The organism is Undibacterium sp. Ji83W, from assembly GCF_049340385.1.
GTDB lineage: Bacteria > Pseudomonadota > Gammaproteobacteria > Burkholderiales > Burkholderiaceae_D > Undibacterium.
This window is the reverse complement of sequence record NZ_JBMPOZ010000008.1, coordinates 1-57,671: the sequence shown is the minus strand read 5'-3', so window position 1 is coordinate 57,671 and position 57,671 is coordinate 1. Positions and strand designations below refer to the sequence as shown.

The 57,671-nt window shown below is 48.9% G+C and carries 57 protein-coding genes and 1 tRNA gene (1 of these 58 running past the window's edge); 16 read left to right on the top strand and 42 right to left on the bottom strand.

Annotated elements, in window-relative coordinates:
* The 3 genes from ACO0LD_RS14820 to ACO0LD_RS14810 all read right to left on the bottom strand — a co-directional run.
* A protein-coding gene (locus ACO0LD_RS14820; RefSeq protein WP_423008080.1) for a hypothetical protein crosses the window boundary here: on the bottom strand, window positions 1-41 show its beginning. The gene continues 709 nt to the left of window position 1, outside the view; the window shows 41 of its 750 coding nt (coding positions 1-41); its start codon is at window positions 39-41; its stop codon lies off the left edge, out of view.
* 122 nt (window positions 42-163) lie between these two features.
* The gene (locus ACO0LD_RS14815; RefSeq protein ID WP_423008078.1) at window positions 164-640 is read right to left on the bottom strand and encodes an NUDIX hydrolase; all 477 of its coding nucleotides are present in this window, start codon (window positions 638-640) and stop codon (window positions 164-166) included.
* Between the two features lie 28 nt (window positions 641-668).
* A complete protein-coding gene (locus tag ACO0LD_RS14810; protein WP_423008076.1) occupies window positions 669-1,145 on the bottom strand; it encodes an Lrp/AsnC family transcriptional regulator in 477 nt (158 codons plus the stop codon).
* A gap of 459 nt (window positions 1,146-1,604) precedes the next feature.
* Here ACO0LD_RS14810 and kynU point away from each other — a divergent pair, with 459 nt between their 5' ends.
* The gene (gene kynU / locus ACO0LD_RS14805) at window positions 1,605-2,861 is read left to right on the top strand and encodes a kynureninase (RefSeq protein ID WP_423008074.1); all 1,257 of its coding nucleotides are present in this window, start codon (window positions 1,605-1,607) and stop codon (window positions 2,859-2,861) included.
* A gap of 177 nt (window positions 2,862-3,038) precedes the next feature.
* Window positions 3,039-3,890 (top strand): tryptophan 2,3-dioxygenase, encoded by an 852-nt coding sequence (gene kynA / locus ACO0LD_RS14800; RefSeq protein ID WP_423008072.1) that lies wholly within the window; start codon window positions 3,039-3,041, stop codon window positions 3,888-3,890.
* Between the two features lie 56 nt (window positions 3,891-3,946).
* On the opposite strand, the gene ACO0LD_RS14795 is transcribed toward kynA, so the two are convergent.
* The 3 genes from ACO0LD_RS14795 to ACO0LD_RS14785 all read right to left on the bottom strand — a co-directional run bounded on the left by ACO0LD_RS14795 (window position 3,947) and on the right by ACO0LD_RS14785 (window position 9,612).
* Entirely contained in the window at window positions 3,947-4,726 is a 780-nt protein-coding gene (locus ACO0LD_RS14795) for an ATP-grasp domain-containing protein (RefSeq protein ID WP_423008070.1), read from the bottom strand.
* A gap of 117 nt (window positions 4,727-4,843) precedes the next feature.
* On the bottom strand, window positions 4,844-5,371 hold the full coding sequence (locus ACO0LD_RS14790) for an alpha-ketoglutarate-dependent dioxygenase AlkB (protein ID WP_423008068.1): 528 nt from the start codon (window positions 5,369-5,371) through the stop codon (window positions 4,844-4,846).
* Between the two features lie 2 nt (window positions 5,372-5,373).
* Window positions 5,374-9,612, bottom strand: a complete 4,239-nt coding sequence (locus ACO0LD_RS14785; protein WP_423008066.1) for a hypothetical protein — start codon at window positions 9,610-9,612, stop codon at window positions 5,374-5,376.
* A gap of 237 nt (window positions 9,613-9,849) precedes the next feature.
* On the opposite strand from ACO0LD_RS14785, the gene ACO0LD_RS14780 reads away from it, so the two are divergent.
* Complete coding sequence (locus ACO0LD_RS14780) at window positions 9,850-10,317, top strand: hypothetical protein (protein ID WP_423008064.1); 468 nt, start codon at window positions 9,850-9,852, stop codon at window positions 10,315-10,317.
* Window positions 10,318-10,569: 252 nt separating this feature from the next.
* Window positions 10,570-11,739 (top strand): serine hydrolase domain-containing protein, encoded by a 1,170-nt coding sequence (locus ACO0LD_RS14775; RefSeq protein WP_423008062.1) that lies wholly within the window; start codon window positions 10,570-10,572, stop codon window positions 11,737-11,739.
* A 58-nt stretch (window positions 11,740-11,797) separates the two neighbouring features.
* On the opposite strand, the gene ACO0LD_RS14770 is transcribed toward ACO0LD_RS14775, so the two are convergent.
* The 3 genes from ACO0LD_RS14770 to ACO0LD_RS14760 all read right to left on the bottom strand — a co-directional run bounded on the left by ACO0LD_RS14770 (window position 11,798) and on the right by ACO0LD_RS14760 (window position 13,754).
* Window positions 11,798-12,181: a hypothetical protein gene (locus tag ACO0LD_RS14770; RefSeq protein WP_423008061.1), complete on the bottom strand. Its 384-nt coding sequence runs from the start codon at window positions 12,179-12,181 to the stop codon at window positions 11,798-11,800.
* A gap of 78 nt (window positions 12,182-12,259) precedes the next feature.
* Window positions 12,260-12,652, bottom strand: coding sequence for an MAPEG family protein (locus ACO0LD_RS14765; RefSeq protein ID WP_423008059.1), 393 nt, complete (start codon window positions 12,650-12,652; stop codon window positions 12,260-12,262).
* A gap of 142 nt (window positions 12,653-12,794) precedes the next feature.
* Window positions 12,795-13,754, bottom strand: a complete 960-nt coding sequence (locus ACO0LD_RS14760) for an MBL fold metallo-hydrolase (protein WP_423008057.1) — start codon at window positions 13,752-13,754, stop codon at window positions 12,795-12,797.
* Window positions 13,755-13,904: 150 nt separating this feature from the next.
* Between ACO0LD_RS14760 and ACO0LD_RS14755 the strand changes: the two genes are divergently transcribed.
* Window positions 13,905-15,179: a GNAT family N-acetyltransferase gene (locus ACO0LD_RS14755; RefSeq protein ID WP_423008055.1), complete on the top strand. Its 1,275-nt coding sequence runs from the start codon at window positions 13,905-13,907 to the stop codon at window positions 15,177-15,179.
* A gap of 74 nt (window positions 15,180-15,253) precedes the next feature.
* Here ACO0LD_RS14755 and sodC read toward each other — a convergent pair whose 3' ends face one another.
* Window positions 15,254-15,766, bottom strand: coding sequence for a superoxide dismutase [Cu-Zn] SodC (gene sodC, locus ACO0LD_RS14750; protein WP_423008053.1), 513 nt, complete (start codon window positions 15,764-15,766; stop codon window positions 15,254-15,256).
* Between the two features lie 222 nt (window positions 15,767-15,988).
* On the bottom strand, window positions 15,989-16,702 hold the full coding sequence (locus ACO0LD_RS14745; RefSeq protein ID WP_423008051.1) for an ArsR/SmtB family transcription factor: 714 nt from the start codon (window positions 16,700-16,702) through the stop codon (window positions 15,989-15,991).
* A 75-nt stretch (window positions 16,703-16,777) separates the two neighbouring features.
* On the opposite strand from ACO0LD_RS14745, the gene ACO0LD_RS14740 reads away from it, so the two are divergent.
* From ACO0LD_RS14740 to ACO0LD_RS14720, 5 genes are all read left to right on the top strand, one after another.
* On the top strand, window positions 16,778-17,161 hold the full coding sequence (locus tag ACO0LD_RS14740) for a RidA family protein (RefSeq protein ID WP_423008049.1): 384 nt from the start codon (window positions 16,778-16,780) through the stop codon (window positions 17,159-17,161).
* Window positions 17,162-17,522: 361 nt separating this feature from the next.
* Window positions 17,523-20,471, top strand: coding sequence for a site-2 protease family protein (locus ACO0LD_RS14735; protein WP_423008047.1), 2,949 nt, complete (start codon window positions 17,523-17,525; stop codon window positions 20,469-20,471).
* A 306-nt stretch (window positions 20,472-20,777) separates the two neighbouring features.
* On the top strand, window positions 20,778-22,694 hold the full coding sequence (locus ACO0LD_RS14730) for an ABC transporter substrate-binding protein (RefSeq protein WP_423008045.1): 1,917 nt from the start codon (window positions 20,778-20,780) through the stop codon (window positions 22,692-22,694).
* Window positions 22,695-22,869: 175 nt separating this feature from the next.
* Entirely contained in the window at window positions 22,870-23,589 is a 720-nt protein-coding gene (locus tag ACO0LD_RS14725) for a substrate-binding periplasmic protein (protein WP_423008043.1), read from the top strand.
* A 406-nt stretch (window positions 23,590-23,995) separates the two neighbouring features.
* On the top strand, window positions 23,996-24,694 hold the full coding sequence (locus tag ACO0LD_RS14720) for a phosphodiester glycosidase family protein (RefSeq protein ID WP_423008041.1): 699 nt from the start codon (window positions 23,996-23,998) through the stop codon (window positions 24,692-24,694).
* Between the two features lie 475 nt (window positions 24,695-25,169).
* Here ACO0LD_RS14720 and ACO0LD_RS14715 read toward each other — a convergent pair whose 3' ends face one another.
* Window positions 25,170-25,640, bottom strand: coding sequence for a hypothetical protein (locus ACO0LD_RS14715; protein WP_423008039.1), 471 nt, complete (start codon window positions 25,638-25,640; stop codon window positions 25,170-25,172).
* 373 nt (window positions 25,641-26,013) lie between these two features.
* Here ACO0LD_RS14715 and ACO0LD_RS14710 point away from each other — a divergent pair, with 373 nt between their 5' ends.
* Window positions 26,014-26,388 (top strand): VOC family protein, encoded by a 375-nt coding sequence (locus ACO0LD_RS14710; RefSeq protein WP_423008037.1) that lies wholly within the window; start codon window positions 26,014-26,016, stop codon window positions 26,386-26,388.
* A gap of 269 nt (window positions 26,389-26,657) precedes the next feature.
* Here ACO0LD_RS14710 and ACO0LD_RS14705 read toward each other — a convergent pair.
* A tRNA-Arg gene (locus tag ACO0LD_RS14705) sits at window positions 26,658-26,732 on the bottom strand.
* A gap of 176 nt (window positions 26,733-26,908) precedes the next feature.
* On the opposite strand from ACO0LD_RS14705, the gene ACO0LD_RS14700 reads away from it, so the two are divergent.
* Window positions 26,909-28,819: an ATP-binding cassette domain-containing protein gene (locus tag ACO0LD_RS14700; RefSeq protein ID WP_423008035.1), complete on the top strand. Its 1,911-nt coding sequence runs from the start codon at window positions 26,909-26,911 to the stop codon at window positions 28,817-28,819.
* Between the two features lie 205 nt (window positions 28,820-29,024).
* Complete coding sequence (locus ACO0LD_RS14695) at window positions 29,025-29,780, top strand: SDR family oxidoreductase (RefSeq protein WP_423008033.1); 756 nt, start codon at window positions 29,025-29,027, stop codon at window positions 29,778-29,780.
* 2 nt (window positions 29,781-29,782) lie between these two features.
* Here ACO0LD_RS14695 and ACO0LD_RS14690 read toward each other — a convergent pair whose 3' ends face one another.
* Together ACO0LD_RS14690 and ACO0LD_RS14685 are read right to left on the bottom strand one after the other, a co-directional pair.
* Window positions 29,783-30,322 (bottom strand): thioesterase family protein, encoded by a 540-nt coding sequence (locus tag ACO0LD_RS14690; protein ID WP_423008031.1) that lies wholly within the window; start codon window positions 30,320-30,322, stop codon window positions 29,783-29,785.
* Window positions 30,323-30,402: 80 nt separating this feature from the next.
* Entirely contained in the window at window positions 30,403-31,110 is a 708-nt protein-coding gene (locus tag ACO0LD_RS14685) for an SDR family oxidoreductase (protein ID WP_423008029.1), read from the bottom strand.
* A 287-nt stretch (window positions 31,111-31,397) separates the two neighbouring features.
* Here ACO0LD_RS14685 and ACO0LD_RS14680 point away from each other — a divergent pair, with 287 nt between their 5' ends.
* Together ACO0LD_RS14680 and ACO0LD_RS14675 are read left to right on the top strand one after the other, a co-directional pair.
* Window positions 31,398-32,078: a hypothetical protein gene (locus ACO0LD_RS14680; protein WP_423008028.1), complete on the top strand. Its 681-nt coding sequence runs from the start codon at window positions 31,398-31,400 to the stop codon at window positions 32,076-32,078.
* Between the two features lie 669 nt (window positions 32,079-32,747).
* Window positions 32,748-33,143, top strand: coding sequence for a hypothetical protein (locus tag ACO0LD_RS14675; protein WP_423008026.1), 396 nt, complete (start codon window positions 32,748-32,750; stop codon window positions 33,141-33,143).
* Between the two features lie 101 nt (window positions 33,144-33,244).
* Here ACO0LD_RS14675 and ACO0LD_RS14670 read toward each other — a convergent pair whose 3' ends face one another.
* The 27 genes from ACO0LD_RS14670 to ACO0LD_RS14540 all read right to left on the bottom strand — a co-directional run bounded on the left by ACO0LD_RS14670 (window position 33,245) and on the right by ACO0LD_RS14540 (window position 57,025).
* Window positions 33,245-34,237, bottom strand: coding sequence for a tetratricopeptide repeat protein (locus ACO0LD_RS14670; protein WP_423008024.1), 993 nt, complete (start codon window positions 34,235-34,237; stop codon window positions 33,245-33,247).
* Between the two features lie 260 nt (window positions 34,238-34,497).
* The gene (locus tag ACO0LD_RS14665) at window positions 34,498-35,283 is read right to left on the bottom strand and encodes a sigma-70 family RNA polymerase sigma factor (protein WP_423008022.1); all 786 of its coding nucleotides are present in this window, start codon (window positions 35,281-35,283) and stop codon (window positions 34,498-34,500) included.
* 22 nt (window positions 35,284-35,305) lie between these two features.
* Window positions 35,306-36,121 (bottom strand): flagellar type III secretion system pore protein FliP, encoded by an 816-nt coding sequence (gene fliP / locus ACO0LD_RS14660; protein ID WP_423008020.1) that lies wholly within the window; start codon window positions 36,119-36,121, stop codon window positions 35,306-35,308.
* Between the two features lie 115 nt (window positions 36,122-36,236).
* Window positions 36,237-36,809, bottom strand: coding sequence for a flagellar biosynthetic protein FliO (locus tag ACO0LD_RS14655; protein ID WP_423008018.1), 573 nt, complete (start codon window positions 36,807-36,809; stop codon window positions 36,237-36,239).
* 21 nt (window positions 36,810-36,830) lie between these two features.
* Complete coding sequence (locus ACO0LD_RS14650) at window positions 36,831-37,214, bottom strand: FliM/FliN family flagellar motor switch protein (protein WP_423008016.1); 384 nt, start codon at window positions 37,212-37,214, stop codon at window positions 36,831-36,833.
* 92 nt (window positions 37,215-37,306) lie between these two features.
* Window positions 37,307-38,122: a FliM/FliN family flagellar motor switch protein gene (locus tag ACO0LD_RS14645; RefSeq protein WP_423008014.1), complete on the bottom strand. Its 816-nt coding sequence runs from the start codon at window positions 38,120-38,122 to the stop codon at window positions 37,307-37,309.
* A 56-nt stretch (window positions 38,123-38,178) separates the two neighbouring features.
* Entirely contained in the window at window positions 38,179-39,360 is a 1,182-nt protein-coding gene (locus tag ACO0LD_RS14640) for a flagellar hook protein FlgE (RefSeq protein WP_423008012.1), read from the bottom strand.
* Between the two features lie 63 nt (window positions 39,361-39,423).
* Window positions 39,424-39,831 carry a flagellar hook assembly protein FlgD gene (locus ACO0LD_RS14635; protein ID WP_423008010.1) on the bottom strand — a complete coding sequence of 136 codons (408 nt, stop codon included), beginning with the start codon at window positions 39,829-39,831 and terminating at the stop codon, window positions 39,424-39,426.
* Window positions 39,813-40,973 (bottom strand): hypothetical protein, encoded by a 1,161-nt coding sequence (locus tag ACO0LD_RS14630; RefSeq protein WP_423008008.1) that lies wholly within the window; start codon window positions 40,971-40,973, stop codon window positions 39,813-39,815. Before ACO0LD_RS14630 ends, ACO0LD_RS14635 begins: the two co-directional genes overlap by 19 nt.
* Window positions 40,974-40,987: 14 nt before the next feature.
* On the bottom strand, window positions 40,988-41,458 hold the full coding sequence (locus ACO0LD_RS14625) for a hypothetical protein (RefSeq protein WP_423008006.1): 471 nt from the start codon (window positions 41,456-41,458) through the stop codon (window positions 40,988-40,990).
* An 8-nt stretch (window positions 41,459-41,466) separates the two neighbouring features.
* Window positions 41,467-42,819 carry a FliI/YscN family ATPase gene (locus ACO0LD_RS14620; protein ID WP_423008004.1) on the bottom strand — a complete coding sequence of 451 codons (1,353 nt, stop codon included), beginning with the start codon at window positions 42,817-42,819 and terminating at the stop codon, window positions 41,467-41,469.
* A complete protein-coding gene (locus ACO0LD_RS14615) occupies window positions 42,816-43,775 on the bottom strand; it encodes a FliH/SctL family protein (RefSeq protein WP_423008002.1) in 960 nt (319 codons plus the stop codon). Before ACO0LD_RS14615 ends, ACO0LD_RS14620 begins: the two co-directional genes overlap by 4 nt.
* Before the next feature lie 2 nt (window positions 43,776-43,777).
* Window positions 43,778-44,416, bottom strand: a complete 639-nt coding sequence (locus ACO0LD_RS14610) for a hypothetical protein (RefSeq protein ID WP_423008000.1) — start codon at window positions 44,414-44,416, stop codon at window positions 43,778-43,780.
* A 16-nt stretch (window positions 44,417-44,432) separates the two neighbouring features.
* Window positions 44,433-45,911, bottom strand: a complete 1,479-nt coding sequence (gene fliF, locus ACO0LD_RS14605) for a flagellar basal-body MS-ring/collar protein FliF (protein WP_423007998.1) — start codon at window positions 45,909-45,911, stop codon at window positions 44,433-44,435.
* A 100-nt stretch (window positions 45,912-46,011) separates the two neighbouring features.
* The gene (gene fliE / locus ACO0LD_RS14600; RefSeq protein WP_423007996.1) at window positions 46,012-46,314 is read right to left on the bottom strand and encodes a flagellar hook-basal body complex protein FliE; all 303 of its coding nucleotides are present in this window, start codon (window positions 46,312-46,314) and stop codon (window positions 46,012-46,014) included.
* Entirely contained in the window at window positions 46,314-46,763 is a 450-nt protein-coding gene (gene flgC, locus ACO0LD_RS14595) for a flagellar basal body rod protein FlgC (protein ID WP_423007994.1), read from the bottom strand. Before flgC ends, fliE begins: the two co-directional genes overlap by 1 nt.
* 14 nt (window positions 46,764-46,777) lie before the next feature.
* Window positions 46,778-47,161, bottom strand: coding sequence for a flagellar basal body rod protein FlgB (locus tag ACO0LD_RS14590; RefSeq protein ID WP_423007992.1), 384 nt, complete (start codon window positions 47,159-47,161; stop codon window positions 46,778-46,780).
* A gap of 19 nt (window positions 47,162-47,180) precedes the next feature.
* The gene (locus tag ACO0LD_RS14585; RefSeq protein WP_423007990.1) at window positions 47,181-48,326 is read right to left on the bottom strand and encodes a flagellar basal body P-ring protein FlgI; all 1,146 of its coding nucleotides are present in this window, start codon (window positions 48,324-48,326) and stop codon (window positions 47,181-47,183) included.
* 14 nt (window positions 48,327-48,340) lie between these two features.
* Window positions 48,341-48,934, bottom strand: coding sequence for a flagellar basal body L-ring protein FlgH (locus ACO0LD_RS14580; protein ID WP_423007988.1), 594 nt, complete (start codon window positions 48,932-48,934; stop codon window positions 48,341-48,343).
* A 17-nt stretch (window positions 48,935-48,951) separates the two neighbouring features.
* Window positions 48,952-49,947, bottom strand: a complete 996-nt coding sequence (flgA, locus tag ACO0LD_RS14575; RefSeq protein WP_423007986.1) for a flagellar basal body P-ring formation chaperone FlgA — start codon at window positions 49,945-49,947, stop codon at window positions 48,952-48,954.
* On the bottom strand, window positions 49,948-50,742 hold the full coding sequence (gene flgG / locus ACO0LD_RS14570) for a flagellar basal-body rod protein FlgG (protein ID WP_423007984.1): 795 nt from the start codon (window positions 50,740-50,742) through the stop codon (window positions 49,948-49,950).
* A gap of 50 nt (window positions 50,743-50,792) precedes the next feature.
* Window positions 50,793-51,539, bottom strand: a complete 747-nt coding sequence (locus tag ACO0LD_RS14565; RefSeq protein ID WP_423007982.1) for a flagellar hook-basal body protein — start codon at window positions 51,537-51,539, stop codon at window positions 50,793-50,795.
* 47 nt (window positions 51,540-51,586) lie between these two features.
* Entirely contained in the window at window positions 51,587-53,614 is a 2,028-nt protein-coding gene (gene flhA / locus ACO0LD_RS14560; protein WP_423008426.1) for a flagellar biosynthesis protein FlhA, read from the bottom strand.
* 47 nt (window positions 53,615-53,661) lie between these two features.
* The gene (locus tag ACO0LD_RS14555; protein WP_423007980.1) at window positions 53,662-54,768 is read right to left on the bottom strand and encodes an EscU/YscU/HrcU family type III secretion system export apparatus switch protein; all 1,107 of its coding nucleotides are present in this window, start codon (window positions 54,766-54,768) and stop codon (window positions 53,662-53,664) included.
* On the bottom strand, window positions 54,768-55,565 hold the full coding sequence (locus tag ACO0LD_RS14550) for a flagellar biosynthetic protein FliR (protein ID WP_423007978.1): 798 nt from the start codon (window positions 55,563-55,565) through the stop codon (window positions 54,768-54,770). The genes ACO0LD_RS14555 and ACO0LD_RS14550 overlap by 1 nt, the downstream gene beginning before the upstream one ends.
* 51 nt (window positions 55,566-55,616) lie before the next feature.
* Window positions 55,617-55,883 (bottom strand): flagellar biosynthesis protein FliQ, encoded by a 267-nt coding sequence (fliQ, locus tag ACO0LD_RS14545; RefSeq protein WP_186956848.1) that lies wholly within the window; start codon window positions 55,881-55,883, stop codon window positions 55,617-55,619.
* Window positions 55,884-56,176: 293 nt separating this feature from the next.
* Window positions 56,177-57,025, bottom strand: a complete 849-nt coding sequence (locus tag ACO0LD_RS14540; RefSeq protein ID WP_423007977.1) for a transposase — start codon at window positions 57,023-57,025, stop codon at window positions 56,177-56,179.
* Between the two features lie 245 nt (window positions 57,026-57,270).
* On the opposite strand from ACO0LD_RS14540, the gene ACO0LD_RS14535 reads away from it, so the two are divergent.
* Window positions 57,271-57,393, top strand: coding sequence for a hypothetical protein (locus ACO0LD_RS14535; RefSeq protein WP_423007975.1), 123 nt, complete (start codon window positions 57,271-57,273; stop codon window positions 57,391-57,393).
* The last annotated feature ends 278 nt before the right edge of the window (window positions 57,394-57,671 follow it).

Here is a 57,671-nt window from a genome sequence, read left to right as displayed (position 1 = left end):
AGCTTGCGATACGTATACTGTTTACCCCAGACAATGAGCATAGGCTTTCCTTGAAGAAGCCTGATGCGGGGCATAGGCAGATATTGTTAGCGTGATCGCAGCAGGCTGCCGGGAATTATTCTACCAATGGCCAGGAACACTTGCAAAGAGATTGTTTGACGATTCACTCAATCTCGTGGTGCACCCAGTGATGCACATCAAAATGCACATCAAACAATGCGCGCGCCAGGAATGAAGGGCGAATATCCAGGTTTACCAAGTCTTCCCGCTTGAACCATTCAAAAGTCAATTGCAAGCCACCTTCATTGCCCAAATATGGGCCAGGTGTATTAAGCAGGGGAGAATCTGGAGACAAGTGGGTTAAAAAATACAAACCCAGTTCATGATGTTTCTGTCCCCGGTATTCAAAGAAATTTTCCACCGTCCACAAAAGTTTTTCGCAAGTCACCTGCTCCGATAATTCTTCCTGCATTTCACGTACTACAGTGACAGCTGCCAACTCACCTGCATCAACACGACCACCGGGTACACACCAGAATACATCTCCCTCGATTTTGTGCAGAAGTACCTTGTCACCATCCAGAATAATGGCGGCAGCCCGCAGATTGTAACGATAATCATCAACATCAAAAGAAATCATGGCTGTGGAGTGAAATTGTGAGTGAACATTATTCTGCCACTAGTAAACTGGTCGCAATTTGTTGCGTATCCTTCAAAGTCTGAAGGACGATATTTGAACGTATATCGAGCACACCCGTGGTCTTGTACAGTCGCTCCAGCACAAAGGCAGAATAATGCTTGAGATTGCGGGCACGAACGCGCAAGAGATAATTCGCGTCCCCTGTGATGATATAAGAGCCAATGACTTCCGGCCATTGTTGCAGCGCTTGCGAGAAGTTTTCATGCCATTGTTCTACATCGCGCCGCATGGTGACCTGGACAAAGGCATCGACTTCCAGCCCAACTGCGGCAGCATCAATGACGGCACAATAATGATGGATAACACCTGCCTCTTCCAGCATGCGTACTCGACGCAGACAGGATGATGGTGACAGGAATACCTTGTCGGCCAGTTCCTGGTTGCTGATACGGCCATCGGCCTGCAATTGCTGGAGGATTTTCAGGTCGGTGGCGTCAAGTTGCATTTGGCAGTCTACTTTATTTTATTTATGGCAAGATATCTCAACACAGAGACACACTGAGAAAAACGAAAAACCAGGAAAAACTACTTGCAAACAGACTTTCCTTCCTTTATGCAGCTGCGGTAAGTGGGTTTTTTAAATCTATTATTACCAGCAGATTAGAAGAATAAGTAATTGCAAAGATGAAAACAATCTGGTGTCTTTGCGCAATGCACAAACCCATCAATGCGTTTTATATCAAAATTTTACATATTATTCGAAGAATATTCTATTAATTCTCATTTTCATACTGCAATTTGCAAGAAAAATTCATGCAATCCGGCATAAAATCTCTGCATGCTTTTCCATGAGTCATAACCCCCGGCGAGGTCGCCACAGGAGATGATGAATTGATTTGCCTGCCACTTGAACTCGCCGGACTTGATGCCTGCCTGGCATGAACCATATTGAGGAGCCTGCTGTATGCCACAAACCACCACCATCACCCGCAGCGATTGCGAAAAACTTGATCAGCAAGACCCGCTGGCTGCACTGCGCGAAGAATTTGACTTGCCTGCTGGTGTAATTTACCTCGACGGTAATTCCCTCGGTGCCCGACCCAAGGCAGCGCTGCAAAGAGCGCAAGATGTTATCATCCGTGAATGGGGAACCGATCTTATCAAGAGCTGGAATACCGCTGGCTGGTTTGATATGCCGTCCACCCTGGGTAACCAGCTTGCACCATTGATCGGTGCAGAAGCCAATGAAGTGGTAGTTACCGACACTACATCGGTCAACCTGTTCAAGGCCATCGCCGCCGCGCTGCAGATACAGGCTACTGACAGCAAACGCAAGACCATCATTACCGAACGCAGCAACTTCCCTACCGATATCTACATGGCGGAAGGCATCACCCGTTGGCTCGATCGCGGTTATCAAATCCAGTTGATAGACTCACCGGAAGAACTGCCGCAAGTCATCAATGACAGCACTGCGCTGGTCATGCTCACGCATGTAAATTACCGCACCGGCTATCTACATGACATGGCAACCGTTACTGCCCTTGCCCATCAACATGGTGCATTGATCTTGTGGGACCTGGCACATTCTGCTGGTGCCGTACCTGTACACCTGAACGTAGCGAATGCTGACTTTGCCGTAGGTTGCACTTACAAATACCTGAATGGCGGGCCTGGTTCACCCGCCTTTATCTGGGTACCAGCACGTCATCAGGAAACCTTCCACCATCCATTGTCCGGCTGGTGGGGCCACGCCAGCCCCTTTGCCATGAACCCCGGCTTTACACCCACTCCAGGCATACGCCGCGCCCTGTGCGGCACCCAGCCCATCACTTCGCTGGCCATGGTTGCCTGTGGACTGGATACTTTTGGCAAAACGGATATGCAGGCAATACGCAAAAAATCGCTGGCACTGACTGATATGTTTATCACCCTGGTAGAAACTCGCTGCGCCGCGCACCCACTGGAACTGGTTACTCCACGCCAGCACTCGCAACGCGGCAGCCAGGCCAGCTTCAAACATCCACATGCGTATTCAGTGATACAGGCGCTGATACAGCGCGGCATCATCGGTGATTATCGCGAACCCGCCATCATGCGTTTTGGTTTTACGCCGCTATACACCAGCTTTGTTGATGTCTGGGACGCCGCAGAAGGCTTGCGCGATATACTCGACAGCAAAGACTACGATGCCAACGCTGAACGTAATGCAGTGACTTGATTTAAAAACCCCTCAACACAGAGACACAGACGGGGCACAGAGGATCAGAGAGAAAACCTCAAAAAAACAGATGGTGAAGAACATCGTCTCAACTGTAAAAGATTTCTCTCTTTTATGTTTTTCTCTGTGCCTCTGTGGTTAATGGTTTTAAGCATTGAAGATATTTAAGGAAACATCATGAGCAATAACGAACAAACTGGCAAATGCCCTATGTCATGGCATGGCGCGCAACTGGACTTTAGTGTATCCATGAGCTATGGCGATTATCTGGGTCTGGACCAGATACTCACGGCGCAACATCCGCGCTCACCGAATCATAATGAAATGCTGTTCATCATCCAGCATCAAACCAGTGAACTCTGGATCAAGCTGATGCTGCATGAACTGCATGCCGTGCGCCAGCACATACGCAGCAATGATCTGCCACCGGCTTTCAAGATGCTGTCACGCGTGGCCCGCATCATGGATCAACTGGTGCATGCCTGGGATGTCCTGTCCACCATGACACCAAGCGAATACACAGCGATACGCCCTTATCTCGGTGCATCATCGGGCTTTCAGTCGTATCAATATCGTGAGTTGGAGTACCTGCTGGGTAACAAGAACGCTACCCTGATGACTGTGCATGAAAGCACGCCCGAGTTATATGCGACTCTTGATGCATCCTTGCGCACACCATCGATTTATGATGAAGCCATCATGCTCTTGTCACGCCAGGGTTTTGTTATAGATGCCGACCGCTTGCAACAAGACTGGTCGCAAGGTGTAGTCGCCAATGAATCCGTCAAGGCAGCCTGGCTGCAAGTTTATCAAACACCTGAAAAATATTGGTCTTTATACGAACTGGCAGAAAAATTGGTGGATATGGAAACTGCCTTCCGCATCTGGCGCTTCCGTCATGTGACCACGGTAGAACGCATCATCGGTTTCAAAGCAGGTACTGGTGGCACCGCAGGTGTCAGCTATTTGCGCAAGATGCTGGATGTAGTGTTGTTTCCAGAACTGTTTGCTTTGCGGACAGCGCTTTAAGAAAAACAAGGAATATCAAGGACATGCAGGGGAAGCCATTCCTCTGCATGGACAATTCAAACGCTAAAAGCCTCTTCCAGCGCAAGTACCAATTTCTGCACGTCACCCGCATAAAAACCTGATGAGTTCAAGGTATTGATTTCAACAATCTTCAAACCTAGTTCGGTATCGCAAACATCAATGACAAAGGCTTCATGCGGTTGCCATTCTTCAATTCGTTCTTCCACATATCTTGTGAAACTGTCGTCAACTTCACTGGAATAAATCACACGGTCACCGCGCTTATAAATGGATTTGGTAATGATACGTCCCCTGATAACCCAAAAGCGCGCCTCGCAATAAATCACCATCGGCTTTACAACCTGTATCAAAGTCTGCGGAGTCAGGCTGCTGCCATCATCAAGTTTCAGGTTGCAGACTTGCACTTGCCAGGTTTCGAATTCTTCACGTGAAAATACCCGCCCGGCAAAATATTTGGAATCATTGGTCGGCCGGATGAACATTAGATCTTCTGTGAATACCGCTTTTGCAAAACTGCTGATGACAGAACCGGCATTGAGCATATGTTCGCCCCAATGCTTGAGTTGTTGTTCAAAATCCTGCTCATACAAATCAAATACGCCAGGTGCCCAGCCATTGCGTTTGGCAACATGACGCATAGAGTAAGAACCTATGCAGATGACGTTGCCGTGACTCAAAACTGCTGGTGGCTCCAGCTCACCAACAAATGGCACTACCTTGTGTACCGAATGAGAAAGTCCGAAGCGATCTATCGTTTCCAGCAACTGCTCCCAGCCCGTTTCAGAAAAAATATTGTTTTGTATGATCCAATGCATAGACGGCTTTATTATTTTTGAAAATGACAGTGTAGTGCGTGCCCTTATTTATACGCAATGAATTCGTCTTTACTTGCCATCCAGGCGACTGTTCAGTAAATATCAAAGACGGCCTTGCTAAGCCTTATTCAATATTTTCCTGAAAGTGAGGCTAATTCGCTCACCCGATCCTGCCTCTTTAGGAATGGCATGTAGCCAGTCTTCTTGAATGCTCGCCGACATATACAGCAGCCCTCCGGCCGGCAAAGGGTAAAGATACTCCTGGTCTTTATCTTTTTTGTTGCGATAGGCGATATGCCGCAAACTGCCAAGCGAAATGATGGCTACGCCGCTCCCCTCTGCCAACTCACCAGTGGAATCTGAATGAAAGCCCATGGATGAATTACCGTTAGTGTAGAAATTCAACAAACAGTTATTGGGAAGGAACCCTAATTCATCATCTAAAGCATGGCAGATTATTTGCAAAAAATCTGGCATGACTATCGGTGCATACGATATTTGCGAGTAATCATAGGCAACACCAAAACTCGCTGTTTTGCGAGCGCGCATTCTTTCATCCCAGATGACCTCTTTTTTCAAGAGGTCAAACAAGCTCTCGGCTGCCATAAGAAAATTTGGCTTCAAATAAATTGCAGGTGCTGACATGATTATTTCAAGGGCGTTTGTTCAGGTGCTGGTTCCAGTGCTGATTCTGGTGCTGATTCTGGTGCATTGACAGTAGGTTCATGCAAAGCAAAGTCTGTCTCCAGCACACGCTGCTTTTGCTTCCACAAGCTGCCGCTGGCAAATGCCGTCCAGCCCCATTTCAACCAGGCCAGTAAGGACCAGGCCAGCCATAGTGCCCATAACAGCATCAGGCCGCGATAGACCAGCATGGGAAGTGACAATACCCATGCTGTTTGCAGGTTCGCCGTTGCCCTGTCCAGATACCACACAAGATTATTGGCACTGGATCCATTACCGACGACTTGCATATCTGGTTGCCCCAGCAAGCCGCTTTGCACGGCATCCAGCAAAATGCACAGCATGACCACGGTCAATACTGCCAGGCCAAGTTGCCGCAAATTGAACTGCCATCTTGCAGTGAAACCATCCGCCGTTTTTGCGCGCTGGACAAAAGCAAAGAACCACGCAACCACCAAGGCGGCACTCCACCAGGCGACTTGAGTTAATCCCAGTGTCAGCAACAACCATTGACCAGTTGTGACGGGCAAACCTGCATAGCGGCCAAGTGCGACTGCAACCAACAGCAAGACAATGAGCTTGCCCCAGAACAGAATGGCAGGCCCCATGCCAGGGCCACTGGCCAGCAATAACCATCGGTCATGAGGCAACTTCAGTTGCAGGCTATTGTTGACGCTGGCCTGCTGCAAATTGACAGTCGCCGTTGTATAGCTGGTACCCACGCCCTGATCCAGACGCCATTGCACTTCTATGTCCTGCGCGCCTGGCACTACTGGCAAGACAAGTTGCCTGTCATTCGCACGCAATGGTCTGAGCTGATGATTGATACTGACGCGTTGCAATACCGCTCCCTCAGGCAAAGTCAGGGTATAGTCACCGCCACGGCTGCTACGCAAATGCAGTTTCAGTTGGTAGTCAGTCGCTCTGCTGCCAGGGCTGACGAACAAGCGGCTTTCATCAATAGTCAGGGTTTGGCCAGGAATGGCTTGTGGACGCTCTATACTGATCGCCAAAGTTTCGCCTGGCCATGGACGGAACACCAGATCAGCACCGCTCTCACCATTATTGGCGTCATTGGCTAGCGGCGGCAATCCAGTAGTACTCAAGTGCCAGATGCCCGAAGCAACAACAACCCAGGTCTCCACCCAGTTGCTTTGCTGGCCAAGACTAAGTTTAAGCTGCGCGGTTTGTGGCAAATTCGAACGCCACTCCATACTGTCACTTTGCGGTCCAAGATTAACGGCAACTTTACCATCCTTGATATTCAATCCGGCGGTGGTGACAGCTTCGCCCGGCAACAAGGGAATTTGCGCCAGCACCGGCTGGCCCATAGGGGATACACGTGATACCGTGGTTTCGACCTGCCATTCCTTATCGAGTATCAGACGGCGCGTGATACGTAAAAAACTGGGCAAGGCACTGGCCTCTGTCTTGTTGCTGGCTTTGATACGGCGATTGAATTGCAGGGTATCGGCAACCTCAGAATCATCTGATAAGCCAGCGACATCCCAGCCATCGGCATGGATATCGACCTGCCTGGGTTTTTGCGGCAAAGGCAATTGCAAAGTATCGCTTTGCATCAAATCACCCGTAAGCTCTACCCTGTGTCGCCCTGCTGGTGCCAGCAACCAAATCGTCCCGTCATCGCCCCTTCGTATGTAGGCAGGCTTGCCATCCAGTTGTGCCTGCGCGGGCAACCAGTGTTTGATACCGCCAGGCAAGGACAAGGCGACGTCAATTGCAGCATCTACATCCAGACCCAGCCTGACGTTGCTGCCATTGATTTGCACCATCATGCGTGAGATTTCTGCGCAATCTGGCAGGCAATCTGCCGGGCGCGTCAATTTTTGTTTTAACTCTTCCAGCTTTGCATTGTCCGGCATTTGCGCATGTGCAGGTTCACTGTATATAACAGACAAGGCAGTCAGACTGCTCATCACCACTATGGACGTGGCTTTGCCCAAACCGCGCCAGGACCATCTGCTTGCTGCAGATGCACCTGTGTCAGTTGGTCCCTGACCAATTCCTTTTCTGAACTCACTCACACACATCAATAACAGACCCAGCAAAATCAGGCGCAGCACTACCAGCAATTTATTAGCCCAAGGCGGCAACAACCATAGATCCAGTTGTTGATCCTGCCTGACCGGACCATCAAAAATCAGACGATGTGAGTGCCGGTTCCAGGTAGGTAAACCGGGGCCTGTCTGTACTTTGGCATCTGGGTCAAGAGTCTGGTAGTTGGTAGCGCGCGAGCCCATAGATTCCTTGGGTTTAGTAAATCTTACCGCATCGGCTTTAGCAAGTTTACTCACCATCTGATCACGCTCTGTTCTTGGTTCTATCAAGCTTGGTGCAATAGATCTTGGAGGAGGTGGAGGGGGCGCTTCGGCGACAGCATTACCACCCTGAACTTCAGCATTCACCTCCGCTGGCATTGGAGCCGGTGCAGCAGCCGGTGCTTCGTCATATTGAGCACGCTTATATAAATAGTCATCAGCACCATCGTTTTCGAGTACAGGGTACAAGGCTGAGCGCACCTGTTGCGTTGCAAATGACAGGGTGAGCAATACCAACACCAGCAAGCTGGCTTGCTGCAGGCGCTTGATCCAGACTTGAAACCTGCTGGCTGGCAAAGCGCGCAAAATGGCTATCAGCACGAACAGTACTATCCATGAGTAACGTGGTGCATCTAGCTCTTGATAAGACAATACCAGGGCAAACAAGGCTAGCAGACCCCATTGTTTACCCCACAACTTCCCTGCGGCCAGTGCGATCACCAGTACCAGGAAAAAATCCAGCAAATTCCAGCGAGACAACCAGGCGCCATCCGCCTTGTCAGCCCCACCGGCATGCAGCAGACGCCAGCCTGCAGGCAAGATCAGTTCTATGCCCAGCTTGTCAAAGTCCTTTTGCCATGTCACTGCAGACAGCTTGCGGGTACTATTGCCAACCACGCTGTCAGCCCCTACATCTATGCTTCCGCGCTGGACTTCTATTCCTGCCAGCTTGTCATTGCCACGCGTAATCAATTGATCTTGCCCAGACACGCTGACGCGGCCAAGTTGCGCAACATTACCCATGGTCAGACGGTTGGAATGACTGATGTCACCTTTGATCTGATCACTCATGGTCAGGGTCGTGCCATCAAAACTCAACCACAAACGGCGTTGCAAGGATAGTTTATCTGGTGCCGGGTCACTATCGCCACGGCGTATTTCCTTGAAGCTAAATGTACTGCCAGCATGCATAAGATAGGCTGGGAGGTTACGCCATTCTGGCGGCAAGGTGGTTTGTTGCGGGTCAACTGTGGATGGTCCTTCTATCGCCGCTGTACGTATCAATGGCGTTGCTTCATAAGACCAGACTTCCTCCTCCGCACCCTCAGGCAGGCTGAGGGTTTTGCCCGGACCGGGCTGGCGAGCCAGCAAACGTATCTCCCACTTGCCTGCCCTGACTTGCACTGTCATGCTACCGTCAGGTTTCAAGACTGCGGGTAAGGTCGATTGCAATTCCAGAGGTATCAGGTCTGGCAAAAGCATGCGTCCCAGACTGATCTCCCTGCCCTTGCCCGACACTTCAAGGCGGATGTAGGTTTCTACCGTAATGGGCACACCATCTGTGACCTTGCGAAATGTTCTGAGCTGGATTTGTTCACCACTATCCACTTCAGCCTTGCGTTGCAACCAAAGTTGATTACTTTCATCACGCACCGGAAAACTCACAGGCTTGCCATTCAAGTCCAGCTTCAACAAGGCTGCGCTTTGTGGCAAAGGTAAAAATTCTGGCACCACAGTCCAGATAAATTTACCTGTCAGTTTGTGCGTGCCGCGCGTCAATTTAATGACAGGCATTTCATCGCGTGCAATGACTGCTTGCGGCTTGCCATCGACACTGACATCTTGTGGCCAGTGCTGGGCATTGCCCGGCAAATAGACCCAGGCGTCGCGCTGTACCTGCCAGTCCTGGGTAAATGTCGCGCCCGATGCATGCACCTTCAAATCCAGCAGGCCTGGCCATACACATTGTTTTTGGCTCGCATCAGGGCCTTGCTGTGGACAACCGAAATTTTCTACACCGTCCAGTGCCCATGGCACCCAGGTCTTCAGCGGATCTGGTACAGCATTGACGGGAAAATCAGCGGCATTACTGACAAAGCTGGTACATGCAATGAGTATGGCGGCGATGCAATTTTTCAGCATTCTGTATCCCTGATGGTTAAGATATGGTCGTGTCAATTATAGTGATATATTTTGCAATAACCGTCTGTACTTGCAAATTTTTTATTCAGCTTTAGATTCCACGTGAAAATCACTCTTCAAATACCTGCATCACTTCAAAAAATACTCATGGTGCTTCTCATGCTGTTTCTCATGCTGTTTCTCATGCTGTTATCAGTCTCAATGCCAGTGGCCAGGGCATTTTCTGCTGATTTGACTATGACGAACAGATATGACAATCCTGCTTACGGCTTCACAATTCAATTTCCTCACCAGCTCAGCACCTGTACCACTCCTGCACCTGGCCCTAATCACGGCTTTGTTGCCCTGCTTCGTTCTGATTCATGCCGCGATGGGGTATTTGAACAAAAGCCGCATCTGGAATTATTTGTCAGATATGACGTGATCACCATGGCAAAGTCAGCAGCAGAACTGGCGGACGAGCTATGTGAAAACAAACCTGCACGGCGCAGCAATATTCGCAGCGCAGGCCTGGCTGTTTATCAATGTCAGGCAATCCTCGTTGGTGAACTGACTCTGTGGCGCTATTTCTTCTTGCATCCGCAAAGGAATGGTGCAGGCCAGATATACAGCCTGGATCTTTACTCTGACCAGGCACATGCAGTACAAGACCGGCGACTGCAAAAACAAATGCTGCAACAACTGAAGTTCACCCTTAGACAATAATGTCATATCCATGACGTGCAAGCCGGTAATTGCAACAAGTTTCGCCATGTAATACCCGTCGCTTTATAAAACTATACCTTGCACGAAAACATAGTCTATTGACAAATAAGTAGTGATACTGCGCCCGCGCTGTAGTGCCTCTTTGCCTCTGCAACTCTGCATTTGAGAATGGCAGGGCCATACATGACGCTGTCAACTCCCTTCTCTTCCTTGAAGATACTGATCACCTACTTTTTAGACAGGACTATGCATATGCATTTGAATTACAGATTGATTACTGCCTGCCTGTGCGGCATGCTCGCTGCTTGTGGTGGTGGTTCGAACTCCTCAGTACCCACGACTACCCCAACGGTAGAAGTACAAAAACCAGCAGCATTATTATCTGGGGACGCCTTGCGCGCAGAAGTTGAGCGCTTCCGTAGCAGCAATAACTTGCCTGCTGTTTCTGTGACTATCGTCAATCAAGACAAAGTGGAAAACGTCGTGGCAGGCACCAGGCAAGCCAATGGTAGTCAGAATGTGCAAAGTACAGACTTGTTCCAACTCGGCTCACTGACAAAAGCTGCAACTGCCACAATGATAGGCCGCCTGGTGGAGCAAAAGAAAATACGATGGGATACCACGATAGCAGAAATATTTCCCGCCTGGCGCACGCAAATCCGTCCCGAATATCTGAACGTCACGGTAGAACAATTACTGCGTCATCGCTCCGGCTTGCCGCGTGAAGTGAATGACGGCACCATAGAAAAAGCCCTGCCCTTGCTGACTGGCGACTTGCTGGCAGATCGTCGCTCTCTCGCTGTCCTGTTACTACAAGACGCTCCTGAATACCCACCAAACAGCAAGATGGTGTATTCGAATATAGGTTATGCCCTGGCAGGTTTGATGGCAGAAGTCGTCGGTGGTGACAGCTATGAAAACCTGATGCAAAAAGAAGTGTTCACGCCACTCAATATCAAGGGACGCTTTGGTTTCCCTGAAGATGTGGGCAGCAATAATAATATCGGACATACCCTGGTCGCTGGTAACTGGAAAGCCACGCCAGCCGTGATTGATCCCCGCTATGCCTTTTTTATCAATGCTGCTGGCGGCATGAATCTGAGCCTCGCCGACTATGGCGTCTTTTTGCGTGAACACCTACGCGGTTTGCAAGGGCAAAGCAATTACCTGGGCCTCGCTAATTTCCAGTTGATGCACACACCTGTCGATAATTATGGCATGGGCTGGGGTATCGCCAACGTCCCGGGACTGGGCAACGTCAGCATACACAATGGCACGGAGTTGACTTATTACGCCAGCAACAGAGTGATCCCCAGCAAAAATGTTGCTGTTGCTATCGCCTGTAATTGTTATAACGAAGCCACCATCAGCAAGCTCGACGATTTTGCAGATTCCCTGATGCAGCCATTGATACCGAAGTAATGACAAACCGGCTGCGGCCAGTAAACTGATGCTTTGTGCCCGATGCAGGCACAAAACATCAATTTATGCCATGGCTTGCAGAGGCAAACCTCACTAAGGCCAGTGACAATGCGAACACATATGCGTTGATGAAACGCCAGAGACGCAAGCCATCGCCAGTACGCCATGCAGCAAAAACTGCGGCCAGAAAACCCATCAAAACCGGCGTCAATATCAGGTTGATGATGCGTCCCAGACTGCTATGAATGAATGCCTGCGGAAATATCCATAAACTGACGAAACCTGCAATGATGCCGAATGCGATATACGCAATTGCTGTGACAAGCGGGGACCGTGGCCCACGCTCGCGCCTCTCTATACCTGATGTGAACACCAGTTCAAGAACTTCAAAAGCGAGCTGCAATAAGATTTCAAAGAAAAATTCAATCATCGTATCCGTCATTTCTCCATTTGCCTGGGCTTTACACTAATGCATTCACATCTTCGGCAGCAAAACCCAGGTTTGAATCGGCACACTTGACTAATGCGCCAGCAATTGCACCGCAATCATGGCCTGCGCCGCAAAACCCGTTAAAAAGGCCAGGGTACGCACCCAGGGTATGCCCAGGGTATAACACACCGCATGTACCAGACGGGCAGCAAAGAACAGCATGCTGGCATTGGCAATCGTCGCATTGGAAATATTCATGGCATTCGCCAGCAAAATCAGGATAGCGAACACCACCAGGTTTTCTACCGCATTGCTATGCGCCTTCATCAAGCGCACTGCCCACTTGGATTGCGGCTTGCCATTATCTGGATAACCGACCGCAGCCAGCAGGCCACAAGTAAGCACACGGTCAAGTATGTAAGGTATCCACAATACGCCGGTCAGTATGGTGACATAGCTCAGGTATAGCAATTCTGTTTTCATGCTCGCTCCTCGTTTCAGGTTGGACTATCATTGACCGACTGACCATGACAGTCCCCCGGTGCCAGCGATTATGCTATGCCAACTAGCGCTTGTGCTTATTTTTTCAACAAGCTCAGCTTTTGGCATGAAAACAGCAACAGTTTTAAGCAATCCTGCTTAAAACTCCCGTTTTGTCCAGGCGAAAACGGGCGAAGTCCTCTGCCAGAAACAGATTGCCCTGATAATGCGCCCTGGCTTCTACCTCGATATCGCCTATGAATGGCGACCTTGCACTGTCATGCTGATAGCGTGCACTGAAATGCGTCAGCACCAGATTAGGCAAGGCAGCAGTAGCCGCAAAGCTGGCGACGGCAGCAGCAGAACAGTGCTGGACGCGCGCGCCCACCTTCTCTGCCACTTCGTCCGTATAAGTCGCTTCATGCACCAGCACTTGTGCTTGCTGACTGGCTTCCAGCAACAAGCCGGGCTGGTCATTATCACCGCCGACAATGATGGCGCGTAGTGGATACGGCTGATGCAAATAGTCGCGACTGGCCAGATTTTTTCCATCGTGAATAACATCTTCACCCTTTTTCAATCGCCCCCACAATGGTCCTGCTGGCACTCCCAAAGCTTGCAATTTGGCGGTGTCCAGCACGGCCTCAGTATGCTTCTCACTGAAGCGATAAGCATGGGAAGGTACACGGTGCGATAATTTGACAGCCTGCACAGTGACGGCATGATCCTGCCATGCATCCATGTTCTCAACATCCGTGAATATCAATTCATAGGGCAAGAAAGACTCTGACATTGCATGGGTTACCTGTAACCAATTTTGTATACCTGCTGGTGCAATGATGTGCAACGGCGTCTTGCGACCATTCATCGCTGCACTGGCCAGCAAACCTGGCAAGCCATAGCAGTGATCGCCATGGACATGGGTAATGAAAATCGCCTGCAAACCATGTATTGACAAAGAGGTGTTCAATATCTGATGCTGGGTAGCTTCGCCACAATCAACCAGATACCATTCACTACCCTGATCTGGCAATAAAGCCAGGCCAGTAACATTGCGCTGACGGGTTGGTGCACCTGCAGAGGTGCCTAAAAATAAAATATCCACAAATTCCTTAAACTTGATTCTATGTTTTTCTATTAATTGCATGAGAATTCATCGCTGTTGCAAATTCTCACAATACAGTCTTTCGCATACTGTTCTGCATACTCATTTACGCTTATGATGCAAACTCACAATTCATCATAAACCTGAGACATGAAACTTCCTGCTGCCCTGCAATCGATCACCAGTGCTTTAAGAGAACGCCAAAAAGAACGCAAGCGTCTGCGTGGTCCTGCTGACTTGTATTATGCCATTGCCGACTCCATCAGCATGCTCGATGCCGCATCCTGGCAAGAACTGGCTGCGCAATCCGGTTTTTTCATGTCGCTGGAATATCTGACAGCGCTTGAACAAGTATTGCCACTTAACCTTTCAGCCCGCTATGCCCTTATTTTCGATGGCACAGGCGCAGACCGTCAACTGGTCGCCGCCGTGTATATGCAAATTGCCGATATCAGTCTCGCGCAGGCAAGGCCAGAAAAGTCGGCTGACACAGATAAAAAATGGACGCTTCCACTGGATCAACTGGCACAGCATGCCAGGCAACGCATACTCAGTTGCGGCAATTTCCTGACCTTCGGCCAGCATGGCATTGCCTTTGCCAAAGATGTTGACCCCAAACTGGCATGGCACGGTGTCGTCGAAGTTTTATATCGTGTACGTCAGGCAGAAAAACTCGCAGGTAAAACCCATTTCGTCATGATCAAGGATTTACATGATCCTTATATCGATCAGGCTGCACATCTGGAAAATCTCAGTTACCGCTATGTAGAAACCGAGCCCAATATGGTGCTTGACCTGGCACCAGCCTGGAAAAACTATGAAGACTACCTGGCCAGCCTGGCATCCAAATACCGTAGCAATATCCGTAATGCCATACTCAAACCCATGGATGAAGCCGGTTGCAGTCTGGAGCGTCTGGATGACCTGACGCCAGTACTTGACGATATCTTTGCGCTATACAAGGCGGTTCAGGTAAATGCAAACTTCCGCCCGTTTGAATTATTGCCTGAATATTTTCCTGTTTTGCAGGCAGCCGCTGGCGACCAATTCCGCTGCAGCGTCCTCAAGCGCGATGGCCGTTTGCTGGGCTTTTTGATTTCCGTGGCAGATGGTGAAACCGCAATTGCTTATCACATAGGTTTTGACCGTGCCGCCGCTGAAGAATTGCCAATTTACCTGCGCCTGCTGCATGCTGGTATTGCCGATGCAATAGACCTGGGTTGCAAGCGGATTTCATATGGCCGCACTGCGCTCGAACCCAAGGCAGCACTGGGTGCCAAGCCGCAAACCTTTGGCGTATTCGTCCGCCATCGCCAGCCCGTATTGAACAAACTCATGAAGCGCCTGTTGCTGGGCATAGAGCATGAAGATGCGCCTGACCGCAATCCCTTCAAAAAAGAAAAAGCGGCCAAAGCTGAAGCATAAACCTGGAATTTGATTCAAGCTACTACCTTGTAGCAGCTTGAATCAGACGCAATAAAGCGCAATAAGCCAATAAATCAGGATACGCCGCACACCACGCGCGCGCCACCACCGCCCAATACCGCAGGATGATCAGAGTGGTTGTCACCGCCTATATGTATCATCAATGAACGACCTTTGAGGTCGGCCAATTTCAAACGTGGTGCCAATACAGGCTGGTTTGCATTGCCACTGGCGTCAACATACAAAGGTGGCAAATCGCCCGCATGGCCATCACCCCATGGTGTGCCATGGCGATTGCTGTTTTCTGGATCGTAGTGGCCGCCTGCACCCAGGGCTGGGACCAGTTTACCGTCTTTTTCCTTGGCGCTGCAATCCGCATTCTGGTGTACATGGAAGCCGTGCAAACCAGGCGTCAGACCTGTCAGTGCAGGTGTGAACACCAGACCATATTTGCTTTCTGACACAACAACCTGCCCCAGTTTAGTGCCGACACCGGCTTCATTCACCTGGTTCATGTTCACAGTCACATCAGCCGCTGCGATCAGAGGCAAAGCGCTTAACACGCAAAAAATTAATTTGGTTTTCATGGAGTTATTACCTTAAAGAAATTCAATCAACGTCAGAACGCATTTCGTCAATCAGACGGGATGCGTTCTATTGGCGTACCGTGTGAAAATATACGCGACTGGCATGCGATTGGCAATTTCGAAACCGGGCTAAGAGCTCAGGATTACATGGTGTTACAAATAAACAGTAATGATATTGCCCAGGGGCAGCCTGACTTCAGTGTCCGGCCCAACATGCTCAAATCATGCTTCAAGAATTTGCTGCAACGCCTGCTGTCCTTTGGGCGTGACACTGACTACCCGCGAGCGCGGGGTGCGCAATATCCAGGCTTCCCTGACAAACAGATCCAGTAATTCTGCACCCAACACTCCAGCCAGGTGCGGGCGGCGTTGCGTCAAGTCTATACAGCAGCGGGCATACAGGCGACGGCTCTTGCCATGTTCAGGGCTTGCGACACCCATGGCAACGAGTTTTTCACGGCCTAATGCAGTCAATTTGAAATCTTTAGCTTCTGGCTCCAGCCATTTTGCCTTCAACATGGCATCCAGTAATTGCACAGCCAATTCGCCAGCCAGGTGGTCATAACAAGTCCGGGCATGCAAAAACTGGTGGGGCATGGCACGCACCAAGGCAGGCTGAGGTGGCTGGCGCGACGTCTTAGTGTGTGTAGCAACGCCAAGAACTGCCATCGATTCTATAAGGCTTGCGGCTTCCGCGCTGGCGATACGAAAATAACGATGCCGCCCGTGCGCCTGCGACATTAACAGGCCACCTTCCACCAGCCTTGCCAAATGGGCGCTGGCTGACTGTGCTGACACATTGGCAGCAAATGCCAATTCACCCGCAGGGCGTGTCGTGCCATCAATCAGGGTCCAGAGTATGGCTGCACGCGCCGGGTCTGCCAGCAAGGCTGCAATGCGGGGAATAATACCGGGAATACTTTGTGCGTCGTCCATAGTTCATCCTGGGCTGAAATGTAGTGATGACATCTTGCCCATAATGTACATCACTATCCACAACGAAAGATGAACATGCATATTCCCCACAATATCGGCATCGCCAGCCAGATCGGCAAATACACCGATGCACAGGAAGTCTCTGGCCATGCCAGGTGGTTATTCACTTCAGGCACGCCAGGTCTGGATGAGGATGGTAATCTGCCAGAAGATATTATCGGGCAGGCTGATCTTGCCTGGCGCAATATTGCCCGTATGCTGGAAAGCAGCAATATGACGATGGCGGATATCGTCAAGGTCACGCACTACCTGACCAGGGAATCCGACATCGCAGAGTACGTCAAGGTGCGCAGTAATTATCTTGGTGACGCTCGCCCTGCGTCCATGTTGATGATCATTCCGGCCTTGGTCAAGCCAGGCTTTCTGCTGGAAATAGAAATCATCGCTGCCCAATATTGACTCGTGCTTGATGATTGCCTGATATCTGCAAATTTGATTTTGCATATCCTGGTAATTGCCAGGATATGCAAACACTGTTTGCGCATTAGTGATCTTAACAAATGTGCCAGCAATCACTGTACTGATAGCCCTGTTCAATGCAAATTGAATAAGGCCCAGCTATTCCAGCGCTTGCAGGAACTGATTTCATAAATACTATCGAAATAGCAAAAGATGTTTAGCTTGTGCTGATTTCCATGTTATTTCAGTCATTAAATCGATTGATTTACCCCTTAATTCAGTCCATACACTCGCAATTTCACACCATTTAGCTGACAATGCATCTGATATTTTGCGCGTGGAGAATTGGGTGGAAATTGGGATGGACCTGTTGTGGGGTATAGGTGTGACGGTCATTGCCGTCATTTTGCTATTGCAAGTGCTGATTCTGGTCATCAGCATGAACCGTTTACTGAAATTGCAGTTATGGACGCCACGCAAAACGCCCTGCCTGCGCATAGCGAGTGGCGATCTTTTACCAGTACTGGATGCCGCCCGCACTGAAATGGAGCAAGCCGGTTTTCGCTACATGCATAGCTGGCGCGAACGCTCGATGATCGCGGCAAATGACATTCCTGCCAGCTATTGCGATGTCTATCACCATCTGGCGCAAGATGTGCACGCCGAAGTTTATCCCAGCGAGTCACATCTTGATCAACGCCTGTACACGGTTTATCTGTGGAACACTTATGTCGATGGCAGAGCTTTACTGACCGTCAATGGCCTGCTGCAAACCATGGTGCCTTATCCTGCGCGGGTTACCGTCATCAATGACAAGAGCGCCGATCTTGCAGGACAACTGGCAACGCACCTGCATGTACGCGAACTGCTTACGGTACAACGCAGTGATCCGGCAGATGCGCCAAAAATTGCGCAGAACCTGGCAGAACGCTGGCTGGTCAGACTGGACAGAGAAACCAAGGTATATCAACGCGGCCAACGTGATGACGAAAAAATTTATGGCTTTCGTTTTTGGCCTTCCTTGAAAATGGCATGGCAAATGCGCAAAGCCAGTGCGCATAAATCTGCCAAATCCCCGGTCAACTCAGTTACCACCAAACCCACTGTGGATATCGCTGCAGCACGTCTGTTGCGTGACCGGTATTCTTTCGTGCGTACCCTGTGTGTCTTGCGCTCCATGCTGGCTCCGCGCTGGTATCAATATACAAGTTTTGTCTTGTCTGCCCTCGCCTTCCTGGCACTAGGCACATGGTGGTGGGGCATCACTGGTGCATTGGTCATCGGTGGCGTGATTGCCCTGCATGAAGGTGGACACTGGCTGGCAATGAGGCTGGCAGGATTTCGTGACGTCCAGGTATTTTTTGTCCCTGGAATGGGTGGCATCACCAGCGGTGAAAAACATGAAGCCAGTCCCTTCACACATATGCTGGTGTATCTGGCGGGGCCCATGCCTGGCCTGCTATTGTCACTGGCAAGTATCACATTGATCGTCAAGGATCCAGCTATCTTGAATGCAGCCTGGGGGCCATATCTGACGATGGCGGCACTGGCTTCACTACTGGTCAATGGCTTTAATCTCTTGCCTGTGCTGCCACTGGACGGCGGCCGCGTGATCGAATTATTGGTCATGGCACGCCTGCCCTGGTTGCGTTTCCTGTTTTCCATGTCCAGCGGGATGGCCATGCTGGCCTATGGCCTGTACACCAATGACAAGATTGTGTTGGGCATTGGCATACTCGCACTCATCGGTGCACAATTCCAATATAAGCTTGCCAAAGCAGCTTCACTGTTATCAAAGCAAAATATCCAGACGCCAGATAGCAATAGAAATTTCGCTCAGGCTGCGGGTGATCTATTTGATTTTCTTGGTCATGCAAGCTTCAGTAAATGGAGCTATGCCAATAAACTGGCCGTAGGCCAAACCTTGTTACCGCGCTACCTCGGACGGCAACCAGGCTGGAAGGAAAGCAGCGCGGGTCTGGGTATATATATAGCCTGCATCATCCTGCCGGTGGCAGCCCTGTTCAGTTTAATCTATTCTGCACCAACTACCATGTTAAGCCTGGCAGGCCAGGGAATGTCTTCTTTACTGGCATCCAGCGACGCCAATAAGCCAGTGGCAATCAGCGAGAATGAAGGCAAGGATGCCGCACGCTCCTGGCAAGAAGAAAGAAAGATAAGCAGACAGGCACGCGCTGAAAAAATCACCGCAGCCCAGGGTAATGAACGAGCTGGCATACTCAAATCTGCACTGGATGAAGCCAGCGATGGGGACGCCGAAGATGCTTTGCGCATCGCCAAAATCTATTACGCAGAAAATAATAATTCCGTACAACCGACTTACCTGCATGCCGATGCCGCATTTGCCATGGCGAGCGCGATACGCAACTGGTCAGATCAGGATGAACCGGAAAATGCCAAGAAAAATGAGGCAGATGTTGCCAACTATCTGCAAGAGGCAGAGGCCATTTTGCGGGCAAGATTGCATGCGCAAAGCGACAGAAACGATGCCCGTTTATTGGCCGAAGTTTTACAGGCACGCGACGTAGACCCAGATAATCCGGCGCAACTGATACTGAAGGAAGAAGTCGTCAGCCTGTTCGCCAAAGACAAGAACGAGGATGATACCCAACTCTTGCAGGCACATCAGATGCTGGCGCGCGCCTACTACAAAACCGGCAGGGTTGACGATGCGGAACATCAGTTGCAAACCGCTGCAAACGACTATGATTGCAGTACCAAAGAAGCGAATGATTTTTTCTGTTTTACTTTAAAAATGGACCAGACCTGGTTACTTGTCAGCAAAAAGAATTTCGCTGAAGCTCAGACTATACTTGGCAAGGTTACCAACAAGACAAAAGATCCTTTGCAGAACAGTCTGTCGAATCTTGAGAGTCATCAAATAAAATGGATGATCGCCATGCTGCAAAAAGACTACAAGGTAGCGACACAAGAAGCCATGGCAATGACACAGCTACATGCACCGGGTACAGGCAACTGGCTGATAGACTTGTTTATTCAACGTGCGCAACCTGCGGGCAATTTACAATCTGACCTGATGTTGATAGAAAGTCTGCGTGCGCAAGGTGATCAAGATGATGCAAACAAAATTGCCGAGCGCGTGCTGGAAGCGCAACGCAAAGCACGTGCAGAACCTGGCAACCTCAGATCTGCCAGCAGTGAGATGGTGTGCAGAATCAATCCCCATGGCGGCGCCTGGAAAAGCCAGTTTCAGCAAACCCTGCTGAATATTGAACTAAGGGAAACCAGGTGTACACCACGTCAGGGCGTGAGCCAAATATCCCGTTAGAAGTAAAAAAAATGAAACGCAGCAGGCTAACCCCTGCTGCGTTTTTTCAAAATAAATTACAAAAATTTCAGCGTACATCACAGAAACAGGATGACGTGTTTCGAGCGCTCATGCCTTACCATTCAGGCTTGACTAATTTTTGTGAAATCGTTTTTACTTTATTGGGGCCAGCTATTTTAGTAGCTGACGTGCGCTGCTAGCAAATTGCACTTGTAGCAATGAATAATTTGAGCAATACTCTGGATTAGTTTAATCAACGTTCACTCTGCCATCTCACCTCCATTTGATCAAAATACGACCGCCAATATGTATTCATCCATCAAAAATAAAGTAGTCACCATCAGCCTGTCATTCATCAGTTGCATAGCGCTGCTTAATATCAATGAGGCGCAAGCCAGGGCTGGAGAACGTGAGGGCACAGCAACTGCTTTTGCCATTTCAAAAAATGGTCATCTGGCGACAAATTTTCATGTTATCAATGGTATGAGCGAGATAATTGTTTTTGACCGGGATAAAAAAGCCTATCCCGCAAAAGTGATTGCATCTGATCGCGAGAATGACCTGGCAATACTAAGCATCGACAAAACTACCATACCCTTGTTTTTGGAAAACACGCAGCGAATCCGCAAAGGTTCCGAGGTCTCCGCAATGGGTTTCCCGAATGTCGATTTACAAGGCTACGAAGCCAAATTCACCAATGGCACGATCACAGCCGAAAGCGGATCAAACGGCGACGTCAGATTTTTTCAAATCAGTGCGCCCATACAACCCGGAAATTCCGGGGGGCCCTTGCTGGATAGCCGTGGCTCAGTGATTGGTATTGTGACATCCAAGCTTAACGATAAACTTACCCTGATGGATGGTGTCGTTGCGCAAAATGTCAATTACGCTGTCAAGGTACCGTATTTGCTGGCAATGATTTCCAGTACCAGAGCTGTCAGGGACGAGTTGCTAAAGGCACCGGCAAAGTCTGTCAGGTCAAGGGAAGATGTTGCCGAACTGGCTGAAAGCGCAGTTTATCTGGTTTATGGCCGTGGTAAGGACACACGTGCTGCGCCTGAGTCGTCAGCAAAAGCACCAAATACTACTACTCCAGCCCCTACATCATTACAAGAATCAGGGAATAACCCGCAGCTTGCAACCATACCGGGCACGCAACTGATCCGCTTAGGTCATGTAGGGCCGCTGACAGGTGCCATCAGCCATCTCGGCCGCGATAATGAAAATGGCGCCAGAATGGCCATAGAAGATCTGAATGCACTTAATCTCGTGATTGGGGGGCAACTCACCAAGTTTGAACTGATTGCAGAGAATGATGGTGCAGATCCAAGACAGGGTAACAGTTCGGCACAACGCCTGGTCAATATGGGCGTCAAGGGCGTGGTTGGCCATTTGAATTCTGGCACGACCATACCGGCCTCAGAAATATATTTCCGCGCTGGCATTCCACAAATTTCACCGTCGGCAACCAACCCAAAATTCACCAAGCAGGGATTTAGCACGGCCTTTCGCATGGTCGCCAATGATGAAGCTCTGGCTGGAATGATAGCGAAAGTAGCGACGCGAGACCTGGCCGCACGCAAAATCGCCGTCGTAGATGACGGCACTATTTATGGAACTGGTATCGCTTATGCCTTCAGACTTGCAGCAGAGCAAAATGGCGCCTCCATAGCCACTGTGCAATCTGTCGCCAGCAACACGACTGATTTCAATGCAGAAATCACGGCGATCAAAAACAGCAGTCCTGATCTGATATTTTTTGGCGGCATGGACATGCAAGCAGGCCCCCTGCTCCAACAATTATCTGCACAAGGTGTGAACGTCAAATTTGTTGGCAGCGATGGTATCTGCACTTCTGCCCTGCCACGCATGGCAAAAGACACCATACAAAATGATCAGGTCTTTTGCGGAGAAGCAGGTGGGGTAGAAGCTGGCCGCACAGCCATACTCGACGAGTTCAAACGCAAGTATAAAAACCGTTTTGGCATGGATGTTCTCATTTATGCCCCTTATGTCTATGATTCTTTTTTCACGCTGGTTTCTGCCATGAAACGCGCAAATTCCGTCGAACCCCAGCAATATCTGAACTATATGAAAGCCGTCCGATTAAATGGAGTAACCGGAGTTATTTCCTTTGACGACAGAGGGGACATTCAGCAACCCGCTCTCACTTTATATACATATAGAAACGGGCGGCGCGTTTTACATCACGTGACCAGATAAAAAACATCGCAAAATACTACAGATGCTCTATCCTGATAAGAAGGCGAAATTGCATTTATTTTCCACATGAAATGAACAGGCAGGCGGCCTGGTCAGGTCGCCTCGCTTACTTGCTTGTATCCACAAGTTTGACCAAAGCCTGGTCTGCAAGCTTACCGACCTGGCAGGGGGAAATATGCGTATCCCACGTCTTTGTGTATTCGTCCTCTCCACCGTCCTGATCTCTCCTGTCCATGCACAAGAAATACTTGTCACGGAAGACTATCCTCCTTTCAACATAGTTAATCCCAAGACTGGAGAAGTCACCGGCCTGTCCACGGAAAAGGTGCAAGAACTCATGCGCCGGGCTGGTGAAAAATACAGCATCACCGCTTACCCTTGGGCAAGATCAATACAAATGGCGCAGAACAATCCTGAAACCTGCGTCTTTTCAACCTCACGCACGCCAGGGCGCGAGCAATTGTATAAATGGGTAGGGCCACTGGTAAAAAATAACTGGGTCATCTTCGCCCGCGCCGACGATACACGCCACCCTAAAACGCTGGAAGATTTGCGTGTCTATGTCATAGGTTCTTATCGCAATGATGCTATCGCAGAATATTTTTCATTAAAGGGTTTCAATACCGAACTGGCCAGCACAGATGCCGACAATCCACGCAAGATGCTGGCCGGACGTTTTGACTTCTGGGCCAGTGGCGAATTGCTGGGCTGGGAAATCCTGAAGCAACAAGGCCTGAGCAAAATGATAGTCCAGTTGTTTACCTTTAATCAGACAGAGATGTACCTGGCCTGCAATACGACGATGTCACAAGCAAAAATTGATAGATGGAATCAGATTTTGAAAGAGATGGATAAAGATGGGACTAATGCAGCCATAGAAAAGAGATATAAATAGGGCTTACGCAAAATTGTCCCAGCAAGGCCTTGCTTGGGAAATCTCTCTTGCAAGGGAGATTCGTTACGTAGGCAGGCAGCATGCTGCCTGAAACCCCGACTGCTCCGTAGCGACGAAGACAGTACTTTAGTACGCGGCTCCTAGCAGAGACGCTGCAACGCTTTGGGGCGGTTTTGCGTAAGTCCTAGTCCTAATAAATAAGCTTCAAGCACAAAGCACTAGAAGGGCTGATCTCCTCAGCGCAGAAAATTTCATTGCAAGCTGACTTTTCGCAGAAGCCAGATCAAATGCTCAGCTCGTGTAAAATCCCCTGGAGTTGCTCAAGCAAGAAGCAAATAAATTCAGCCATTTTCCCTCGCATGCTAAAAATACTGCAATGCTATCCAGACACTGCACTGTGCAATTCATGAACAAAATATTGTTGCTACTGGCATTTCTGCTAGTCACCCTGCATTGTCAGGCCGCTGATCCACGCTTTACCGTCATCCGCATTGATACCGAGCACGAAGAATTGCAATTATTCTTGCGTGATGACACCGGCAAAGGCTTCAAGCGTTTTGATCAACTCAAGACATGGCTAGCCGCACGCAACAAGCAACTGGTTTTTGCCATGAACGCTGGCATGTACCACGCCAGTTATGCGCCGGTTGGTTTGTTTATACAGAATACTGAGCAACTGACTGCACTCAATCTTGCCGATGGCTGGGGAAATTTTTTCCTGAAACCGAATGGCATATTCCTGCTCAAAAAATCCGGCCCACAAGTGATTGAATCATCAGAATATCCAGCATTAGCCAGGGATGTTTTGCTGGCCACCCAGTCCGGCCCCCTGCTGCTGAGAAACGGTGTAGTGCATCCAGCCTTCAAACCCGATTCAAATTCACGCCTCAAGCGTAATGGCGTTGGTGTGATCGGTAGCAAAGCAATATTTGTGATCAGCGAGCAGCCGGTCAATTTTTATGAGATGGCTATATTTTTTCGTGACACCCTGCACTGCCAGGATGCCTTATATCTGGATGGCAGTATTTCAGGCATCTATTCAGTGGAGCTCAACCGGAATGATGCGACAGTGGACTTGGGGCCGATTATTGGCGTCGTGCGGTAAAATTAGTTCCCCCCAAGCATTCAGAAAAATATACTCAAACATGATTCCAAGCTATTTAAAAAAGCGCAACATTGCAGTCACAATTTATCTCACTGGAATGTGTGCCGCAATTTACCGCAATTAGGTATTAGGTCTGACCGAAGAAAACATATATTTCCACATACTCTTGTATGTCATGTTTTTCTCACTGATAGCAACATGCTGGTTTTACTTGAAAACAAAAAAGCGTTCTGGTGCCTGGCTGTTCCTCTTACCATTGAGTGTACTGGCATTCATTATCTATGCATTTATGGAAGATCGTTCCAGGCAGCCAGATAATATTCCCTGTCCAGCCTGTGGCGCGGCCAACTTCTTTGTAGATACGCATTGCAGGCTGTGTAAAACTGAGCTCAAACACGAATAGTTCGCATACAGAACAGGGCATACGCAGGGAACGCAATTGCTTGCTGTGCACCTGCACAGACACTATGCATATTCAAATGGATTGTAGCGCTGCGACTTCACGTATATGCTTGACAATATAGAGGTACAGCAAAGCATAAGTTGTCGCAAAGAGTAAATCAGGCACCGGGCCACTAAATACATCGAATGCCCCCTGCAGCACTATCGCTACAATGGTCAGTGGAACCATCATCACAATGACTAATACCAAATAGCGTATTGAAGATATCAAAGAAATACTGATATAACGCGCCAGAAATTGCGAGCCTGATGCCCCACCGTTAGCACGAAAAGCCATCATGGTCCCAACAACAGGAATCAGCACATTCAAGATGGTAGTCAGGTAAGTCCAGCCGTCCACTGACTCATGAGGAAAATAAGCCATCAATTCGACTGCTATTGTACTGAAAATGACATATACCAACATGTAAGAAAACATTTGGGCTTCAGTCAAGCCTTGAGCAATCAATTGCTTCTTCAGCAAATCCAACTTCCAGAAATACATTGCATCCTCGGTGAGATATTTATTCAGATCACAATCCCAAAAAAGATTGCGATGATCGTCAGCCCCACAATTAATCTCTGCGAGCCCTAGGCAGCGCAGTGTATCAAATTAAAGGCTTGGCAACAAAATATCATCAAGACCAGGAACTCTGTAAACGTGTTTGCAGAAAATATGACGAGAAGTTTGAATGTAAACTCCACGCAGGAAAAGAATGTCACATGTTCGTTTGCTAGCTGAACTAACGCAGTCAGCTTGATCCAGCTTCCACTTCCTGGCTCCCCCACAATTGCTTCGTTAGAACTTTTCTGCTAACTTTGGAATTGGTATTTTTAAACTAATTGCCTCATTACAAGCATACACGACAGGATAGTCCATGTTTGATCACGTCAAATTCGGTGTCAGCGACTTCGTCGCGAGCAAAACCTTTTTCCTCAAGACATTGGAACCGCTAGGCGTAGTAGTCGTAGCCGAGGGAGTGCCAAGCTACGGAGTCGAGCTTTGTGCAAAAGACGAGGTGTCATTGTGCCTGTACCAAACTGAGGACAAACCAGCCCACCTTCACCTGGCCTTCCGTGCTGAGAGTCGGCAGCAAGTCGATGCATTCTACCTTGCAGCACTTGAGGCGGGAGGCAAAGACAATGGTGCACCGGGTCTACGCCCGCAATATCAGGGCAGATACTATGCAGCTTTTGTCATTGGCCCTGATGGCCACAACATCGAAGCGGTTTACCACGAGCCAGAGGTCTGATCTGCGATTCACGTTCCGAGGCCCAAGCAAAGGCCCCTGCCATGGCAAAATAAGCCTTGATTCGTGCGTACTTTTGATAGCAATTTGAACATGCCAAAGCTTACTGCTTATTTGAAGCTAGCGACGATGTTCGTAATTTTTTCGTAGAAGTTAACAGAAAACAGTGTTTTCAATTGTTATTTTGTAGATTTAAATTCTTAGGCCTCAACGCTAAGCCTTTGATTTTATTCGGATTATGTTGATTTGTGGTGGTATTGCCTTTGGTGTCCTGGTCCCGCCGACAGGAATCGAACCTGTATCTTACGCTTAGGAGGCATACGTTCTATCCATTGAACTACGGCGAGACACGGTGAGAAATACCCGGTTTTACTTGTGCATTTCTCAATCAGCCCGCCATCTTACCTGAGCTTGGCCGAACAATCAATTCAGCAGATGAGTTTAGGTGCCTAGCTAGCGTACAATACTGCTTTTCTCTAATTTATGTCCGCGCATCTCCCGGATGCCGGTTTCACAGGGTTTTATGGCAGTTATCTCATTAAGCGATGCCCAATTGGCATTCGGTCACGTTGCTCTGCTCGATCATGCAGAGTTTTCCATAGAAGCAGGCGAGCGCGTAGGCCTGATCGGACGCAATGGTACGGGCAAGTCTTCTTTGCTGAAAATTATTGCCCGCACATCCAAGATTGATGATGGCCTGCTGGTCATGCAGCAAGGCATCAAGATTGCCTATGTCGAGCAAGAGCCTCAATTTGACATGGAGCTCAGCGTGTTTGACGCGGTTGCATCCGGCCTGGGTGAGCTGCCTGCCCTGCTGCAAGAATATGAAGCGCTGACTGGCCAGTTTGGCGGCGACGATGATGATGCCCTGATGGAACGCATGCATGACATCCAGGTAAAACTGGATGCGGCTGATGCCTGGAGCCTGGGTAACAAGGTAGAAACCACGCTGGACAAGCTGAACCTGGCGAAAGACGCCATCATGGGTACGCTGTCGGGCGGTATGAAAAAGCGCGTGGCCCTGGCCTGTGCGCTAGTCAGTGCACCTGATGTCTTGCTGCTTGATGAGCCAACCAATCACCTGGATTTTTCATCAATACAATGGCTGGAAGCTCTGCTAAAAGATTTTAAAGGCAGCGTGCTGTTCATCACCCATGACCGTAGCTTTCTGGACAATGTAGCGACCCGCATCATAGAACTGGATCGCGGCAAGCTGACTTCTTTCCCTGGCAATTTCACGACTTACCAAACCCGCAAAGCGGACTTGCTAGAAAATGAAGAAGTAGAAAACGCCAAATTTGACAAGTTTTTGGCGCAGGAAGAAATCTGGATACGCAAAGGTGTCAAAGCCCGTCGTGTGCGCGATGAAGGTCGCGTCAAGCGTCTGGAGCAATTGCGCCTGCAACGCACTGCTCGCCGTGACCAGCAAGGCCAGGTCAAGCTGGATGTGACGTCTGGTGAGCGCTCAGGCAAGATCGTGGCCGAACTGGAAAATGTCAGCAAGAGTTTTGGCGAGAAAGTCATCATCGATGATTTCTCCAGCATTATTTTGCGTGGCGACAAGGTTGGTCTTATCGGTCAGAATGGTGCCGGTAAAACTACCCTGTTGAAACTGATCCTGGGGCAGGATGAACCGGACAACGGCACCATCAAGCAAGGCAGTAAATTGCAGATCGCTTACTTTGACCAGATGCGTGCGCAGCTGAATGAAGAAGCCAGCCTGGCAGACACGATAGCACCAGGTAGTGACTGGGTAGAAGTGAATGGGCAGCGCAAGCATGTGATGTCTTATCTGGGTGACTTCTTGTTCGCACCTGAACGCGCCCGCTCACCGGTTAAATCGCTGTCAGGTGGTGAACGCAACCGTCTGTTGCTGGCGCGCCTGTTTGCCAAACCAGCAAACGTATTGGTGCTGGATGAACCGACTAACGATCTGGATATCGACACGCTGGAATTGCTGGAAGAATTGCTGGAAGAATACACAGGCACGGTCTTCCTGGTCAGCCATGATCGTACCTTCCTCGACAATGTAGTGACTCAGGTTATCGTTGCTGAGGGCGAAGGCCAGTGGCGTGAATTTATCGGTGGTTACACTGACTGGGAACGCTATCGCAGCACTGTGCCAGCCACCAAAGTAGTAAAGACTGAGCAAAAACCAGCCGTGGCAGCCGTATCTACCATGAGTGCACCAGCAGCAGCCAAGCCAAAAAAACTTAGCTACAAAGAGCAGCGCGAACTGGAAGAATTGCCAAAGTTGATCGCTGCACTGGAAGCCGAGCAAACATCCATCACTGCAAAACTGGCTGATGCTAATCTGTATAAAAACGGCCCGGATCAGGCCAATCAATTGAATGCACGCCATGCTGAGATTGATGAGCAATTGCTGGAAGCACTGGAAAAATGGGAAGTGATAGAAGCCAGAAGCAAAGGCTGACGATTGTCCACAACGCACAGCATCCCCTCGCAATTGCAGGGGATGCAATTTAGTAGGGTGCGCCATGCGCACCGCCTTCCCCTCTCAAACCTCTTCAAACTTCACTCCATCAGCGAAGATTCTTCGTCCCGGTTACCATACCGGGATGATTTATTTTACGCATTCTTGATGCATCATTTCATGCATCCGATAAGAGGGAGTAGTCATGACAAAAATCGCTAAAGTAGCATTAGTCACAGGTGGCAGTCGCGGCATAGGTGCCGCCACAGCACAGCAATTAGCGGCTGCCGGTTATGCAGTCTGCATCAATTACCTGCACAACCATGAAGCTGCACAGCAAGTCGTGCAAGAGATACAGTCGCAAGGCGGTACTGCCATTGCCATACAGGCTGATGTTGCCAACGAAGTGGAAGTCGTGCGCCTGTTTGCGGATATTGATGCGCAACTGGGCAAGCTGGATGCCCTGGTCAATAACGCTGGCATACTGATGCAGCAATGTCGACTTGAGGATTTGACGGCGGAACGTATCAACCGCCTGCTCAGCACCAATGTCACCAGTTATTTTTTATGCTGCCGCGAAGCGGTGAAACGTATGTCGACCAGACATGGTGGTCAAGGCGGTGCCATCGTCAATGTGTCATCAGCCGCAGCACGGCTGGGTTCAGCCAATGAGTATATTGATTATGCGGCGACAAAAGGGGCGATTGATACCCTGACCAAGGGATTGTCGGTAGAAGTGGCAGATGAAGGCATACGCGTCAACAGCGTGCGGCCTGGCTTGATCTACACCACCATGCACGCAGACGGTGGCGAAGCCAACCGTGTTGAAAGACTCAAGACCAATGTCCCTATGCAACGCGGCGGCAAACCAGAAGAAGTGGCAGCAGCAATCAGCTTTTTGCTGAGTGATGCGGCTTCCTATATCACCGGCAGTTTTGTTGATGTGTCTGGCGGGCGATGAACTTATTGTTGAGTTTGTCGCACTGGTGTTAATGCCATTGCCTGCAGCGCTTGATCCCAGGCGCGCAGATGGGCTGCTTGCTCTTCAAAACGCAAGTTTAGCAACTCAAACGGATTTACAGTTAAACGCCCACGCTTGAATTTCATCTTGACCAGCACCTCGGCATGCAGTGCATCGTGTGCGTAAATTTCGTGCGAAAAATAAGCGCATTTATCATCCGCATACAAGATACGAGTATCCACCCGCACCCGCTGAAATATATGCACCGGCTTCATGAAACTGACGAGCTGTGACACATTCACAAAAGCAGTTCCACTACCAAGCATAGGGCGCAGCATGCCGGTTTTGATGACAAAATCCAGTTGCGCTGATTCTGCGAGCTGGAAATATTTATCGCTCTTCAAAGCCTTGATGCCAGTATCCCAGGGGGTGATCCAGAAATGCGAAGAAACACGATCACCCGTAGTTACACGCTTGCGTACCAGGCAGTAAGCAAGCAGAGCCTGCACAACCGTTAAGAAATTACGGATAAGTCCAGACACGAGTACGTCCTTTACCGAAAAATGATGTTTGCATCATAACCCGGCAAAGGTAGTACTACAGTTCTAAAACTGCATGAATTTTATTGACCACCTTCGCGCAAATAAGGGGCAGATTCCAGCGACAAAGCCTGCTTGACTTGGCGTGTAATCTCATCCGCAAACACTTCTTCCCTGCCCTGCGCTATTGCCTCCAGGACCTGGCTTGCGACTTGCTGTGGAGTGGATTTTGGCATGGCAATATGCTGTGTCATGTCTGTATCTATGAAGGCAGCATGCACACCCACGACCAACGTCCCTTGCCCGCGCAATTCATTGCGCAAGCCATTGGTGAGCGACCATGCTGCTGCCTTGGATGCGCTATAACCGTTGATACCAGCCAGATTAATCCAGCTCAACACCGACAGCATATTCACCAGCGCACCACCACCATTGGCTTTCAGCACAGGCGCAAACGCCTGGCTCATTGCCAGCATGCCAAAGAAGTTGGTTTCAAACTGCGCGCGGATTGCCGTCACACTGTCGCCAGCCAAAAATGGCGATGGCTGGGCAATGCCTGCATTGTTGATAAGCAGGTTCACATCACCGCAAGCCCGGGCTGCTGCCAGTACTTGTTGTTGGTTGGTGATATCGAGTTGTATCGGATGCAGGCCAGGCAAAGTGATCTGAGACTGGTCTCTGGCAGCAGCATAGACTTTTTTAACGCCCGCTTCCAGCAAGGCCGTGGCGAATGCCAGGCCTAAACCACGGTTAGCACCAGTGACGAATGCGACGGTATTGTTGAGTTCCATGATTATTCCTTTAGCGAATTTAAATAAAAAGAGTTTGATTACGTTGATTTCACAAATGAAGCACTGAAGATTTCGTTTTTATCGATCAATTAATTAGATTATGATCGTCATATTTTTAGATGTCAATCATCATTTAAATAGAATATCCAACAATGGTGATAGGACATTTATTAGATAATGTTACGTAATTTACAAATACAGGGACGATCTCTACCTTTACACTTCACCGTTCAACTAAACAGAATGCTAAAGTAATCGTTTTATTTACACTGCATTGGTCAATCAACATGCGTATCCCCGCCCTTGTCTCGCTCGCCATCCCCTTGCTATTGCAAGCCCTGCTCGTGACCAGTGTTTTGCCTGGACATGCGCAGGCGCAAAACCTGTATCGCTGCGGCAGCACCTATCAGGACAAACCCTGCGACGCCGGGCAGCCCAGTCAACTGATCAAAAAAAATCCCAGCCCTTCAACCTCGGACAAGCCGCCACTGGATGGCAATTGCGTACGCCGCGGTGAAGAAGCCAAGAAGGTGATCTGGTACAAGGAAGGCGGTGGTTTTCAAGATAAATTGCAGACTGAAGCCAAAACTGCAGAGCAGCGCAAGATCATCGCGGATGTCTATGCAATGAAAGGCAATGCGAATGACATACGCATGAAAATCGAAAGCGATTGCATGGCGGAAAAAGAAACCGAACGCAAATTTGGCACACGGGCAAATGATGATGAAGTCAGTCGCCATCAGGCTGCAGAACGCAAGGCTGTGAATGGTGAAACACCTAAAGACAGCAGTAAGCCAGATGCCACCGAAGCTGCCCGCAAGCAGAAGCAGTGTGAAGACGTACGCAAGCAAATTACTGCCTTGCGCAATACTCAAAGAGCAGGAGGCTCAGCACAAGAAATGGAAACCCAGGCGAACATTAAGCGTGACATAGAAACCAGTTTGAAGGAACTGGGTTGTGCAAAATGAGTATGGTACGCGCAGTGTGAAGGGTGAGTTGAACGACTTACTCACCTCACAAAATGACACGTAAAGTGCCACGAAAGTTGAGACTGGAATTGGTAAAGAACGCACTGATTAACAGAAAATTGTCACGTAACTTGAGATTGATTGTCGCGATAGCTGAGATTTTCTTCGTTTCTGTGTCAGATAAAATGAGATTTTCTAGAATTCGCACTTTTTAGATATTTATGTGTTCGTGTGTGCGTAGTCAACATTTTCACGCCAACTGGTCCTCACCGACACCAACCAGCAAAAGTCCACAGGGCAATTTCAGTACAGTAGTTCTAACAGCAGCATAGCAGCCTCTGCGATTAGCGCTAGTTCGATATGGAAGCACCTTTTCTCACTGCCGTAACACCCAAGAAAACTCCGCATTCGACGTTAAATATAAACAACGGGTAGGAGCTTGCCAGTTAACAACGCGCGTAACAGTTGGTACGGTATTATAGGAAGTCTGATCTCAGAGTTGCAGAGATAAAGTACAATCACCTTCTCCAAAGGATACTTATTACAAACACATCACTGTAAATGATGCGTTATACATCCTCTGACGTAAGGGCATAATATATTCTGTATAAAGTTAATAATTCGTCTGTTCGGGATCGTGTTTTGTTGAAATCAGCAGTTTAAGAAAATATGAAAATAGAAAGCACTAGCCAGTTAGCAAGTATTATTCGCAGTCAGATTGATTCTATGCGCAAAGCTAATAAAGCACCGCATACGAGTAGCATCGGTTCAAAAAAAGAAACCGTGAAAACAAAAAAAATATCCTCCCCCCCAAAAAAAGACTTAGGACATTTGATTGTTCAAAGAGTCGCAGGTATTCCCCTTGAAGATCCACACAGGCGAAGGAAGGCTTTCCGTGCGTTTCTAGAGTCTGTATTGTTGGATGAACTGGGAGAAGGACTGATTGCGGACCCCCGGTTCTTTCGCATGGTAGAAGATATTCAGAATCAAATGCAGGCTGACCAGGAACTGGCTCCCATAATTGATCAAGCCATAGATTTGCTGCTGGTACCATCGTCGACATAAAAGGTGATGGTCTTTAAATCAGCCTTATGCTATCCGCGAGGTGGTTTTGTAAAAAAATAACGGCAGCATTAAACCGAAGCAATATGAAAAAATATGCGGGCTTAATTGGTGTCAAAACGGTTTTTCATCAGACGTTGTGCTAAGCGTTTGATCGCCTCTGCATCATTTGTTTCTCCAGACAAAATTGCTTGTGCATAAGGCGCTGAAAAATTGGACTTATCAAGTCGCAACGCTAATTCTATGTGTTGCTCGGCCTTTTCAATCTGGTTTTGCGTTGCTGCTATTACAGCGATAGCACCATGGCTTTCGCTGAAGTTGCGGTCAAGTGCCAACGCAGTTTCAAACTCTGCACTGGCCGCATCCAAATCTCTTTGTATAAAATAAAGCCATCCCAAACCTAAATGTGTCCCGATGTGTTTAGGCATATACACGACTGCATCCTGTAAATAGGGTAATGCCTGGTCGATTTTCATGTCATACATTTCAGTAAAACCGAGCAGTGACAGGACACGTCCATCAGTAGCATTCTTTGTCAGCGCCCTTAATAAACATTCGCGGGACAGGTCTGTATTTTTTTGCGCCAGCGCTACTGTCGCATTTGCCACCAGCGCTTCGACCTGCTCAGGGTGTGACTCCAGTGCCTGCCTTGCCCACGTGGCAGCCAATTCCATATTCCCTAGATCAACCGCAACCAGACTGGCAATCCCTGTCGCTTGATCCGAGAGGCGATTTAGCTTCTGCTGTTGCAAGGCATACTCAAGCGCTTCTTCCAGCTTGAGCGACCTGTGCATGCACCTGAGCCACAACACCTGAAGCTGACTGATATCTTGAACATTATTTCCAGTATCATTAAGGCCCTTGTCCAGCAGCGCCAGGGCCGCTGTAAAATCATTTTTCTGGAAATAGATATAAGCAAGATTATGGATAATTGACGGATGCGGCCCCTGCAGTTCTTCAAGGCCGATCAGTACCACCTGAGCGTCCTGCAAGCGCCCTTGAGCAAGGTATAAATTACTGGCGCGGAATTGCCAGGCAGCGGCGTCAGTTTGCCTGGACTGCGCAACAGCAAGGAATTGTTCGGCTTTTGAAAACAAGGCAGCCTGCAAAGCGGTTTCAAAGGCGTCTACCAACAAGACATTATTGTCAGGATCACTGCTCAAGTAAGATTCCAGCCGTGCGACTCTGGCACCGAGTTCTTGTTGTCGTATTGTTTGTACTTCAGTTAATGCATTTTTTGGAATCAAGGTATTCTCCTGCGCGGCCGTTTTGTTGGTCATCATCTATCTCTTTCGTTTCCCATGCCGGGAAGATTGTATTCTCGCATTTTATTGTTTGCACAGACTTAGTAGTCCGTTCAACAGGCCAAGTCGCAATCCCTTTGCGCGGCCAAAAGTCTTTTCAGATTTTTCAAAGCGGATTGGTGGATTTGAGAAACCCTTCCCTTGCTTACATTCATTATTTCTGCGACTTCTTCAAAGGGCGTACTTTGCAGGTAATGATATCGCACAACTTTTTGCTCTTGTCTCGACAACTGCTCTACAAGAGAACGAATTTGCTCTTGCAATTGTTTCAGTTCCAAACTTTCGTAAACTGGTGGCACCAGAGATGTGAGTCCCTCATTGCTTACCATACCGCTGTCGTCGAGCAGCCAGGAGAGTGCCAACCCCAGGCCAACCTCCGCCAAACAACGAAAAATCTGTTCACTATCATCCGGATTTGCACTATCTGTCAGTAAGGCCATTTCCTTACTGGCAGCCATCCGTTGTGCATTAAGGCGTTGACGCACGCTGATTTGTTGATGTTTTTCGGAATGAACTTCCATGCTGTTAAGGATGGCACCGCGCATTCTTGGCCCGGCAAAACTGGTAAATTTTGTTCCTGCCCCGAGATTAAATCTTTCCATCGCATCCAGCATGCCGACCAGAGCAATTTGATTGTATTCGGCAAACTCAACATCATTTCCATAGCGCTTCACATACATCGATGCGGCGACCGACTTGGCATACGGCATGTAGATTTCAATAAGCTGCTCTCTTGCAGCAAAGTCCGCGTTTGTTTTCCAGTTCGCCCATAACACTGCTTCAGATTCCTCAGAATCCGTCCCTTGCACTAGTATGTCCTCATTAGCATTGCCTGCCATTACGTAAGCCGTGAATGGAATGTTAATGGAATGAACCAACCAGTGCTTTTAATACCAGGCTCCAGCCATCGATCAATACGAACATGAGTATCTTTAAAGGTAAAGCAATCGAGATGGGGGGCATCATCATCATGCCCAACGCCATCAAGATGCTCGATACCACCAAATCTATCAATAAAAAAGGCAGGAAAATGACGAAACCAATTTGAAACGCAGCTCGAAGTTCTGACAGCATGAATGCCGGTATCAATTGCAAATTGCTGATATCGTCCATAGTTTCAGGTGGCTTGGACTTTGACAATTCCACCATCAATGCCAAATCTTGCTCCCGCGTTTGCCTGACCATGAATTCGCGCATGGGCACGCTGGTTTTTTCATAAGCCACTTCTGCATTCATCTTGCCGGACATGAAAGGCTGAAAAGCCTGGTCATTAATTGTCTGCAAAGTCGGAGCCATGGTAAATAATGTCATGAATAAAGCAAGGCCTATCATGGCAGAATTAGGAGGTGTTTCTTGCATCCCAATCGCGTGCCGCAACATTGACAACACGATGATGATGCGCAAAAAAGCCGTCATGGACACCAAGATAGCAGGCAAGACTGCCAATACCGTCAGACCCAAAATAACTCGCAACGCCTGATTGGTATCGCCAGCAGCGAGGATGGATGGTTTTAATTTATTTGACAGCGATTCAACAGGCGAAGCGATGGTAGTGACAGTTTTTACCGTGCTGGTAGCAGCAGGTTTCAGCGCAGGCAAAGCCTCGACTTTTTCCTTGATCTCTTCTTTGTTTTGCTCTGTTGCTGGAGTCGTTGTTTCGGGTGCACTTTGAGTCACAAAGGATTCTAAAGCTGCATCTCGAGCGTACACTGGAGATGTAAAACTATACCAAAAAAATAATGGCAGGCAGCAGCAAAGTAAAAAGCGGTGGATCGACATTTTATTGCTCATATTATGTCTGTCCGTTTTGTTGAGGTGAAAATTCAGTCTCTGCATTAGCGTCAGATATAGTTGGCAAATCCATTTTCTTTTTGTCGAGTACAGTTACCTGATTATCTGAACAGGCGATGAGTAATTCGTCACCATTCCAGCTAATCAGATGGATACTGGTTTTTGCCGTTAACATGAGTTGCTTCTTTATTTTCAATTCTGAATTGGTGCTTTTCTTATCCAGCCCTGGAAGTCGCCCGCCTAAATTAAATGTACCTGATTTAAATTTAATGACGACATAGGCGAAGGCGAGAATCAAGGCAAGCACAGTGATCAGCCAGGCAAATGAAATATCATCTGTTTTACCTTTGCCGTTATCACGGATCACAGGGATATTCGCCGACAACTGCATTGGTGAAGCAGGGGTTGCCAATATAGCTGGCGAAGCCGATGCAATCGACGCAGCAGCTGCAATTTGCACAGCAGGCGTACTCACCCCAGCTACTGTCTGCGACTTCGCGTTTACACACAACATCAAGAGGCTAAGGATGCATAGGCCGCCAACTTGACGAGAAAATTTCAAAAAGGAGTTCACGATCATTGCCTGGTGCTGAGGTCAGGCTTTCAAGGGAACAGGTAATTCAGAAATCTGAATTGCGAATTGCCCGTCAACGGCGACCAGATTACCCCTGGCAACGGTATGTCCTTCCAGAACCAGATCAATTGCCTGCTCTACATCAGTACCTAGCGTGACAATCTGATGCTGCTTCAAGGCTAATAATTCACCCACGGTCATTTCAACATCACCGACATAGACCTGCAACCTTGCCTTCACTGTATGCAATGGATTGATTGTCGTCATTACTGGCGCAGACTTATTTGTGGCAGCCTGGTCTTGTGTATCAAGCTCCGGCAATTTGATCATTTGAATTTCAACTGCATCTTGTGCGGCTGTTGGCGTTCCGGAACTGGATGCGGAGGTTTCAGGATGTTGGTTCATATTTCATTCATTTCTTAAATACTACAAAACAGCAAGAGCAAGCTTGGGAATAATAACAATAGCTTTTTACACAACCATCGAATTTACCTCTGTCAGGACTTTATCGCAGGGGATGGAGCTAAAACTTCTATCGCTTTTTTATTTGCCCTTGTCCCTAGAAATGCCAGGCAAAGCGCCTCGCCGCTGGCAAATTTGACTTGTAAAGGTTGTTCAAGGCCATGCGGCAATGGAATCACATCGCCCACTTGTATCTGCTGCAAATTACCGAGTTCAATTTCGCAAGGGCTAAGCTCGACACGAATACGTACTTTTTTATGCTGAACAGCTTGTGTGATAGAGTGTAACTTACTGGTCGGCGCGGTACGTGGCAACTTACGCTTGTTTTCACTCCCTGCCAATACATCTGGCCCCAGCAATTGCTCAACACAGGCTTGATTCAGCACCAACACCAGCTTCACTCCACACCATTGCATTTCCAGTTGCACAGCCCCTGACCATGCCTTGAACAGATTTTCTGGCGGCATGCCGGTTGACATATCGACTTGTGCGGGCGACAGCAAGTCACTCAATTTGCCCAGATATTCTTCCCAGGCTTGGCTTGCCACACTCTTGCCAATAACTCCCTTGGACTTGGAAGAGATTGATGCAGACCCACTTGCTGAAAACATGGCATCTTGCAGATGTTCCAGATGCCTTGGAGGGATTTGCATCCAGAATATTTGTGCACTCACCCCAGATACCTGACGCCAACCACCCAGCATCGCTTGATTTTTTGGTGATGCTGAAGCGAGCTTGGCTTGGGCTGAATGGCTTTCGCCATTCGCCAGCCAATCCTTGCTCCAGTCAGCATTGACCGCATCAATTTTTTTGCAAATCAAATCCAGCTGCCCGGCAGCCCACCAGCGCATCTTGAACAGTTCGCCTGGGGTTAAGATTTGAGATTTAGCATTTACTCCAGACACTACTATTTACCCTTCATTGCAAACAGTTCTTGCAGCATTTCATTCGCAGTCGTAATGATTTGTGATGAGGCTTGATAGCCTCGTTGCATGATCACGAGGTCACTGAACTCTTGTGAAAGATCAACGTTGGAAATTTCAACAACGCCTGATTTGACGCTGCCAAAACCGTTTTCGCCAGCGCTGCCAGAGTGCCAGGCAGTAGGATCAGTCGAATCGAACTGATTGCCACCCACGGCCTGGACAGCATCCACAGTATCGAAACGGCTCAATGCAAGGCGATTGCCCTTGCTGGTCTGGCCATTTGAATAAGTCATGACCAACACGCCATTTGCATCAAAACTGGCTCCCGTCAAATTACCGGCAGAAAAACCATCTTGTGTATTGAACGCCAGTGCTGTCAGATTAGGACTGGTTGCAAAGGAGGTTACATCAGTACTGAAGTCCAGCGTTAATGGCATACTGGTCATCCCTGCCGGTGTATAGTTGATCGTGACTTTTGAATTTGCCAGAACGGTTTTTCCATTCAAAAATACAATAGCGCCCGTGCCGACTGAAACGCCATTTTCAGAAACGTCAACAGACCAGTTATCGGTACTTGTTTTTGTCAGCTTGGTCGTCAGATTATGCTCGCCGCCAGCGTTATCGATGACCTTGACAGAACCAACACTGACTGTAGTGCTATTGATGTCAACATTACCTTTAAAAGTAACGGATGTGCTTGCCTTGGAATTGGAAGAACGTGTGCCGTTAACAGTAATTTCGGCCAGTGCGCCGTTAGCATCACGGCCCATGACTTTGCTACCGTCAAGGCGGTTGACCAGTACGCCACTGGAATTGAATTCAAACTGGCCAGCACGTGTGTAGTGCAGCTTGCCATTGGCATCTTTCAGAGTGAACATGCCTTCACCATCCACGGCCAGGTCTAGAGTGTTACCAGTTTGCCTGAGCTCGCCTTGCTTGAAGTTCAGCGTGGTTCCACCTGTCACAAGGCCATGGCCGCTGGAGCCAAAAGTACCTTTTGAAGTGCCGCTCTGGTCACCATTGGCATAGAACATATCGCCAAACTGTATGCTGGAGCTTTTAAACCCAGGGGTGTTGATGTTGGCCGTATTATTTGCAATCACTTTCAGGCCACGGGAGTAACCTTGCAAACCACTCATACCAATGTAGATAGAATCAAGCATAATTTTTCCTTCTTTAATTTCGAATTATTTTAAGCGTGCCAAACGTACTCAGGGCATAAGCAATCAGCGTACATTAATGATTTGATCCAGGCCGATATTGTCTATCTTCAATCCACTCGTGGTAGTCAAAGTCAACATCGGCGAATCACCGCTGAGTGATAATCCAGCGACAACGCCGGTCAAAGTTCCGGTTTGTGTCGCAATATCCACCGTACGGCCGATCAAACCTACCGATTGTAAAGACGCCTGGTTATTGATCAGGTGCTCGATATTCGTATTCAATTGCTGGGTCTGCTGCAAAGTGGTGAACTGCGCCATTTGCGCCATGAACTGTTGATTGTCCATGGGTTTCATAGGGTCCTGATAATTGAGCTGAGTCAGCAAAATCTTCAAGAAATCCTGAATCCCTAGATTATTCGCTTGCAGGTTATTGGTAGCAGATGATGCACTACCTACTGAACTGATGGCCATTGCATCTCCTTTGCTTGTAAATAAGAATTTAAAAAATAATGAGTATCTTCAACACCTGGTGCATTTGCAACATCACTAGGCTTGCTATTGGTGAGCGACGATGCTGACGGATTAGCACCTTCTTTTAACATCTGGGCAATCACATTCTTAGGCAATTGCTCACCATTCCATATCAGGGCTAACAATTGCACATTCTGTTTGGCAACCCAGTCATGCAATTGTTTTGTCAGTTGCGCTTTATCAATATTGGCGTTGCTGTTTATACCCAACCAGAGGCGCAAACCTTCTTCACTCCATTCTGCATGAAAACGGATAACCTGGTGTTCTTCGGGAAGAGATTCCGCATTATCTGCCGCTTTCGCACTTGCAGACTCTTCTTTGATCGCGCTTTTTTCGAGCTCAGCAGTATCAGTTTCCATTTTTGACAAGCTGGCGGCCAACCTGCTCACAGGCTGATTTGTTTGTTTATCTACATCAGCCATTTGATTCAATGATTCAGCAGAGACGATCTTTGCTTCAATGCCTGTCATTTCTTGCAGCGCAATTTTAATGGTTTGCACAGCTTGCCCGCCCTGAGCAAACTCCCCGGCTAATGGCAGTGCACTTCCAGTGGCTATAGACGACTGCACCGTTCCAGGCGAAGAGGCTAAATTATTTGCAGCAAATGCTGTCATGCCCGACGCAGATACCTGCTGCTTTACCTCAGAGTTTTCATTTTCGACTTCAGCCACCGTTGAGTCAGAAGAACTTCGTTGAACTGAGCTTGCAGCCGGTAAAGCCTCGTTCGCTCTTGCATCTTGGGCGACAAAATTTCTTTTATCCACTCCCTCAATCGATGCCGCTTGTTTGGCACTTCCATTTGAGCGGGAATCTGCTTGCGCATCATTCACTGTTTCGCGGTCACCAGTTTTCTCAGCATCGTCCTGATGATGCTTTTGACTTAGCTCACGTGCGTTGGATGTGTCCTCAGCTACGGGCGTGTCGTGCCCCCCCCTGGCAGTCAAGCCTTGCCTTAGCCACTCTTGCATTTGCGATTGTTCCATCGCCCTTAACCAGGCTTGCTGCTTCGCTATATCCGGCACGCCACTATTGTCCGTGCGCAGGCGCAAGCTTTTGGCGGACAAATCCTGATTCAAGCTCAAAGATGTCGTCAAGCTCATAGGTTTGCCTCTCTTTTCTTTGCTCTCCACATACTTCTGGCATTCCAATCCCGGTCGATTTCTGCATTTTGCTGATGCAATTGCTCAAGAATATATTCGTCCAAACATTCTTGACGATGCGAATCAAACAATTCCATTTTCTGTTGCAAGTTAATGCATTCCTGCCGGATTAAACTGCATTTATTTTGCAAACTAATCAGTTCTTCCTGCTTGATCAACATCTCGGCTTTGAGTGTCAATAAAAATTCCAGGGCAGATTGGTGCACCGAAACATTCATATGGCTATGCCATGATGTACGCGCCAATTGCGCCTGCTCTTGTTCACGCAGTTTCAGTTGCTCTATCAGTTGCTCGCACTGCTGCACTTCGTGTTGTGCCTTCGCCAGATCAATCTCCAGTATGTCCAGCTTCCATTGTGCCTGCTTCTGGACTGGATCCAACTGGTAGGTAAAACCACGCAAATCCACACTGGAACTCATACGCGTCCTCTTGCCATTTGGCTGCCTACAATATTACCAAGATTTTGTATTGCCTGATCACGCAGAAATCCACCTTCATCCTGCTTCAGCCAATTCAGCAATTGGGTTTCAATCTGCAAGGCTTGATCCAATGCCGGGTTACTGCCCGCCTGATAGGCACCTATATCCACCATCTGGCGGTTGCGTTCCAGTACAGCCATTTGTTTAACGGTTTCAATCGCCAGCATTTTTTGTTCTTGGCTGACAATATCCGGCATCACACGGCTGACGCTTTTTAGAATATCAATCGCCGGGTACTGCCCCTTGTGCGCAAGTTGCCGCGCCAATACGATATGACCGTCAAGTATAGAACGCAGGCTGTCTGAAATAGGCTCGTTCAGGTCATCCCCCTCCACCAGCACAGTCATCAATGCTGTAATTGCCCCCCCGCTATCTGCAGTGCCGCAACGTTCACAAAGCTCGGGTAATTCTGCAAAAACAGAAGGCGTATAACCACGCGCAGTTGGTGGCTCACCCGCCGACAAACCGACTTCACGCCTGGCCATGGCAAAGCGAGTGACCGAATCCATAGTCAGTAATACCTGCAAACCTTGGTCCCGGAAGTACTCGGCAATTGCCAAAGCAGCGTAAGCTGCACGGATACGCGCCAAGGCTGGCTGGTCGGAAGTTGCCACCACTACCACCGAGCGCTTCATTCCTTCAACGCCCAGTTGCTTGTCGATGAATTCCCGCACTTCCCTGCCACGCTCACCGATCAAGGCAATAACATTGACGTCCGCCTTGACATGACGGGCGACCATACCTAGCAGCGTACTTTTACCGACACCGCTACCGGCGAAAATACCGACCCTTTGCCCCTTGCCTATCGTCAGCAAGGAGTCAATACAGCGTATGCCGGTTTCTAGAACTTTTTCTATCCTTGGCCTTTGCATAGGATTGATAGGTGCCGCTTTTAAAGGCTTTTTCAATTGCGTGCGCACTGGTGGCAAGCCATCCAGAGCCTGACCAAAACCATCGATAACACGACCCAGCAATTCTTGACCGACACCGATCTCTGCATAGGCACCATCGGCTACGACTTCGCAACCTGCAGCCAGTCCTTGTACCGATCCGTACGGCATCAAGGTCAGGTAACCAGCACCTATGCCGATCACCTCTGCGATGATGGGCTCGGCAGCTTCATTGCCCTGATATTCACCACGCTTGGGATAGATAGAGCACAGCTCTCCCACTGTCGCATTCAAGCCAGTTACCTCGATCGACAAACCACTAAATTGACGCACTTGCCCTATCCGCTTGATGAAAATGGATTTATTCAATTGCGCGTGGTATTCGTTGAGTCTGATCACGCTGCGCCTGTCGCTGCTGTCTGATCGCTGGCAGTTGCCCCAGCTACCCGAGTTTGTGCATGCTCATGCTGCAGCTTGTTCTTGCGTTGGTTTCTTGCTTGCAGCAGACCTTGCTTCAAGACCTCTATCTGGAAATCCAGTCTTGCATCCAGGCTTTGTTCACTGGACCGTATAATCAAGCCGCCCAATTTGATATTGGCATCTGACACCCAGCGGAACTGATAGGGACCGGTTATTTTTCCCGCAGCAGATGTATTACCGGCTGTGGAGCCGGAGTTTGCGGCAACCATCAACGCATAGTCATCTGGATGCAGATGGACGGCAAATTCTGTATCTGTTAAATGCTGCTTGACAAGGGAGTTGATCAACTCGCGGATGGCCGTTTCAGAACTCAGGGAATCACCCAAAATTTTGGTGACGGCAGCAAAAGACAATGTCACCAGCTCATCTTCTGCATCCCGCATGTAATTATCGAGTTGCACTGGTAAGCTGGCAAGAATTTGTTCGAACTGCGCCAGATGCTGGTGCAAGTTTTCCTTCAATTCGGCAGCGTCATTTTGTGCTGCCGTCAGGCCTTCTTTTTGTCCATTGGCAAATCCTTGCTGTTGGCCTAGCTTGTATGCTTCCTGAAACAACTGCTCGCGCTTGCCATCCAGTTCTGCCTGCAACTTTTGCTCGACTTCGCGCACGGCCAACGCGTGACCTTCGATTTTACCTGCCAGATACCCCTCTTCGTAGCGGTCAACGAGCGGCAATTTGTTTGGCGTTACTGGCAAACCAAAATTCACGGATGCAGGTTTGCTGTCGATTGGACGAATATCACTCTCGACTTTATTTTTTACAGAAAAATTCTTTTCTACAGCTTTGCCAGGCCTGTGCAAAGTATGCACATGGTTGTGCACCAGCACATCACGCAGAACCTGCATATTCTTTTTAATTGTCGGTTGCCCCTTCATACTCAGTATTCCTTACGCATGAAAGTAGTTTTGCTGCCAAAACCCAGGCGGCGCAACAAATGCGCAAACATACCACTATTTTCTAATACGTCAGCTTGTGAGGTAGCAGCACGGGGAGCTGGAACTTGCTGGATAATTTCCGCAATCAAGGCCTGCTGCAATTTTTTTGCACGTGCATCTGGTTCTGACAAATAGGGCTCTTTAATGGCAGCCCTTGCCTCTTGAATTCGACGCGACATGCTGGCATCAAAACATGCGAGGAATTCTTTTTCCCAAGTCCAACGGTAAATTTGCAAGAAATAAGCCAGCAACTCAGCCGATTCATCTACCAGCACCCGGAAAATATCACGGTAATCAGCGGTATTCAGACAGGCTATTTGTTGATCCACACTTAGATCAGCTACATTTGCCGACCATGTCATCTTCATTGAAGATACACGTACAGTTTTGTCCATGTTATTGAGGTCAGACAGCAGTTCCTGGTCTGCTGGCAAGCCCAATTCGTTCAATTCACTCAGCAATTGATTCAGTATCTGAGTATCTCTACCATCCAGATTGCCCAGTACCCATTGCTTGTCAGCTTCACTCATAGAGTGCAGCAACAAGGCAGAGCGCCGGGTATTTTCAGAAATTTGCATCATATTCTCAATGAAAAACTTAACTGCGCTGTTTAATATCAGCAACAGATTCTGCGGAAGCATTGGCTTCTGACTGACGCATCCAGTCTTGAATCTGCTTCAAGGCCTGTTCGCGTTGCTGACTGTTCATGGAGGCGGCATTATTTTTATTTTTGGCAGACAATTGCACCAGGTACATGACCAGTACAAGCACAGCGAGTATAGCCAATAAGCTGGTAATGATCTTGAAGGTGTCAAGTTCTGCTGCCAACTGTCGCGCATCTTGTGGTGCCACGTCTGCTTTGGCCGTAGCGGCTTGCTCAGTTGTATTGGCAAATGCATCTGTCAATTTGACATCCTGACCGGGCAAAGCACGCAGACTTTGTACCACGACAGTGTCGCCACGTTCTGCAACCACACCAACTGCTGCAGCAACCAGGGCCTTCACTTTTTCAGTCTCGGCTTCATCCAGGGACTTGCGTACAACAGCCACCACATTAATTTTTTGTATGGAACCTGGTTGTCCAACTACCTGTTCAACCTTACGACCAACCTGATACTCAGTTTCTCTTTGTGAACTGCCACCGCGGGCATTCTGTGGTTGCGATACGTCCGCAGGCGCGCCTGATTCTTTCACAGTTTCTTTTTCGCGGATGATGATGCCAGTCGGCGTCTGCCCTGCAGTTGCAGGCGCCGCGATCACGTTTTCAGTCGTCACACGAATCTGGTCCATGTTCAAGACCACATCAACACTTGCCATTGCCTGGCCTGCACCAAAGCTATGCTCCAGCACCTCATTGACTTTATGTGCCAACAAAGTCTCGGTATCTTTTTTAAGATCGAGATTACCTGTACTTAACTCTACCTCGCCTGGGACGGCATTATTGCGCGTCAAGGCAACACCCTGGCGGTCAACGATCGTGACATCCTGAATTTGTATGCCGGGTACAGCCGCTGCCACCAGTCTTTGTATGCCGGTAATTTGTTCCTGTCTCAGTTTCTTGCCGGGCTTTAAAGCGATGGTAATCGCTGCCTTGGGTTTATTATTGCTGCGCTTAAACAATGCTTCTTCAGGCAAGGCAAGATGGACGCGCACGTCCTTGACTTCGTCCAGCGAAGAAATGGTACGGGTAATTTCACCTTGTAAGGCGCGCTGAAAATTAATCTTTTGCGCGAATTCTGTCATACCAAAATCGCTGCTATTGAACAACTCAAAACCAACCGCACCATTCAGGGGTATTTCTTTTCCCATCAGTTTAAGCCGCGTTGTGTGTACGATTTCTTTGTCAACCAGAATAGCATTGCCGCCCTCACCTATCTTGTAAGGGATTTTCAGGCGATCCAGTTCTGCCACCATGGCGGCACTATCCTGTGGTTTCAGGTCAGAAAAAAGCACCTGATAATCCGTGCGCAGCAACCATACCGCGCACCACGCGGTAATGACAAAAATAGCCAACAGTCCGCCTACGAAACCAATCCGGGCAGAACTGCTTAGCGTATTCCAAAAATTTTTAATCACAACCTACTCCAACCACGATTACAAAAGATGCCATGAAGGCATCCTGTCTTTCAATTCAATGCCGCTACTTTAAACTCAAGCGACATCAGGCAATAGCTATCTATATCTGCATTTTCATGATGTCCTGGTAGGACTCCAGCAAGCGGTTCCTGACCTGCAACATCAATTGAAATGACAAACGGCTTTCTTCCATGCGTATCATGACCTGATGCAGGTTTTGCACATCGCCAGTTGCCAGTGCTTGCAAATCAGTCTGTGAGGTTTGCAACTGCTCATTGACCTGTGCCAAACCCTGGCTCACCATATTGCCAAAACTTTGTGCTGGTGCTGCTGCATTGGCCGGCGGCTCGATTGAAGCGATGGCGCTTGGCGCTATAAATTGTGAAATGCTTGCGACTTGCATCAGTTACTTCCTCCACCGATTTCCAGCGCTTTGAGCGCCAGGTTTCTTGCTGTATTCATTGCTGCGACGTTGGCTTCATAAGCTCGCATGGCACTCATCATGGTGACCATTTCGGTTGCTGAATCAACGGCAGGATAAGCCACAAAACCCTTGGCGTCGGCATACGGGTGTCCAGGTTCGTGCACCATGCGCGCCGGTTTATCAACGCCTTCGATAGAAAAGCTTCTACCGGCATTGCCTATCATGAACAAACCGGCTTCACCAATCATGTCTGAAAAACTGGTGCTTGGGGCGGCACTTCTGGCGATCACGCGCAGTGGCTGGTAACCTGTGCCATCTGCTTCCCGCACTGTGTTGGCATTGGCAAGGTTCATGGCAGCCACGTCCACCCTGGCGCGCTCAAAAGACATGCCAACTGCACTGATACCGAATGATTGTCGATAATCCATTTGTAGATCCTTAATTATTTTTTGCCGTCAGTGACTGCGCTGGACATAATTGCATAGTGGCGGTTCAAGGCCTTGATCAGAGCCTGGTATTGCACTGTGTTATGCGCCATGGCGGCCACTTCAGTATCCAGTGATACTTTTGCAGGATTGCCGTTCACATCAAATACCGGTTCCAGTTCCAGCTGGCCTATGCTGTGTTTCTGACTGCCTTTACCTTGGGTCGGCGCAGAAAGCTGTTCCAGTTGTTCCATGTAGCTGGCAAAATTTATTTGCACGGGAACATAGCCTTCTGTATTGACATTGGCAATATTATTGGCAATTGCCTGATGCCTGAGTGTTGCAGCATCCAGCGCCAGGCCTACAGTCGCCGTTGTCACGGATTGGAGATTGTGAATCATAAATAATGGGCGTATAAAATTATTGAATAATCAGTTCTGCATGCAAGGCACCAGCGGCCTTGACTGCCCTCAGTATGGAAATGATGTCGCGCGTATTAGTCTTGATGCGTACCAGTGAGCGCACCAGATCAGCGACAGTATTACCCTCCGATAAAAATGCAGACTCTTTCTTTTCGTCCACGTCCAGCTTGGTATTTGTCACAATCGCAGTACGTATTGCGCTACTTGCCTGACCAATCACAAATGGCTGCGAAGCAGTATTCTGGCTGGCCACAGAAATCTTGATATCGCCATGAGAAATCGACACTCGTGAAATCTGTACATCGCCACCTGCCACGACGACGCCAGTGCGTTCGTTGATGACCACTTTGGCGCGACGGTCTGGTTCCACCAGAACATTCTCGATGTCAGCAATAAAATCCACCAGTTGGTCTTTTTGATTATCTGCAACTTGTATCTGTATGCCAGATGCATCGCTGGCCACAGCAATAGGGCCATATTTTGCATTGATAGCTTTGGCCACACGGCTGGCGGTAGTATAGTCAGGCTCACTCAACATAAACGTGAGCTTTTGGTCTTTGTTGAGCATTTGTGAACTGACACCCACTTCAACGATCGCCCCGTTTGGTACTGAGCCAACCGTAGGGTGATTTTTTTGGATGATGTTGCCATTCGCGTCATAGCGATAACCGCCAACTGACAATGCACCTTGTGCCAATGCATACACGCGGCCATTCGGTGCTTTCAGCGGTGTACTCAAGAGGCTGCCACCCACCAGACTGCGGGCATCACCGGCAGAAGTAATGGTGACATCCAGCGTCTCGCCTTCGCGTGCAAAGGCGGGCAGCATAGCACTGACCATCACCACCGCGACGTTGCGGCTTTGTACCTGTTCCACCGGAATCGTCAAATTAAACTGGGAATACACATTTGCCAGCACTTGTCTGGTTGTGCGGTTGGAAGAAGAGTCACCAGTCCCTGCCAGACCAGTCACGATGCCATACCCGACCAGGGCGTTTTCACGCCAGCCTTGCAGCTTGCCAATATCCTTGACCCTGACTTCTTTCAAGTCATGCACTTCGTTTTGTTTGGTCTGGTTGATTGCTTGTGCATCCTGTGCAAAAACAAAAGCAGCCAACAACCCGGCCTGCAACAAATACATCATATTCCGTAATCCCATTACAAACCCATTCCGTCGAGCAATCGACGCCACCAGCTACGGCGCTGCCTATCCGTGACTTCTCCCTCGCCCACATAGACGATTTTGGCGTCTGACAAACGAGTAGAGATCACGACGTTCTGGTCAGAGATATCCTGAGGGCGTACCCTGCCTTCCAGGCTCACTCTTTGCACTTCATCATTCACCATCAGTGCCTGCTCGCCTGACACACCAAGATCACCGTTGGAATACACTTCACGCACCGCAACCGATAGTGTCGCCAGCAGTTTGCTGCTACGCTGTGTCTTGCCACCGCCATCAAATTCACCGCCGACATTGATACCAAATTGCTTCAGGCTGCCGCCATTCTTGCTCAGCTCGGCAGAAACGCCATCTTTCCTGCGTGTGCCGGTATCGGCACTGGTCGATGCCGTCGAATTCTCAAATACCTGTACAGTCAGCACATCACCCAGGCGGTAAGCCTTGTTGTCCGAGGTCAGCGCACGGTAAGTTGATTCCTTGTACAAACTGTCACCAAATGCAGGCGCAGAAGACGTACCGAGCACACAGGCAGCGATAAACATCATGCGGACCATGCCCATCCACTTTTGCATTCGTGTTTCCAATTCCATTAACGCAACTCCACTTTTCCCGGCTCAATTATTTTCGCCGGAATTTGATTATTTGAATTACCGGGGCGCACCTTGATGATTTGTCCCACATAACCATCCTGCATTGCCTCTACCCGGCTTTCTATGCTGACCAGACCATCGCGCGCCAGCAATACAACAAAATCACCACGCGCCACATCTGGCACGGTTTCTATATTCGCGCGGCTCAAGATTGCACCTTTACGCAAACCTGTTTTTGCCCTGACTGCTGCTTTGGCAAAATTGATTGGCGATACAGGCTCATTCACGTCCACGAAGATATCTACTGCCCTTAATTCCACATCTGCATCTGAAACTGCACCACCCCTGGCAATATCATGCCTGGCTATATAGGCTTGCCTGCTGCCACTTAGCTCAAACAAGACTGGCACACTTTTGACAACTTGATCTGATATTAATACATCTAGCAATACTGATAACTTTCTGCGTAAGCTTAATGGCTCGGATAAATGCGATATCCTCAGCTTCACTTCACCTGCCGGTACCATCAGCGCCTGCAATTCGCCTTGATCCCTGATCGCAACATTGCTGCTGCCTGCATCGCGAGCGTTCAGAGTGATCCACTCCTCAAGCACGGCCCTGGCATGGCTGCGCATTCTTGCCGCATCCACGATCTGGGTCTGCAACATGATATTGACCGCGTCAGCACCTACCCAATGAATATCCCTGCTGCGTGCGCCTGCATGCTGTCTTACCCACTTCTCCAACGACTTGCGCTGCACCACCATATTGCCCGCTGTCAGCGACATGGTGCCTATGGGCATGGCAAGCAACTGTACTTCTTCTCTTTGCGTGGTGGCATCTACATTCACCACATCTGCCAATACCAGCCTGGCCAACTTTACATGTACAACACTGCGTAATTCCAATTGCACTGGTTTTGCCACAGCGATGTCAACTAGCAGACACCATGCAAACAATACCTGCAATGCAAACTTGGCAGTATTCACAAACATTTACTTGCGCAGATTGTTTACTAATCCCAGCATTTCATCTGACGCCTGCACGATTTTCACATTGGCTTCATAAGTACGCTGGGCGATCATCAGATTCACCATTTCATCCAGCATCTTGACGTTGGAAGCTTCTACATATCCCTGCATGATGCTGCCAACACCGTTTTCACCCGCCACACCGGCAACGGCTTCGCCAGAAGATTCACTGGTTTTATACAGATTTTCACCCAGCGTTGTCAGTTGCCCAGGGCTGGCAAAACGCACGAGTTCAAGCTGGCCGACATCACTCATACCGGTTTGCCCTGCAAGGCTGACTTGCACCCTGCCGTCTGCACTGATCTGCAAACTCTTTGCGCCATCAGGGATAGTAATACCCGGCTTCAATGGCTGGCCGCTTTGCAAGGCAAGCTGGCCATCCTTGTTGACTTTCAGGCTACCGCCACGGCTATAGGCAATAGAATTGTCCGGCATCATTACAGAGATAAAACCATCACCCTGAATCGCGATATCAAATGCCGAATCAGACTTCTTCAACTCACCTGCATCAAACAATTTGCTCATGCTGGCAATCGCAACACCAGCACCAAACTTGCCGCTTTGTGCCAGAGCACCCAGGCTGTCTGCACCGCCGAGTTGTGATGTTAACCTGGTATCAGGCACCATCATGTCAGAGAAACTGACGCGCCCTTTTTTAAAGCCGTTGGTATTCGCATTGGCGAGGTTATTGGCAATCGTATCAACATTCGTCTGTTGCGCCTGCATGCCAGTAGCGCCTATGTATAGTGCGTCAAACATTCTTTATCCTTGCGTGAAAATCATTCATTTCGTTTGCAAAACCATGTCGATCAGCTGACATCGCCAAGTTTTCTGACAGCGGAACCCAGCATCTCGTCATAACCCTGGGCAATCCTTTGCATGGACTCAAAATGGCGCATGGTTTGCATCACTTGCACCATCTCTTGCATGGAATTGATATTGGCGTTTTCCAATTGTCCCTGATGTATTTGTGCCACTTTACTTTGTGAACCCCAGACACCTTCTCTTGCCGTCAGCATGCCGTCGCCCACCTTGATCAAATCACTTGCATGTTCAAATTCCATCAATTTGAACTGTCCTGCAGAAGTTGCGGGCAAATTACCCGCCTCGGCATTGACATCTTCAGCAAACAGGCCGCTCGCGTCCACCACAGGTTTGGATGTGCGGACAACAATCTCGCCATTTTTCCCCATTACAGGGTAACCCTGCTGATTGACAATACGGCCCTGCGCATCAATGCGGAAATTACCTTGCCGTGTATAGGCAGGCCCTTGTGGTGTGGATACTTCAAAATATCCATTGCCACTAATCGCAAAATCCATGCTCTGGCCAGTGACCTTGAAGGTACCCTGGCGCTGATCTGTCACTACTTCCAGCGCGCTCGCCTGCTGATCCACATTCATGCCGGTTTGCACCAGGTCACCAAAAGTGTGCTCGATGATGACTTCCCGTTTGTAAGCAGGCGTCAGCGCATTGGCCATGTTCATGCTGATACGCTCCATGCGTGCTGCATCGTTTTGCATGCTTTGCAGGGCAACGCCCATAATTCCATTCATCGCTACCATCTTTCTTTTACTATTGAGCTATCTCAAAACAACAACCATCACAGTTGTACAACGCCAAAAGACTTCAACTCTATGTTCTGAGGAATCTCTGACATCGACAACACACGCAAATGCGGCACAACACGCTCACTCAACGCACGTATATGGCGCCGCAACTCAGGTGAGCATAACAAAACTGGCAGCATATTGCTTTTCATCATACGGTCAGCCTGCTGCACCAGCTTGCTCATGAACTGTTCTGCCAGTTTCGGTTCCAGCACAAACGACCTGTTGACCGGCCCGCCATCCTGGCGCGCTGTCTGCAGATTCTGCATGAACTGGCTTTCAATGACAGGGTCCAGCGTCATCACCTGCAAGGCATTCGCTTCACCCATCAAGCCCTGGCAAATCGCATTACCCAGACGCTGGCGTACCATCTCGGTCAAAAAATTGGTGTCCTTGCTGCTTCGACCTGCATCTGCCAGGGTTTCCAGGATCGCCTCAATATGACGGATGGAGACTTTTTCTTTCAGCAGATTTTGCAAAACCCGCTGCACATCGCTAATAGAAATAACAGTTGGGATCAACTCATCCACCAAGCTGGATTGGTTTTCACGTACACGTGTCAGCAAACGGTCTGTCTCCCCCCTGGTCAGCAAGTTTGCAGATTCGCGGCGCAAGACTTCGGTCAGGTGGGTCAGGAATACTGTTTCACCGTCCACCAGTGTGTATTTGTTGGCGCTGGCATTGTCACGCTGGCTGGCGTCAATCCATAATGCAGGCAAACCATAAGTAGGGTCTTTGGTGACTTCACCCTGTATGGACTTGACGTCACCGGTAGGATGTATCGCCAGATACTGATTCAACCTCGCCTCACCCTTGGCCACGATCACGCCATCGATACAAATTTCATAGCGGTCAGCCAGCAACTTCTTGGCATCCTTAAAGCGCACCTTCGGCAATACCAGGCCCAGATCCATCGCATGCTGTTTGCGGAAGACAGCAATCCGGTCCATGAAAAGGCTGCCAGATTGATTAATCAGCGGTATCCAGTTGCTGCCCACATGCACTTCTATCGGTTCGACTGGCAACATACTGTAAGGGTCATCCTTGGTAGCAACATTGTCGCCTTCTAAAATGTCATCCTCATTACCCTCTTTGCTGCCTTCAGCCTCTCGCGCCGTTTTGCTTCTGTACGAAAAATAAGTCACGAACAACACAAAGCTCAACAAGCCAAGTGTCGGTACGGCTGGTATGCCTGGCAAGACCAGCAAGCCACCCAATGCTACGCACACCAGCAGCAAGGTTTTAGGGAAAGACAATATCTGCTGGAACACTTCCTGGCTCAGATTGCCGTCAGATGCAGAGCGGGTCACGATAATACCTGTACCCAGCGCAATCACCAGTGCTGGCACCTGGGTCACGATACCGTCACCTATGGTCAGCAAGGTATAAGTCTGCAAGGCCTGTGCCCATGGTATGCCGTGCTGCATGATACCGATCAGCAAGCCACCGATAATATTGATCAGCAAAATGATGATACCGGCAATGGCATCTCCCTTGACGAACTTGCTGGCTCCATCCATGGCACCATAAAAGCCTGCTTCTTTTTCCAGGTTCTTGCGTTTCTTTTGTGCTTCTTCCTGGGTGATAAAACCCATGTTAAGGTCAGCATCGATACTCATTTGTTGACCTGGCATACTGTCCAGCGTAAAACGAGCGGCAACTTCAGACACCCGCTGCGCACCGCTGGTAATTACCACGTACTGCACCACGATCAAGATCAAAAACACGATCAGGCCAATGACATAATTGCCACCGACAACATATGCACCAATCGCCGCAATCACCTTGCCTGCATCACCGTGCGACAAGATCAAGCGCGTTGCCGCCACATTCAATGAAAGCCGAAATAAAGTCGCAATCAACAACAAGGATGGAAAAGTAGAAAACTCCACCGGACGTGCCATGTAAAACGTCAACAACAAAATCAAAAACGCGAAACTGAAGTTAGCCAGTATCAAAAAGTCGAGGACAGGGCTGGGGATGGGCGCAAACAGCACGACCAAAACACCCAGCACCAGCATCACCAGTGCCAGATCGCTGTGCTTACCTAAAAGTTGCGTCAATTGCTTCAAACTGCTTCCCCTGCTACAAGGGCTTCTTTAACAAGGGCTTCTTTATTTTTTCTCATTGCAAATACCCATATCATGATCTTGGCCACATCCGCATATAGGTGCGTGGGCACATGCTGATCAAAATCCACTTCACGGAATAACTGACGTGCCAGCGCCTTGTTTTGCACCACCGGTATATGGTGGCGCACGGCCATTTTTCTCATCGCCTGCGCCAAAGAACCTGCACCTTTTGCCAACAGTTGTGGCGATTCCATCTTGCCATGTTCATAGCGCAAAGCAATTGCCAGGTGCGTTGGGTTGGTGATTAGCACATCCGCATTTTTTGTCTTTGCAGCAGCCAAGCTGCGCTTTAACATTTCGCGACGCAACTCACGCAAGCGCGAACGAATGCGCGGATCACCATCACGGTTTTTTGCTTCATCTTTTACATCACGTTTGCTCATACGCATTTTTTTTGCAAACTCGCGATGCACAAACATCAAATCCAGAAATGCCAGTAAAGCCAGCACCAGGGTCATCTTGAAACCCAACGACACCAGATCAACCTGCATGTTCTTGATCATTTCAAGCGGCGGCAACATGGCAGTATGAAATAACTGTGGCCCAATCTGCTTTAAGGCCAAATACGCCACCAGAGTCAGCAAAATCAGCTTGAAGCACGTCCTGAACAAATCAAACAATGAGCGCATTGAAAAAAACTTCTTGATCCCGTTCATCGGGTTCAAGCGGTTAAAATCAGGCGTCACTGGCTCGCTCGACAAAATCATGCCTGTCTGCGCAACATTGCTAATAATGGCCGTCAACATCAGGGCAACAAAAAACGGCAGCAATAAATACAGTCCATCCAAAAGCACCGTGCGCAACATGCGCCAGTAATTAATTGAACCAGCATCTCCCTGCCCCAGTTGCAACAGCAGGTTCAAGTCCAGCTTGAATAAATCCCGTATACCGTCCAGGCCACGCCAATAGAAAAAAACCACCACCACAAAAAACACCGCGACAGAGACGACGTCAGGGCTTTTTGCCACCTGCCCTTTTTCTTTCGCCTTTTGCAGCTTGTAGGGGGTAGCTTTTTCAGAGCGGTCAAAATCCTGCTCAGACATCAGGCAAACCTTCCTGCCGATGGCATCAGCGCACGGGCATCCGCCACCGCAAACACTGCGCCCCAACTCTGAAAAATAGTGCCCTGTATGCGCGTGATGGTGCTGCCCATCAATACAAAACCAAAAGACAAGGCAGCGAGGCCAACTACAATCTTGATAGGCACGCCCATCACGAACATATTCATTTGCGGCAAATTACGCGCTACCACACCCAGCGCCAGTTCCACCAGCAAGACACAAAATACTATGGGTGCAGCCAGTGCAAAACCCAGGCTGAACAAACCACCCACCTGCTTTAATACCGGTACCGACACTGCCTCTATCGACCAGGCCTTGCCCAACGGGAAGCGCTCTATGCTATAGGCCACCGCTCTCAACAAAGTGTGATGCCCGTTTATCAAAAAAAAGTACACGACTGCAACCTGGTTAAAGGCCATCGTCAAGATAGGCAATTGCGTCCTGGTCAGCGGGTCAAACACCTGTGCCATGCCAAAACCGATTTGTATATCCAGCACTCGCCCGGCAATCGAAATAGCAGCGAAGCTGATAAAAATACCCACCGCCAGCGTTGCCCCCAAAGCCAGCTCACGCGCTGCTGCCAGAATAATAAAACCGGCACCAGTCTCTACAGGCGCAGCATCAAACAAACCGGCTGGTGCCATACCCAAAGCTAGCGCCAGGCTAAGGCTAAAAATCAGGATAGTACGGTAAGTTGCTGGCAGTGTGGACGCATACAAAATAGGCGTCAGCAACAACAAAGCAGCAATGCGAACAGAAAGCAAAAACGCCTTCAGCATCACACTGCTGCCGATAAAGTCAGCAAGAAAATTTCCCAAATCCGCCATGACTCAAAACATCTGAGGGATATTCGTCCACAGCTTGGTCGCAAACTGCGTCAGCTTGCGCAACATCCATGGCCCCGCCACGACCAGAGTGATCGTCGCTGTAAGCAGTTTTGGAATAAAAGTGAGTGACATCTCTTGTATTTGTGTCACCACTTGGAATATACTTATCAGCAAGCCAACAAGCATGGTCAGACCAAGCACGGGCAGGCACACTAGCAAGCCGGTCCAAAATAGCTCAGCCATGAGCGATAAAGCGAAGTCTGAATGCATATCAAATGACTTTACACCAGCGGCACTTGAAGGAAGTTGCTTTCCCCTTAAAGCCAAACATCCGCCAATCTACAACGTCCCAATAAATAATTCGACCTATTGTACATTAGGAAGTTACATTTCCTCACACTTCGCTTGCATTTTCATAAAAACTCTAAAGATTTTTCTTAAATGCAAGAAATTTTTATAGAAATAATTTTCATTTCACTAATTAATTAAATTAGTTACTAAAAACAACATCGCATACTCTTTTCAAAAAACCCTATTAAGAAAACGTGAGTCCCCCATCAAGGCTAAAGCCGGGCTTTTGCTTCAAATGCCCGTACTGCCCTGCTGACAGTAATATAGTGAACAGAGAAAAAAGCTGCGATTTCAGCCATGGAATAAACACCAGACCGATAAGCCTGGGCCATTGCCTCATTACGGTCAGTAAATTTTTCATGGTAAGCATGTAAAGGCAAAGAAATCGCGCGGCGATGTGCGATAGACACGTCTCTGAGATCTTCAGGCCGTAATTGATGCTGGTATTTTTCGACAAACTCATCATCACCCAACAATAGCTGATGTCGGGTTGCCAGCAAGGGTGACGCCAAACCCACACCGTCGAGTACGAATTTTGCGTAAGCGACTCTGGCCTGATCACGTTTAACGCCAAACTGCCCAAGCAACCAGTCAGTATCCAGCCATGGTGGCGCATGTTGGTCACGCACGCAGAAATCATAACTACTCCAATGCCATTGCTCCGGCAAAGGCACCATCCCTGCGCGCACTGGATTAAGAACAATGTAGCGCGTTAATTCCAATAGATGAGCTTCTCTTTGCACAAGGATGGCTTTGTACCTGCCTTGGAACAAATGCCCGACTTGCTTATGGCGACGATTAAAACGTTGGGTGTATAAACCGTTGAGCTGACGCATGCCACGGGACAAATTGCCATCCACGGTTTCTACCAAAAGATGATAATGATTGGTCATCTCGCAGTAAGCATGCATCACCCAGTTGAAGCGGTCACACACCTCTGCAAGCACCGTCAACCACTCCTGCCTGTCCACCTCATCCAGATAGATATCTTCACGCCTGTCTCCGCGGGAAGTGACGTGATACAAAGCGCCCGCAAATTCTAATCGTAGTGGTCTTGCCATGATTTAAGCATAGCATGTTTTTAAGGGAATGTATGAATGTAAGACCTGACCCCTTTTTTTTGACCCCTTTTTTTTATTGACCCCTTTTTTTTATGGCTATTGAGGAACAGTGTCATTCTGCTATGGTGGTGCCTGCCTCGGTACTGGAGGAACGGCGGCAGCGCCGGGCCTGGATTGCTTTGGCGTGGGCGGATGAGGATTTTAAGCAAACTGCGGCTTCCTTTGCTTTGTCGGGCATCGCAGTGATGGATGAGCAGGCTTGGCGACACGGCCAGGTGTTGGCTGGTGTGAAGTCACGTGACGAAGTTCTTGCCGAGATGCTGGCAGCGTTTGCACGGCCTCGGGGTGAGGCCGTGCAGGCTGACTGAGTTTGCCTGGCTGGGCGTCGTGCATCAAACATCTACAGACATGGCGGTCAGGTCAGAAATGTCGTAATGTTGGACCTGACCCCAGCTTTGGTTAAGCATAGCATATTTTTAAGGAAATGTATGAATGTAAGACCTGACCCCTATCTTGTCTTAAGACCTGATAATCATCTAGCCGCCTCCCTCCGCTGGCGTTAGCCAAAGGAGTAAAGTTAAGGTGCGAACGAAACTTTAACGGGGAGGACGGTATGTTATTTTGCGGCATAGACCTACATTCGAAC

Excerpts from the sequence above, each read along its gene's own strand:
- ACO0LD_RS14815 (WP_423008078.1), bottom strand. The coding sequence starts at position 640 with ATGATTTCTTTTGATGTTGATGATTATCGTTACAATCTGCGGGCTGCC.
- ACO0LD_RS14810 (WP_423008076.1), bottom strand. The coding sequence starts at position 1,145 with ATGCAACTTGACGCCACCGACCTGAAAATCCTCCAGCAATTGCAGGCC.
- kynU (WP_423008074.1), top strand. The coding sequence starts at position 1,605 with ATGCCACAAACCACCACCATCACCCGCAGCGATTGCGAAAAACTTGAT.
- kynA (WP_423008072.1), top strand. The coding sequence starts at position 3,039 with ATGAGCAATAACGAACAAACTGGCAAATGCCCTATGTCATGGCATGGC.
- ACO0LD_RS14795 (WP_423008070.1), bottom strand. The coding sequence starts at position 4,726 with ATGCATTGGATCATACAAAACAATATTTTTTCTGAAACGGGCTGGGAG.
- ACO0LD_RS14790 (WP_423008068.1), bottom strand. The coding sequence starts at position 5,371 with ATGTCAGCACCTGCAATTTATTTGAAGCCAAATTTTCTTATGGCAGCC.
- ACO0LD_RS14785 (WP_423008066.1), bottom strand. The coding sequence starts at position 9,612 with ATGCTGAAAAATTGCATCGCCGCCATACTCATTGCATGTACCAGCTTT.
- ACO0LD_RS14780 (WP_423008064.1), top strand. The coding sequence starts at position 9,850 with ATGACGAACAGATATGACAATCCTGCTTACGGCTTCACAATTCAATTT.
- ACO0LD_RS14775 (WP_423008062.1), top strand. The coding sequence starts at position 10,570 with ATGCATTTGAATTACAGATTGATTACTGCCTGCCTGTGCGGCATGCTC.
- ACO0LD_RS14770 (WP_423008061.1), bottom strand. The coding sequence starts at position 12,181 with ATGACGGATACGATGATTGAATTTTTCTTTGAAATCTTATTGCAGCTC.
- ACO0LD_RS14765 (WP_423008059.1), bottom strand. The coding sequence starts at position 12,652 with ATGAAAACAGAATTGCTATACCTGAGCTATGTCACCATACTGACCGGC.
- ACO0LD_RS14755 (WP_423008055.1), top strand. The coding sequence starts at position 13,905 with ATGAAACTTCCTGCTGCCCTGCAATCGATCACCAGTGCTTTAAGAGAA.
- sodC (WP_423008053.1), bottom strand. The coding sequence starts at position 15,766 with ATGAAAACCAAATTAATTTTTTGCGTGTTAAGCGCTTTGCCTCTGATC.
- ACO0LD_RS14745 (WP_423008051.1), bottom strand. The coding sequence starts at position 16,702 with ATGGACGACGCACAAAGTATTCCCGGTATTATTCCCCGCATTGCAGCC.
- ACO0LD_RS14740 (WP_423008049.1), top strand. The coding sequence starts at position 16,778 with ATGCATATTCCCCACAATATCGGCATCGCCAGCCAGATCGGCAAATAC.
- ACO0LD_RS14735 (WP_423008047.1), top strand. The coding sequence starts at position 17,523 with ATGGACCTGTTGTGGGGTATAGGTGTGACGGTCATTGCCGTCATTTTG.
- ACO0LD_RS14730 (WP_423008045.1), top strand. The coding sequence starts at position 20,778 with ATGTATTCATCCATCAAAAATAAAGTAGTCACCATCAGCCTGTCATTC.
- ACO0LD_RS14725 (WP_423008043.1), top strand. The coding sequence starts at position 22,870 with ATGCGTATCCCACGTCTTTGTGTATTCGTCCTCTCCACCGTCCTGATC.
- ACO0LD_RS14720 (WP_423008041.1), top strand. The coding sequence starts at position 23,996 with ATGAACAAAATATTGTTGCTACTGGCATTTCTGCTAGTCACCCTGCAT.
- ACO0LD_RS14715 (WP_423008039.1), bottom strand. The coding sequence starts at position 25,640 with ATGTATTTCTGGAAGTTGGATTTGCTGAAGAAGCAATTGATTGCTCAA.
- ACO0LD_RS14710 (WP_423008037.1), top strand. The coding sequence starts at position 26,014 with ATGTTTGATCACGTCAAATTCGGTGTCAGCGACTTCGTCGCGAGCAAA.
- ACO0LD_RS14700 (WP_423008035.1), top strand. The coding sequence starts at position 26,909 with ATGGCAGTTATCTCATTAAGCGATGCCCAATTGGCATTCGGTCACGTT.
- ACO0LD_RS14695 (WP_423008033.1), top strand. The coding sequence starts at position 29,025 with ATGACAAAAATCGCTAAAGTAGCATTAGTCACAGGTGGCAGTCGCGGC.
- ACO0LD_RS14685 (WP_423008029.1), bottom strand. The coding sequence starts at position 31,110 with ATGGAACTCAACAATACCGTCGCATTCGTCACTGGTGCTAACCGTGGT.
- ACO0LD_RS14680 (WP_423008028.1), top strand. The coding sequence starts at position 31,398 with ATGCGTATCCCCGCCCTTGTCTCGCTCGCCATCCCCTTGCTATTGCAA.
- ACO0LD_RS14675 (WP_423008026.1), top strand. The coding sequence starts at position 32,748 with ATGAAAATAGAAAGCACTAGCCAGTTAGCAAGTATTATTCGCAGTCAG.
- ACO0LD_RS14665 (WP_423008022.1), bottom strand. The coding sequence starts at position 35,283 with ATGGCAGGCAATGCTAATGAGGACATACTAGTGCAAGGGACGGATTCT.
- ACO0LD_RS14650 (WP_423008016.1), bottom strand. The coding sequence starts at position 37,214 with ATGAACCAACATCCTGAAACCTCCGCATCCAGTTCCGGAACGCCAACA.
- ACO0LD_RS14645 (WP_423008014.1), bottom strand. The coding sequence starts at position 38,122 with ATGCGCTGGTGGGCTGCCGGGCAGCTGGATTTGATTTGCAAAAAAATT.
- ACO0LD_RS14640 (WP_423008012.1), bottom strand. The coding sequence starts at position 39,360 with ATGCTTGATTCTATCTACATTGGTATGAGTGGTTTGCAAGGTTACTCC.
- ACO0LD_RS14635 (WP_423008010.1), bottom strand. The coding sequence starts at position 39,831 with ATGGCCATCAGTTCAGTAGGTAGTGCATCATCTGCTACCAATAACCTG.
- ACO0LD_RS14615 (WP_423008002.1), bottom strand. The coding sequence starts at position 43,775 with ATGAAGGGGCAACCGACAATTAAAAAGAATATGCAGGTTCTGCGTGAT.
- ACO0LD_RS14610 (WP_423008000.1), bottom strand. The coding sequence starts at position 44,416 with ATGATGCAAATTTCTGAAAATACCCGGCGCTCTGCCTTGTTGCTGCAC.
- fliE (WP_423007996.1), bottom strand. The coding sequence starts at position 46,314 with ATGCAAGTCGCAAGCATTTCACAATTTATAGCGCCAAGCGCCATCGCT.
- flgC (WP_423007994.1), bottom strand. The coding sequence starts at position 46,763 with ATGGATTATCGACAATCATTCGGTATCAGTGCAGTTGGCATGTCTTTT.
- ACO0LD_RS14590 (WP_423007992.1), bottom strand. The coding sequence starts at position 47,161 with ATGATTCACAATCTCCAATCCGTGACAACGGCGACTGTAGGCCTGGCG.
- ACO0LD_RS14585 (WP_423007990.1), bottom strand. The coding sequence starts at position 48,326 with ATGATGTATTTGTTGCAGGCCGGGTTGTTGGCTGCTTTTGTTTTTGCA.
- ACO0LD_RS14580 (WP_423007988.1), bottom strand. The coding sequence starts at position 48,934 with ATGCAAAAGTGGATGGGCATGGTCCGCATGATGTTTATCGCTGCCTGT.
- flgA (WP_423007986.1), bottom strand. The coding sequence starts at position 49,947 with ATGTTTGTGAATACTGCCAAGTTTGCATTGCAGGTATTGTTTGCATGG.
- flgG (WP_423007984.1), bottom strand. The coding sequence starts at position 50,742 with ATGTTTGACGCACTATACATAGGCGCTACTGGCATGCAGGCGCAACAG.
- ACO0LD_RS14565 (WP_423007982.1), bottom strand. The coding sequence starts at position 51,539 with ATGAATGGAATTATGGGCGTTGCCCTGCAAAGCATGCAAAACGATGCA.
- flhA (WP_423008426.1), bottom strand. The coding sequence starts at position 53,614 with ATGCTGGTGCTGGGTGTTTTGGTCGTGCTGTTTGCGCCCATCCCCAGC.
- ACO0LD_RS14555 (WP_423007980.1), bottom strand. The coding sequence starts at position 54,768 with ATGTCTGAGCAGGATTTTGACCGCTCTGAAAAAGCTACCCCCTACAAG.
- ACO0LD_RS14550 (WP_423007978.1), bottom strand. The coding sequence starts at position 55,565 with ATGCTGAAGGCGTTTTTGCTTTCTGTTCGCATTGCTGCTTTGTTGTTG.
- fliQ (WP_186956848.1), bottom strand. The coding sequence starts at position 55,883 with ATGCATTCAGACTTCGCTTTATCGCTCATGGCTGAGCTATTTTGGACC.
- ACO0LD_RS14540 (WP_423007977.1), bottom strand. The coding sequence starts at position 57,025 with ATGGCAAGACCACTACGATTAGAATTTGCGGGCGCTTTGTATCACGTC.
- ACO0LD_RS14535 (WP_423007975.1), top strand. The coding sequence starts at position 57,271 with ATGGATGAGCAGGCTTGGCGACACGGCCAGGTGTTGGCTGGTGTGAAG.